This is a genomic window from Azospirillum sp. VT-I1, assembly GCF_055698305.1.
Genome location: NZ_CP168806.1, coordinates 440001 through 497671, shown reverse-complemented (window position 1 = coordinate 497671; position 57671 = coordinate 440001). Strand labels below are relative to the sequence as shown.

The window sequence follows — 57671 nt, the reverse complement described above, 5'->3', positions numbered from 1 at the left end:
AAGGCCGGCTACGGTCGCATCGTCAACATCGCCTCGCTGGCCGGGCAGAATGGCGGCACGGCGTCGGGCGCGCATTACGCCTCCTCCAAGGCCGGCATCCTGACGCTGACCAAGATCTTCGCCCGCGAGCTGGCGGCCAGCAACGTCACCGTCAACGCCATCGCCCCCGGCCCGATGGAGCTGCCGTCGGTCCGTGCCTCAGTCCCGCCGGAACGGCTGGAAACGCTGATCGGCATGATCCCGGTGAAGCGGCTGGGCAACCCCGCCTTCGTCGCCCGGGTGGCGGTGGAGCTGGCCTCGCCCGACGCGGATTTCACCACCGGTGCGGCCTGGGACATCAACGGCGGCATCTTCATGCGCTGAGGAAAGACGGTCATGACGACGCAAGACACGCTGATGCTGACGGTGGCCCGCCGCCGGGTCGAGGGGAACGGGGTGCTGCTGCTCGACCTCATCGACAGGACCGGCAACCCGCTGCCGCCCTTCGAGGCCGGGGCGCATGTCGACCTGCATCTGGCGCCGGGTCTGGTCCGGCAATACTCGCTGTGCGGCGACCCGGCCGACCGCAGCCGCTATCGGCTGGGCATCCTGCGCGATCCCGCCTCACGCGGCGGCTCGGTCGCGGCGCATGACCGCCTGCAGGAGGGGACGGAGGTCGCGGTCGGCCTGCCGCGCAACCTGTTCCCACTGGCGGCCGATGCCGCCCATTCGATCCTGATCGGCGGCGGCATCGGCATCACCCCGATGATCGCCATGGCCCATGCCCTGGCGGCGGCGGGCAGCGCTTTCGAGCTGCATTACTGCGGCCGCAGCCGCGACGCCTGCGCCTTCCTGGGCGAATTGGCCGAAGCCGCCTTCCGCGACCGCACCGCGCTGCATCTGGACGACGGCCCGGCCGACCAGCGCCTCGACCTGCCCGCCCTGCTCGGCTCCGCTCCCGCCGGCACGCATCTCTATGTCTGCGGTCCGACCGGCTTCATGGACTGGGTGATCGGCGAGGCGATCCGCCTCGGCCTGCCGGCCGAGCGCATCCACCGCGAATACTTCCAGGCGGAGGTCGCCACCGGCGGCGGTGCCTTCGAGGTGGTGGCGAAGCGCAGCGGCAAGACCGTGCGGGTGGCGGAGGACGAGACCATCGTCCAGGCGCTCGGCCGCATCGGCATCAAGGTGCAGATGTCCTGCGAACAGGGCGTGTGCGGCACCTGCCTGTGCAATGTGCTGGAGGGCACGCCCGACCACCGTGACGTCTTCCTGACCGACGAGGAGAAGGCCGACAACGACCAGATCCTGCTCTGCTGCTCGCGCGCCCGCAGCGACACGCTCGTCCTCGACATCTGAGACTAAGGACATCCCCCATGGTTGAGGTTTCCCGCTTCCGCAACGGCATGTCGATGCTGACCGGCGCCGTGAACATCGTCACCACCGCCGGTCCCGGCGGCCGGGCCGGCTTCACCGCCACCGCGGTGTGCAGCGTGACCGACCAGCCACCGACCCTGCTGGTCTGCCTGAACCAGTCCTCCTTCGTGCATCGGGCCTTCGCGGAGAACGGCGTGCTGTGCGTCAACCCGCTGTGTGGCGGGCAGCAGTCGCTGTCGGAGGTCTTCTCCAACCGCAGCCTGTCGGCCGACGAACGCTTCGCCCATGCCGACTGGACCGGCCTGGAGACCGGCAGCCCGGCGCTGGCCGGCGCGCTGGTCAATTTCGACTGCCGCATCGTCGACACCCACAGCGTCGGCACCCACAGCGTCTTCTATTGCCAGGTCGTCGCCATCCGCCAGCGCGAGGACGGTCCGGATGACCGGCCCGACGGCGGACTCGTCTATTTCAACCGCGCCTACCACCGGCTGGGCGACGCCTCGCGCGCGCTGCCCTGATCCTCGCCACCCAGATCGGGGGAGACCGACCCAGCATGGACGCCATCCGCATCATCAAGGACGAGCATTTCGCCATCGCCGCGGTTCTGCACGCCCTGCGCCACCAGATCCGCGCCATCCGCGGCGGGGCCACCCCCGATTTCCCGCTGCTGCGCGCGATCCTCGACTACATCGTCAGCTATCCCGACCACTGGCACCACCCGAAGGAGGACCGCTTCCTCTTCGCCGCCGTCCGCCGCCGCGCACCGGAGGCCGAAGCCCTGCTGGGCAGGCTGGAGCGCGAGCACGCGCTGGGCTATCCGATGATCGAGACGCTGAAACGCCAGCTGGTCTGTTTTGAGGCCGGCGACGACGGCGCGGCGGATGATTTCTTCGCCACCGCCGAACGCTACGCCACGCTGGAATACGCCCATCTCCAGATCGAGGAGGAGCAGCTGCTGCCGCTGGCCGAACGGGTGCTGACGGAGGAGGACTGGCGCGAGATCGACGCCGCCTTTCGCGAGAACGACAACCCGCTGTTCGGCATCAAACCGAAGGAGGAGGCGGAACGGCTCTACCGGCGCATCCTCGATCTGGCCCCGCCGCCCATCGGCTACGGACGGTAAGGACAGAGGCCGCCGGCACAAAACGCGGTCGGCCGCCCGAATTTTCGGGCCGGCGCTCCGCAACAACAGAATCTTCAGATTTCTCTTCCTACAAATCTGATTACCGGAGAATGCACCACCAGAGTTCGAGAAGACCCTCAACAGTCAGCAGCGAGAGGATCGGGGATGGCGCCGCACGGTGATCGCGATGCTCACGGCGAACTGCCCGGCGAGCTGCTTGGGGCGGTGACGGCCGACCGCGATGGCGACGGGATCCTCGGCGCGCTGTTCGCCAACAATGCGGCCCCCATCCTGCTGATCGATCCCGGCCGGGACGGCGCCATCGTCGACGCCAATCCCAAGGCGGCGGCCTTCTACGGCCACAGCCGCGAAAGGCTGCGCAGCCTCCATGTCTGGGACATCAATGCGCTCGGACGGTCGATCCTGCCGGCAATGCGGGAGATCGCGTCCTGGGAGGGTGGCCACTATCCCCAGCGTTTCCACCACCGGCTCGCCGACGGGTCGGTGCGCGACGTGCAGGTCTATGCCGGCCCCATCGTCCTGGGCGGGCGGAAGCTCTTGCTGTGCATCATCCATGACGTCACCGCCGTGATCGAGGCCGAGCAGTTCAACCGCCTGCTGCTGGAGAACGTGCAGGTCGGAGTCTGCGGCATCGACCGCACCGGTCATTTCACCTTCGTCAACCCGGTTGCCGTCGGCGCCCTGGGCTTCCGCCACGAAAGCGAGCTGATCCGCAGCCATGCCGGGCGCTTCCTGGGCGGCGGGACGGAGGGCGCGGCGCTCCACCCTGTGTTCCAGGTCGCCGAGACCGGGCAGGCGGCGCGGGACATCGACTCGACCTTCCTGCGCGGCGACGGCACGCCGTTCCCGGTCCGGCTGACCGCCAGCCCGATCCGCGGCCATGCCGGCATCGTCGGCGTCGTGGTCAGCTTCTCCGACCTGACGGCGGAACGGGAACGGGAGGCCCAGGCGGGCGATCTGGCCAACGCCCTGCCCGGCGCGATCTTCCAGGCGGAGTTCCATTCGGACGGCGTTCTGCGCGCCGGCTATTTCAGCTCCGCGGCGGCGGAGCTGTTCGGCTTGCCCGCGGATGCGGATCTGACCGCCTCCAGCGTCCTGACCCCGCTGATGAACCTGAAGGGCTGGGCCAGGGTCCGCCGCAGCCTGCGGCGGTCCGGAAGGCACGGGACGGTCTGGGAAGGCGAACTGGAGATCGGCCCGGCCAGCGCGCGGCGCTGGCTGCTGGGGCGTGCCCAGCCGCGCCGGCGCGCCGATGGCACCATGGTCTTCAACGGCGTCCTGCTGGACATCACCGAGCGCAAGATCCTGGAGGCCGAACTGCAGCGGGCCGCGATGCACGACCCGCTGACCGGGGCCTGGAACCGCCGCCGTTTCCAGCAGGCGCTCGCCGAGGCGGAGGCGCGGTTGGAACGCTACGGCCGGCCTTATGTCCTGGCGCTGATCGACATCGACCATTTCAAGCGCTTCAACGACACGCACGGGCATCAAGCGGGTGACGATGCCCTGCGTCTGGTCGCCTCCACGCTCTCCGGCCGGCTGCGCCGGTCCGACGCGCTCGCGCGCTGGGGCGGGGAGGAATTCGCCCTGCTGCTGCCGGAAACCGAACTGGCGGCCGCCGGACAGGTGCTCGACACTCTTCGGCAGGCGGTCGCGTCGCAGCGAATGGACTGTGGCAACTCCATCACCGTCAGCATCGGTGCCGCCCAGGGCCGCGGCGGCGAGGATGCCTATGCCCTGCTCCAGCGCACCGATGCCGCGCTGTACCGGGCCAAGGACGCCGGCAGGAACCGCGTCGAACTCGCATGATTGGCTGACATTCGTCGGGGAGAGGGCTGCATCGCCTTTCGCCCTTGCCATAAACGTAACGTTATAACATTACTATCGCAGCTCCGATCACCCGAGACCGCGCATGTTCTTCTTCGCCCGCTCCCCTATGGCCGCCTCCGCCCTGACGCGCGTCGCCGCGGCGCTGCTGCTCTGCGCGCTGCTCTGGCTCGCCGTCGCCTGGGCGCTGGATTGGATCCCCGGCCCGGGAATGCCGGCATGACCGCCGCCGTCATCCGCCTCACCGACCTGACGCTGGGCTACCGCCGCCATCCCGCCGTGCACCACCTGTCCGGCAGCTTCCGCGAAGGGTCGCTGACCGCGGTCGTCGGCCCCAACGGCGCCGGCAAGAGCACGCTCCTGAAGGCCATCGTCGGCACGCTGAAGCCGCTGGACGGCCGCATCGCGCTGCAGGGGCTGACCGCCCGCGACATCGCCTATCTGCCGCAGCAGGCGGAGGTCGACCGCAGCTTTCCCATCGACGTGATCGACACCGTCCTGCTCGGCCACTGGCGCCGCGTCGGCCCCTTCCGCGCCATCGGCCCCGAACTGGAGGCCCAGGCACGGGAGGCGCTGGCGATGGTCGGCCTGTCCGGCTTCGAGCGGCGCCCCATCGCCGCGCTGTCCGCCGGCCAGTTCCAGCGCGTGCTGTTCGCCCGCATGCTGCTGGAGGATGCCCGCCTGATCCTGCTGGACGAGCCCTTCACCGCCATCGACGCCCGCACCACCGCCGACCTGCTGGAAGTGGTCCGGCGCTGGCACGGCGAGCGGCGGACGGTGGTCGCCGTCCTGCACGACCTCGACCAGGTGCGCAGCCATTTCCCCGACACGCTGCTGCTGGCGCGCGAGCCCATCGCCTGGGGCGGCACCGCCGACGTGCTGAGCCCCGCCAACCTCGCCCGCGCCCGCGCGATGGCGGAAGCCTGGGACGACCGCGCCGCCCCCTGCCGGCGGAGCGCCTGATGCATCACGCCATGGTCCTGTACGACCTGCTGGCCGCCCCCTTCCTGGAATTCGGCTTCATGCGCCGGGCGCTGGCCGCCTGCCTTGCCCTGTCGCTGGGCTGCGGCCCGGTCGGGGTGATGCTGGTGCTGCGGCGGATGAGCCTGATGGGCGACGCCATGTCCCATGCCGTCCTGCCGGGGGCCGCCGTCGGCTTCCTGGCGGCCGGCCTGTCCTTGTGGGCGATGAGCATCGGCGGCATGGTCGCCGGGCTGGCGGTGGCGCTGCTGGCCGGGATGGTGTCGCGCGCCACGCCGCTGCGCGAGGATGCCAGCTTCGCCGCCTTCTACCTGATCTCGCTGGCCGGCGGAGTGCTGATCGTCTCCCTGCGCGGCAGCAACATCGACCTGATGCATGTGCTGTTCGGCACCATCCTGGCGGTGGACGACGCCGGCCTTCTGCTGGTCGCCGGCATCGCCACGGTCACGCTGCTGACGCTGGCTCTGCTCTACCGGCCGCTGGTGGTGGAGAGCTTCGACCCCGGCTTCCTGCGGGCGGTCGGCGGGCCGCGCGGCACGCTGGGCGCCCTCAGCCATCTGGTCTTCCTGGTGCTGGTCGTCCTCAACCTCGTCGGCGGCTTCCAGGCGCTGGGCACGCTGATGGCGGTGGGGCTGATGATGCTGCCGGCGGCGACCGCCCGCTTCTGGGCCGAACGGGTGCCGACCCTGGCGCTGACCGCCATGGCGGTCGCCTTCGCCTCCGGCTTCGGCGGGCTGCTGCTGTCCTTCCATTTCAACCTGCCGTCCGGGCCCGCCATCGTGCTGGTCGCCGGCGGCGCCTATCTGCTGTCGCTGACCCTCGGGCCGGTCGGCAGCTTGCGGCTGCGCTGGTTCCCCGGGCGGCATCTGGCCGCCTGACCCGGCGTATTCCCGAACGAGGAGTCCTGTCCCATGAAGCGCATATCCGCTGCCGCCCTCGCGGCGGCGCTGACCCTGTTCGCCCTGCCAGCGCTGGCCGAGCCGCTGAAGGTGGTGGCGACCTTCACCATCATCGGCGACATGGTCCGGCAGGTCGGCGGCGACGCGGTGGCCGTCACCACCCTGGTCGGCCCCGACGGCGACGCCCACGTCTTCGAGCCCACCCCCGCCGATGCCCGCGCCCTCGGCGGCGCCGACCTCGTCGTCGTCAACGGGCTGGGCATGGAAGGCTGGATCGACCGTCTGGTGAAGGCGTCGGGCTACAAGGGACCGGTGGTGGTCGCCAGCAGCGGCGTCAAGGCCATCGCCGGCGAGGAGGAGCATGGGGAGAAGGGCCACGCCCATGGTCACGACCATGACCATGGGCGCGGGCACGGGCACGGCCATGACCACGGCGCCTTCGATCCCCATGCCTGGCAGTCGGTCGCCAACGCCCGCCTCTATGCCGACAACATCCTGAAGGGCCTGACCGCCGCGGCCCCCGCCCAGGCCGACGCCCTGCGCGCCAACCACGCCGCCTTCGCCGCCAAGCTCGATGCGCTGGACGCGGACATCCGCAAGGCGATGGCGGCGATCCCGCGCAAGGAGCGCAAGATCGTCACCTCGCACGACGCCTTCGGCTATTACGCCAAGGCTTACGGCGTCACCTTCCTCGCCCCCGTCGGCATGTCCACCGAATCGGAGGCGGCGGCCGGCGACATCGCCCGCCTGATCCGGCAGATCAAGAAGGAGAAGATCAAGGCGGTCTTCGTCGAGAACATCGCCGATCCCCGCCTGCTCCAGCAGATCACGCGCGAGACCGGGGCCCGCATCGGCGGCCGCGTCTATTCCGACGCCCTGTCCCCGGCGGGCGGCCCGGCCGCCACCTACGTCGACATGATGCGCCACAACCTTTCCGAGTTTACCAAGGCGCTGTCGCCCGCAAGCTGATCCTTCCCTTGGTGGGACGTCCCACGATCGGATGGGGTGGGCGGATTGAACGGATGGGGCGGATCCGTTCCACGATGTTCCATCCCGCCCCGTAAGAAAAAAGCGCCGGGCCCACGAGGGACCCGGCGCCTTTTCCGTTACAGCGGCGGGAACGCTCCCTCCGCTCAGTCCCCCGCCGCCGGCTGCGGCATGGCGCCATGGCCGGGGCGACGGCGGACGAACAGGCGGTAGACCGCGACGAAGAAGACCGGAACGAACAGGATCGCCAGCACGGTGGCGGAGATCATGCCGCCCATCACGCCGACGCCGATGGCGTTCTGGCTCTCCGATCCGGCGCCGCTCGCGATCGCCAGCGGCAGCACGCCGAGGACGAAGGCCAGCGAGGTCATGATGATCGGCCGCAGGCGCTGGCGGCAGGCCTCGGCCGCGGCCTCCTTCAGCTCCATGCCCTGGTCGTAGAGCGACTTGGCGAACTCCACGATCAGGATGGCGTTCTTTGCCGACAGGCCGATGGTGGTCAGCAGGCCGACCTGGAAATAGACGTCGCTCGGCAGGCCGCGCAGCGTCGCCGCGATGACCGCGCCCAGGATGCCGAGCGGCACCACCAGGATCACCGACGCCGGCACCGACCAGCTCTCGTAGAGCGCCGCCAGACACAGGAAGACGATGATCATCGACAGGGCGTAGAGCGCCGGTGCCTGCGAGCCGCTGAGCCGCTCCTCGTAGGACAGGCCGGTCCACTCGTAGCCGATGCCCGGCGGCAGCTTCCGCATCATCGCCTCCATCTCGGCCATCGCCTCGCCGGAGCTGATGCCCGGCGCGGCCGACCCCTGGATGTTCAGCGAGGAGGAGCCGTTGTAGCGCTCCAGCTTCGGCGAGCCGTAGATCCACTGCGCCGTGGTGAAGGCGGAGAAGGGAACCATCTGCCCGGCGGCATTGCGCACATACCAGCGGTCGATGTCGCTCGGCTGCATGCGGTAGGGCGCGTCGGCCTGCAGATAGACCTTCTTCACCCGGCCCTGGTCGATGAAGTCGTTGACGTAGGACGAGCCCCAGGCCGCCGACAGCGTCGTGTTGATGTCGCTGAGCGACAGGCCGAGCGCGCTCGCCTTCTCGCGGTCGACATCCAGCTTGAACTGCGGCGTGTCCTCCAGGCCGTTGGGGCGGACGCCGACCAGCTTCGGGTTCTGCGCCGCCATGCCCAGCAGCTGGTTGCGCGCCTGCATCAGCCGGTCATGGCCCAGCCCGCCGCGGTCGACCAGCTGCAGGTCGAAGCCGGTGGCGTTGCCGAGGCCGGGGACCGACGGCGGCAGGAAGGCGAAGACAACGGCGTCCTTCAGCCGCGACAGCGCCCCCATAGCCCGGCCGGCGATGGCCTGCGGCTTCTGCGACGGCTGGGTGCGCTCGCTCCAGTCCTTCAGCCGGACGAAGGCCATGCCGGCATTCTGGCCGCGGCCGGAGAAGTTGAAGCCGACGATGGTGAACAGGCCCTCGACGCTGTCCTTCTCCTTTTCCAGGAAATGGGCGGTGACGGCCTTGGCGGTCTCGGCCGTGCGCTGGGCGCTGGCGTTCGGCGGGGCCGACCACAGCACGAACAGCTGGCCGCGGTCCTCCGTCGGCAGGAAGGAGGACGGCATCTGCAGGAACAAATAGCCCAGCCCGCCGAGGATCAGCAGATAGGCGACGAAATAGCGGCCCAGCCGGTTCACCGCACCACGCACGCCGCGGACATAGACCCGGCTGCTGGCGTCGAAGCCGCGGTTGAACAGGCCGAAGAAGCCCCTCTTGGCATGGCCATGACCGGACGCGACGGGCTTCAGGATGGTGGCGCAGAGCGCCGGGGTCAGCACCAGGGCGACCAGCACCGACAGCGCCATCGCCGACACGATGGTCAGCGAGAACTGGCGGTAGATGGCGCCGGCCGACCCGCCGAAGAAGGCCATCGGCACGAACACCGCCGACAGCACCAGCGCGATGCCGACGAGCGCGCCGGTGATCTGGTCCATCGACTTGCGCGTCGCCTCGCGCGGGGGCAGCCCCTCCTCGCTCATCACGCGCTCGACATTCTCGACCACGACGATGGCGTCGTCCACCAGCAGGCCGATGGCCAGCACCATGCCGAACATCGTCAGGACGTTGATCGAGAAGCCGAAGAGCGACAGCACGCCGAAGGTGCCGAGCAGAACCACCGGAACCGCGATGGTCGGGATCAGCGTCGCCCGGAAATTCTGCAGGAACAGATACATCACGACGAAGACGAGGACGATGGCCTCGAACAGCGTCTTGACGACCTCGTGGATCGACAGCTCGACGAAGGGCGTCGTGTCGTAGGGGTAGATGACCTCGATGCCGGCCGGGAAGAAGGGCTGCAGTTCAGCCACCCGTGCCTTGACCGCGGCGGCGGTGTTCAGCGCATTCGCGCCGGTCGCCAGCTTGATGCCGACGCCGGCCGCCGGCTTGCCGTTGTAGGCGGCGTTGATCTCGTAGGTCTCGGACCCGATCTCGATCCGCGCCACGTCGCGCAGCCGCACCTGGGATCCGTCGGGGTTCACCCGCAGCAGGATGGCGCCGAACTGCTCCGGCGTCTGCAGGCGCGACTGGGCGGTGATGGTGGCGTTGATCTGCTGGCCCGGAATGGCCGGGGCGCCGCCGAGCTGGCCGGCGGAAACCTGCGCGTTCTGGGTCTTGATCGCGTTGGAGACGTCGGTGGTGGTCAAGGCGAAGTTGTTCAGCGCGTCGGGGTCGAGCCAGATGCGCATGGCGTGCTGCGGCCCGAAGACGGTGATGTCGCCCACGCCTTCGACGCGGCTCAGCGTGTCCTGAAGGTTGGAGGTGACGTAGTCGGCGATGTCGCCCTGGCTGAGGCGCCCGTCGCTCGACACGAAACCGACCACCAGCAGGAAATCGTTGCCGGCCTTCGACACCTGGATGCCGCGCTGCTGGACCTCCTGCGGCAGAAGCGGCGTGGCCAGCTGCAGCTTGTTCTGCACCTGGACCTGGGCGATGTCGGGGTTGGCCTCCGGCTCGAAGGTCAGGGTGATGGTGACGTTGCCGGAGGAGTCGCTGTTGGAGGACATGTAGCGGAAATGGTCGAGCCCGGTCATCTTCTGCTCGATGACCTGGGTGACCGTGTCCTCCAGCGTCTTGGCCGAGGCGCCGGGATAGCTGGCGGTGATCGACACCGTCGGCGGCGCGATCTTCGGATACTGCTCGACGGGCAGCCGCAGGATCGCCAGGGCGCCCGCCATCATGATGACGATGGCGATGACCCAGGCGAAGACCGGCCGGTCGATGAAGAATTTTGACATGGGAGCGGTTCCTGGGGACGGTGTCCTGGATCAGCGGGCCGAAGCGGCCTTCTCGGGCAGCGCGGCCAGCGCGTTCTGCGCCGGCACCGGCTTCACCTCGGCACCCGGCTTGACCTTCTGCAGCCCCTCGACGACCACCCGCTCGCCAGCGGCCAGACCGTCCGACACCAGCCAGACGTTGCCGACCGCGCGTTCGGTCTTGATCGTGCGCTGGGCCGCCTTGTTGTCGGCGCCCACCACCCAGACGCGGGCGCTGCCGTCCGGCCCGCGGCTGACCGCCGCCTGCGGGACGGTGATGGCGTTCCCGGCGACGCCCTGCTCCACGCGGGCGCGGACGAACAGGCCGGGCAGCAAGTCCTTATTCGGGTTGGGGAAGACTGCGCGCAGCTGGACCGAGCTGGTGCCCGCATCCACCGTCACGTCGGCGAACTGCAGTTCGCCCTTCGCCGGATAGGCGGTGTCGTCGCCGCTGGCGTTGCTGTTCAGGAACAGCGTCACCGGGATTTTGCCGGGTTCCGCCGGGCGGATGCGGCCGGTCTCCATGTCCTCGCGCAGCTTCATCAGCTGCGAGGCGGTCTGCGTCACGTCGACATAGATCGGGTCGAACTGCTGGATGGTGGCGAGCGCCGTCGCCTGGTTGGAAGTGACCAGGGCACCCTCCGTCACCGCCGACTTGCCGATGCGGCCGGAGATCGGCGCGAACACCTTGGTGTAGTTCAGGTTGATGCTGGCGAGGTTGTAGGCGGCCTTGGCGGCGGCCAGCTGCGCCTCGTTCTGCTTCAGCGAAGCCTGGACGTCGTCGAAGTCCTGCTTGCTGACCACGCTGTTCTTGACCAGATCGCCATAGCGCGCCGCCTTGTTGCGGGCGGCCTGCAGGTTCGCTTCCGCCTTCTGCACGTCAGCCTGGGCGCTGGCCAGCGACGCCTCGTAGGTGGCGGGGTCGATCTGGTAGAGCTGGTCGCCGGCCTTGACGTCGCTGCCCTCGCGGAACAGGCGCTTCAGCACGATGCCGCTGACCTGCGGACGGATTTCCGCCACGCGATAGGCGGCGGTGCGCCCCGGCAGCTCGGTCGTCACCGGCAGGCGCTGCGGCTCGATGGTGAGGACCGACACTTCCGGCGGACCGCCGCCGCCCTGGGGCTGGCCGGACGCCTGCTTCTGCTGGTTGCAACCGGCGAGCACCACGATCAGCGCCGCCGCTGCGGCCAGCGTCATGAATGAGTTGGATCTAGACATCTCTTTCCTCGTCTCGGCGCCGCGCGTCTGCGGTCCCGTCTCCCTGCTACGCCGGAGCCATCGGCCGGCCTTCGGTCCGGGCTGCGGGTGGTCCGGCACATCCCCGTTGCTTAGTACTGTCTCATACAGTACACTGTACCAGACGATACATTCAGAATGCTGCAGTGCGCAAGGGGGTTCCGCAATGCCCGATACGGGGCTGGATGCAAGGGGGTGGACTGCGGCGCCGGGACGGGCGGGCGGGGACACGCGCGCTGCCGGGCGCTGCTGGATGCCGCCGCGGCGCTGTTCGTCGAGAAGGGCTATGCCGGTACGTCGCTCAGCGATGTGCTGCGGCTCGCAGGCGGGTCGCGCACGACGCTCTATGCCCATTTCGGCGACAAGGACGGCCTGTTCCGCGCCATGATGGAGGAACATTGCGCCCGGGTGCTGGACGGCATGGCGCCGGACGCCCTTGCCTTGGACACGCCCGCCGGCAGCGACCTGGAGCAAACCACCGATCCGGAAGAGCGGCTGGTCCGCATCGCCCTGCACATCATGCATGCGCTGACCGAACCGCGGACGACGGCGATCCTGCGCACGCTGATTTCCGAAGGTGCGCGCGTCCCCGACCTTGTCGAGACCTTCGTCCGCGTCGGGCCGGAGCGGACGCGCGAGCGGATCGCCGGCTGCCTGCGCGAACTGGCCGAAGCGGGGCGGATCCGCATCGCCGACGCCGATATGGCGGCGCAGGCCTTCTGCGGCATGGTGACCGGCAACCTCCTGATGGAGCGGCTGATCCTGCCCGACCGGCCGGTCGATATGCCGGCGGTGGAGGCCTATGTGCGCGCCGGCGTCCATCTGTTCCTGCGCGGGACCGCTCCGCCCCCGGCGGCCTCCTGACGGCACTCCGGCCGGATCGGAACGCCCCCGACCGAACACCAAGAATGAGGCTTTCGAAATGCCCCCGGACCTTCTTCCGGAATGCCGAAGGACATCGTGGTTTTCATCGAAGCGGACGAGGAGCGGGCCGGCCGGCTGGCCTATGCCGCCGCCCTGGCGCGAAGCTGGCAGGCGCACCTGATCGCCACCTTTGTCGCCAACCGCCTGGAACTGATGCCCGGCAGCGGCTTCGCCCGCGGCGGCGGACTGGAAGCGATGCTGCGCCGGCATCATGGCACCACCCGCAACGCGGCGGCGGAGGCGCGGACGCTGTTCGACCGCATCGTCGCCGATGCCGGCGTCAGCGGCGAATGGCGCCTGTCCGACCATGAGGATGGCGAGGCGCTGATGCTCCATGCCCGCCACGCCAGCCTCGCCATCGTCGGCCCGCCGCTGCGGCCGGCCCGGCCGGCGCGGATGCTCAGCCTGTCGGAGGATGTGATCTTCGCCTCCGGGCGCCCCACCCTGCTTCTGCCGGCGGGCTGGCCGTCGCACCGCATCGGCCGGCGCGTCGTCGTCGGCTGGAACGGCAGCCGCGAGGCTGCGACCGCCATCGCGCTCGCCATGCCCTTCCTGACTGCGGCGGACATGGTGCATCTGGTCGTGGTGCCCGAAGCCCGGCCGAATGGCTTGCTCGGCGGCGATCCCGGGGCCGACATGTCGCGCCATCTGGCGCGCAACGGGGTGGAGGTGGTTCTGGAGCAGCGCCCAGGCACCGATGCGGGCACCGTGCTGCTGGACCATGCGCGCGAGGTCGATGCCGATCTGTTGGTGATGGGCGCCTATGGTCGGCCACGGATCAGCGAGTTCGTCTTCGGCGGGACGACCCGGACGGTCCTGGCAAAGGCGAATACGCCGATCCTGCTGTCGCGATGACCTTGCCGGAGAGGGTTTGCCCTGCGTCTTTTTTACAGATCGCGCCAGGCTCCCCTCCCGGTGCAGACGTTCTACAGTGGTACACGCGCATCGGCGTGGAACGAATAATCAGACCGGACGCGGGCGCCGCCGCACCGGAGGAAAGCGCATCATGACGAACAGCAGCCACAAGGCCGATGTCGCCGCCGGGACCATTGCCGGCCCCGCCACCTGCGGACCGCGCGGACTGGCGCGCCGGCAGGCGATCCTGACAGCCGCCCGGCGTCTGTTCATCGAGAAGGGGTTCGAGAAGACCACGCTCAGCGACATCATCGCCGTGGCCGGCGGGTCCCGCGCCACGCTGTACGAGCATTTCGGCGACAAGGAGGGCCTGTTCCGCGCGATCATGGAGGAGGACAACGCCATGATCCTCTCCGGCCTAGCCCCGGCCCAGGCCGACGACCGCGTGACGCCGGAGGCGGGGCTGACCGCCTTCGCCCTGCATCTGGTCAAGGCCCTGCTGAACGAGGAGACGACCGGCACAGTCCGCATCCTGATCTCCGAAGGCGACCGCGTGCCGGACATCGCCGAGGCGTTCTTCCGCATCGGCCCGGAGAACGCCATCCGCCGCCTCGCCGAATATCTGCAGCGCCTGTCGGACAGCGGCACCTTGAAGATCGAGGATCCGGCCGCCGCCGCGCAGGCCTTCTTGGGCATGGTCACCGGCAACCTGCTGATCCGCCGCCTGATCCTGCCGCAAAGCGCGCCGGCCATCCCCGACCTCGACCGCTATGTCCGGCAGGCGGTGCGGCTGTTCCTGAACGGCGCCCGCGCGTCCGGAACCGCCAATCCCGGATGATGGGCGGCAGATGACAGGAGGCGGTCAGGTCGTCTCCACCGCCTCCGCCCCCACCCCGCGGTCGCGGTCGGCCTTGGTCAGCGGTTCGGCGATCTCCTCCAGCCCCTTGCCTTCGGCATCGACGCCGTAGATCAGGGCGACCACGCCGCCGAACATCATCACCACCGACCCCAGCACATAGCCCCAGAACAGCGGATCGCGCTCCGTTCCCTCCCCCACCAGCCAGCCGAACAGCAGCGGACCGGTGGAGCCCACCACCTGGGCGATGGCGAAGAAATAGGAGATGGCCTGTGCCCGCACCTCCAGCGGGAAGATCTCGCTGACCGTCAGATAGGCCGACGATGCGCCGGCGGATGCGAAGAAGAAGGAGACGCACCAGAAGATCGTGTGCGTGTCCGCCGTCAGCACCCCCTGCCGGAACAGGATTGCCGACGCAAGCAGCACGACCCCCGCCAGCAGATAGGTGCCGAAGATCATCCGCCGCCGCCCCACCGTGTCGAACAGCGGTCCCAGCAGCAGCGGACCGATCAGGTTGCCGGCGGCGAAGGGAAAGAAATAGAACGCCGTCCGCGACGGGTCGAGATGATAGAAATTCTGCAGGACCAGGGCGTAGGTGAAGAAGATCGCATTGTAGAGGAAGGACTGCGTGACCATCATCGTCACGCCCAGGAAGGTGCGGGACGGGTATTGCCGGAAGAAGACGTCCACAAGCTGGGCGTAGGATACGGAATCCTCGGGAATGATCGACATGGCCCGCCGCGGATCGACCGGCGGCAGAGGCTTTCCTGCTCGCGGATGCTGGCCTCGATATCGTCGACGATACGCTCGGCCTCCTCCTCCCTCCCGTGGGTGACCATCCAGCGCGGGCTTTCCGGGATGAAGCGGCGCAGATAGATGATGGCCAGCCCCAGAACCGGGCCGATGAAGAAGGCGATCCGCCAGCCGAGATCCTCCGGCACCAGCGAATGGTCGAGAAGGAAGACGCTGCCGACGGCGCCGATCATTGCACCACCCCAATAGGTGCCGTTGATGGCGATGTCGACACGGCCGCGGTAGCGGGCGGGGATCAACTCGTCGATGGCGGAATTGATGGCGGCATATTCGCCGCCGATCCCCATCCCGGCGACGAAGCGCCAGAAATATAGGAACCATGGCGTCCAGGCGAAGCCGGCGATGCCCGACGCGATCAGGTAGATCGCCAGCGTGGTGATGAACAGCCGCTTGCGCCCCCAGCGGTCGGTCAGCCGCCCGAAGACCAGCGCCCCGACCACCTGCCCGATCAGATAGATGGTTCCGGCGAGCCCGACCTCCGCACTCGACATCCCCAGGCTTTCCTTGTAGCCGGAGGCCGAGATCAGCTGGATTTCGATGCCGTCCAGGATCCAGCTGACGCCCAGCCCGACCACCACCATCCAATGGAAGCGGGCCCAGGGCAGCCGGTCCATCCGGGCGGGCACGAGGCTGCTCACCGCGGCATTCCTCGGGGCGGAGCCCGGAGAAGCGCTTTGTCTGGCGGTCATGGCGGGCGGCACTCCTCATGCTGATGGTCGTGCTGATGGTCGTGCTGATGGACGGGCCGGGCGACACTCTCCGGCTGCCGATGAAACGTCCGGTCGCAGGGGAAGGTTTCGCCACCCGTCCATGCAAGGCCCCGCCGAACGTCTGGTACACGAATTGTCACGACTCTCCTCATTTTCCGTTGCGTATTTGGATCGATCCAATTAGCCTGTCCAAAGACTGAGGGGCACCGGACGGCGACAGCGAAGCCGCCGCGGCCCAGTCGATGGCGCCGGGCGACGATCCCGGATGGACGCCCGACGGACAAAGGCGATCCGCGCGATGCCGGCCCTTGGACAAGCCGGCGCGACGCGGGTGCGGAGGAACGCCCGTGACCTACGATTTTCAATTCGACGCGGTGTTCGCGTCGTGGGACATGCTGCTGGGCGGGGCCTGGCTGACGATCAAGCTGTCGTTCGGCGCCATGGCCATCGGGCTGGTGGTCGCCATCCTCTGCGCGCTGGGCAAGACCTCGGGTCCGAAGCCGGTGCGCTGGCTGATCAACGCCTATATCGAGGTCATCCGCAACACGCCCTTCCTGGTCCAGATCTTCCTGATCTTCTTCGGGCTGCCGACCGTCGGCCTCAGGCTGTCGCCGGACGTGGCGGCGCTTATCGCGATGGTCGTCAATGTCGGCGCCTATGCCACCGAAATCATCCGCGCCGGCATCGAATCCATCCACAAGGGCCAGATCGAGGCCGGTCTGGCGCTGGGGCTGAGGCCGCTGCAGGTCTTCCGCTACGTCGTGCTGAAGCCGGCGTTGCGCACGGTCTATCCGGCGCTGACCAGCCAGTTCATCCTGCTGATGCTGAGTTCCAGCATCGTGTCCGCCATCTCCGCGGACGAGCTGACGTCGGTCGCCAACAACATCCAGTCGCAGACCTTCCGCAGCTTCGAGATCTACATCGTCGTGACCGGCATCTATCTGGTGCTGGCGCTGATGTTCTCGGCCCTGTTCGCCGGCATCTACCGGCTGGCCTTCGCCTACTCCGTCGACCGGCGCTGAAGGAGGCCGCAAGATGATCCGCGCCTTCGGATACAACGAGTTCCTGTTCCTGCTGAGCGCCGTGCAATGGACGCTGCTGCTGTCGGCCATCGCCTTCATCGGCGGCGGCATCGTCGGCCTGTTCGTGGCGCTCGGCCGCACGTCGGACGTGAAGCCGCTGCGCTGGCTGGCGACCGGCTACATCCAGATCTTCCAGGGCACGCCGCTGCTGATGCAGCTGTTCCTGGTCTTCTTCGGCGCCACCGTCGTGGGCATCGACATGAGCCCGTGGGTCGCCGCTGCACTCGGCCTGACGCTGAACACCAGCGCCTTCCTGGGCGAGATCTGGCGCGGTTGCATCCAGTCGGTGCCCAAGGGCCAGTGGGAGGCGGCGTCGGCGCTCGGCCTGCGCTATCCCGGCCTGATGCGCTACGTGATTCTGCCGCAGGCGGTAAAGGTCGCGGTGCCGCCCACCGTCGGCTATCTGGTCCAGGTCATCAAGGGCACCTCGCTCGCCGCCATCATCGGCTTCGTCGAGTTGACCCGCGCCGGCCAGATCGTCAACAACGCCACCTTCCAGCCCTTCCTGGTCTTCGGCATCGTCGCCGCGATCTATTTCGCGCTGTGCTGGCCGCTGTCGCTGTTGAGCCAGCGTCTGGAAGCCCGCTACGCCGCTCCAACGCGTTGAAACCCCTAAAATCACCCGGAGGAAACAAAGATGGCCTTCACCGTCACCCGCCGCCTGATCGTCGCCGGCGCCCTGCTGACCGCCACAATTGGCCTCACCGCCACCGCGCAGGCCCAGAGCGTCGAGGACATCAAGGGCAAGGGCAAGCTGACCGTCGGCATGCTGGTCGACTTCCCGCCCTTCGGCATCACCAGCAGCGACGGCAAGCCGGACGGCTATGACGCCGACGTCGCCAAGCTGATGGCCAAGCACATGGGCGTGCCGGTGGACATCGTGCCGGTCACCGGGCCGAACCGCATCCCCTACCTGCTGACCGGCAAGGTGGACGTGCTGGTCGCCTCGCTCGGTATCACGCCGGAACGCGCCAAGCAGGTCGCCTTCTCCGACCCCTACGCCGCCATCGAGATCGGGCTGCTCGCCCCGCAGAAGTCGCCGATTGCCAAGGCGGAGGATCTGTCGGGCAAGAGCGCCGGCGTCGCCCGCGCCAGCACCCAGGACCAGTCGCTGACCGCGGCGGCGCCGAAGGATGCCCGCATCATGCGCTTCGACGACGACGCCAGCGCCGTGCAGGCCCTGCTGTCGGGTCAGGTCGATGCGCTGGGCGTCAGCAACGTGGTGGCGCAGCAGATCAAGACGATGGCGCCGCAGGCCAACTACGAGATGAAGTTCGTGCTGAGGAGCCAGGTGCAGGGTGTGGCCATGCGCCAGGGCCAGGACAAGCTGCAGGCCTGGGTCAACGGCTTCCTCGACACGGTGAAGAAGAACGGGGAGCTGAACGCCGTCCATCAGAAGTGGCTGGGCACCGACCTGCCGGCGGCGGTCACGTCCGGCAAGTCCTGAGCTTGAAGCAACCGCATGTCCCCGGTGGAGGGTAAGACCATGGCAGTGGCGTCCGGACCGATGAGCGCGGATGTCGTCATCCGCATGGAAGGCGTCCAGAAATGGTACGATCACTTCCAGGTGCTGAAGGACATCGACCTGGAGGTCCACCGGGGCGAGCGGATCGTCATCTGCGGCCCGTCCGGATCGGGGAAATCGACCCTGATCCGCTGCATCAACCAGCTGGAGCGCCACCAGAAGGGCCGCATCACCGTCAACGGTGTCGAGCTTGGGCCGCACCACCGCCAGCTCGACACCGTGCGGCGGGAGGTCGGCATGGTGTTCCAGAGCTTCAACCTGTTCCCGCACCTGACCGTGCTGGAGAACTGCATGCTGGCGCCCTTGAAAGTGCGAGGCGTGACCAAGGACGAGGCGAAGGCCACCGCCATCCGCTATCTGGAGCGGGTACGCATCCCCGAACAAGCGGACAAGTATCCCGGCCAGCTGTCGGGCGGCCAGCAGCAGCGCGTCGCCATCGCCCGGTCGCTCTGCATGAACCCGAAGGTGATGCTGTTCGACGAGCCGACCTCCGCGCTCGACCCCGAAATGGTCAAGGAGGTGCTGGACACCATGATCGGATTGGCGGAAGACGGCATGACCATGCTGTGCGTGACGCACGAGATGGGATTCGCCAAGTCGGTCGCCCACCGCGTGATCTTCATGGACCGCGGCGAGATCGTCGAGCAGAACACGCCTGAGGAGTTCTTCACCGCCCCGAAATCGGAGCGGACGCGGAGCTTCCTCGGCCAGATTCTGGCCCATTGAGGACCTTTCGTTCCACCAAGGACAGTCGTGATGAAGCCCGAAATCCTCCTCGTCGAACCCATGATGCCCGCCATCGAGCAGGCGCTGGACGCGGCCTACACCGTCCACCGCCTGTCGGCGGCCCCCGATCGCGACCGGCTGGTCGCCGGGCTGGCCGACCGGGTGCGCGCCGTCGTCACCGGCGGTGGGACCGGCGTGAAGAACGCTGTGGTCGACGCCCTGCCCAAGCTGGGGATCGTCGCCATCAACGGCGTCGGCACCGACGCGGTCGACCTGGAGCATTGCCGCGGCCGCGGCGTGCGCGTCACCAACACGCCCGACGTGCTGACCGACGACGTGGCGGACCTCGCCATCGGGCTGCTGATCGCCGCCTCGCGCCGGATGATGGTGGGCGACCGCTTCGTCCGGGCCGGGCAATGGCCGAAGGGCAAGCTGCCGCTCGCCCGCAAGGTCAGCGGCAAGCGGCTGGGCGTGTTGGGGCTGGGCCGCATCGGCGAGGCCATCGCCAAGCGCGCCGAGGCCTTCGGCATGACCATCGCCTACACCAACCGCAAGCCGCGCGAGGGCGTGTCCTACCGCTTCGTCGCCTCGCCGGTCGATCTGGCGCGCGAGTGCGACATCCTGGTGGTCGCAGCCTCGGCCGGGCCGGACGCCCGCAACATGGTCGGACGCGCCGTGCTGGACGCGCTGGGTCCCGATGGCCTGCTGGTCAACGTCGCCCGCGGCAGCGTGGTGGACGAGCCGGAACTGCTGGCGGCGCTGACCGAAGGCCGGATCGGCGGGGCCGGGCTGGACGTCTTCGCCGACGAACCCAACGTGCCGGAGGGATTCTACGGCCTCGACAACGTGGTCCTGCAGCCGCATCAGGCCAGCGCCACGGTGGAGACACGCACGGCGATGGGCCAGCTGGTGCTGGACAATCTGGAAGCCTTCTTCGCCGGCCGGCCCTTGCCGACCGCCGTGGTGTGAGGCCCCGCCAGCGTGGCCAGATCGCCGGATAGCAGCAGACCGGGAAACGACCGCATCACCCTGACGGAGGTCGCCGGCCATGCCGGGGTGTCGCGGTCGACGGTGTCGCTGGTGCTGCGCGGTAGCCCGCTGGTGGCGGCGGAGACGCGGGAGCGGGTCCAGGCGGCCATGGCGGCGCTGGGCTACATCTACAACCGCGGCGCCGCCACCCTGCGCGCCGCCCGCACACAGACGGTCGGGCTGCTGGTCTGCGAACTGAACAACCCCTTCTATGCCGAGCTGACGGCGGGGATGGACGATGTGCTGGACGCCGAGGGCTTCGTCGCCTTCATCGCCAACACCGCCGAGCAGCCGGAGCGGCAGGAGCGTTTCCTGCAGCGGATGCGGGAACACAATGTCGACGGCGTGATCCTCTGCCCCGCCGCCGGAACGCAAGGCGAGCTGCTGGACCGGCTGGACCTCTGGCGCCTGCCCTGCGTACAGGCCCTGCGCTTCGTCTCCGATCGGGGCCGCGACTATGCCGGCGTCGATTACCAAGCGGGCGTGGAGACGGTCGTCGGTCATCTGGTCGCGCTGGGCCATCGCCGGATCGCCTTCGTCGGCGGGACGCTGGACCATTCCGCCTATGTGGCCCGCCATGCCGGCTTCACCGCGGCGATGCGGCGGCATGGGCTGGCCGACGATCTGGTCCTGCGCTGCCCGCTGACCCGGCGGGCGGGTGCCGAGGTGGCGGACGATCTGCTCAATCGGCCGCAGGCCCCGACGGCGGCCCTGTGCTACAACGACGTGGTGGCGCTGGGGCTGATGCTGGGGCTGGAGGCGCGCGGCCTCAGGGCCGGGCGCGATCTGGCCGTCACCGGCTTCGACGACGTGCCGGAGGCAGCACTCAGCCGCCCGGCGCTCACCACCGTCGCCACATCCGCAAGGCAGATCGGGCAGGAAGCCGCCCGCCTGCTCCTGCGCCGAATCGCCGACCCGCAGGGCCCGCCCGAGCGGATCATCCTGCCGAGCCGGCTGGTCGTCCGCCAATCCTGCGGCGCCCCCTCTCCTTCAATCCACCACAGAGACCTGTCATCATGACCGATACCGTCGAGGCCCTGATCGCGGCGCGCGAGACCCGCAAGTGGCTGACCGGGCTGGAAAGCCGCCCCGCCGACGAGGCGGAGGCCTATGCGATCCAGGACGCCGTCGCCCGCCGCCTGGGTCCCGTCACCGCCTGGAAGGTCGGCGCCGCCACGCCCGACGCCGAGCCCTTCCGCGCGCCGATCAACGCCGCCACCGTCTTCGAGGGCACCGGCCATCTGCCGGCCAACATGTTCCAGGTCATCGGGGTGGAGGCGGAGATCGCCTACCGCTTCGGCCGCGACCTGCCGGCGCGCGAGCAGCCCTACACGCGGGACGAGGTCCTGGACGCCGTGGCTTCGGTCCATCCGGCCTGGGAGATCGTCGACACCCGCTTCACCGGCTTCGGCAGCCAGGACCGGCTCAGCCACATGGCGGACCAGTTCAACCACGGCGCGCTGATCGTCGGCCCGGCCATCGCCGACTGGCGCGCCCTCGACCCGCTCACGGAGGCGGTGACGCTTGAGGTCGACGGCGAGACCAAGGTGGAGACGGTCGGCGGCAACAGCGCCGGCGACCCGGTGCGGCTGCTGGTGTGGATGGCCAATGTCGGCGCTCGCAGCTTCGGCGGCCTGCATGCCGGCGAGGTGGTCACCACCGGCTCCTGCACCGGCACCGTCTTCGTCCAGCCGGGCAGCCGGTCGGTCGCCCGCTATGGCACCATGGGTACCCTGACCCTGACGGTGGACTGACCGCACAGGGGAATGGCGCCGGGCCGCGATCCTCACGACGGATCCAGCAGGCGCGGCCCGGCGCCGCCATCCCCCAGCTCGTCCCACGGGTTCCGCAGCGGGCAGTCGCGGATCGACAGGCAGCCGCAGCCGATGCAGCCATCGAGATTGTCGCGCAGCTTCGTCAGCTTGGTGATGCGCTCGTCCAACTCCTGCCGCCAGCGCTCCGACATCCGTTGCCAGTCGGCGGTGGTCGGCGTGCGGTCCTCCGGCAGGGCGTTCAGTGCGTCGGCGATGGAGGCGAGCGAGATGCCCAGCCGCTGCGCCACCTTGATCACCGCCACCCGCCGCAGAACGTCGCGGGTAAAGCGGCGCTGGTTGCCGGCATTGCGCCAGCTGTGGATCAGCCCCTGCGCCTCGTAGAAATGGATGGTCGAGACCGCGACGCCCGACCGGCGCGCCACCTCGCCCACCGTCAGGTCCTTGTCATAGTCCTCCAGCGACAGCATCCCAGCCCCCTCCCCGTTTCCGCAACCCTCCGTCCCGCCAGTCTGGCGGTATTTCCGCTTGACCTCAAGTTCTGTTGAGGTTTTAGCCTGCCCCGACTTTGCCGATGAAACAGGCAGACTGCCGAGTGCGTAATCAGGGGAATGGGGACCGAATGACGAGGGGAAAGCTTGCCGCCTTGCGCAAGCGTCTGGCGGGATGGGGGAGCTTGTGTTCCGGCCGATCCTGCCCGGCGCCACGCTGCGCGACCGCATGATCGCCTGCTGCGGCGCGCTGCTGGGCATCGCCGCGACCGGGCTGCTCTGCCGCAACATGCTGACCTACATGTCCAGCGCGCCGGTCCTGGTGGCGCCGATGGGGGCGTCGGCGGTGCTGCTGTTCGCCGTGCCGGCCAGCCCGCTGGCCCAGCCCTGGTCGATCGTCGGCGGCAACACGTTGTCGGCCGTGGTCGGGGTGCTGGTCGCCGCCGTCATCCCCGACCCGATGCTGGCCGGTGGCGCGGCGGTGGCGCTGGCCATCGCCACCATGTCGCTGACCCGCTGCCTCCACCCGCCGGGCGGGGCCGCCGCCCTGACCGCGGTGCTGGGTGGGCCGGCGGTGGCGGAGATGGGGATCAAGTTCGCCTTCTTCCCCGTCGCGGTGAACTCCATCCTGCTGCTGATCGCCGGGCTGATGTTCCACCGGCTGTCCGGCCACCGCTATCCCCACAAGGCGGTGAACACCCACCGCACCAGCGATCCGCCGCCGCAGCTGCGCCCCGGCCTGACCCAGGGCGACGTGGACGTCGCATTGCGCCGGCTGGCCGAGACGCTGGACGTCAGCCGCGAGGATCTCGGCGCCCTGCTGGTCAATGCCGAGCTGCATGCGCTGGAACGGCTGCATGCCGACATCAGCTGCCGGGACATCATGTCCCGCGACGTCATTTCGGTCACGCCGGACACCCACCCTCAGGTGGCCCGCGCCCGGCTGCTGGAGCATGGATTCCGCACCCTGCCGGTGGTGGATGCCCGGAACGCCGTCGTCGGCATCGTCGGGCACGAACAGCTGTCGCATGGCGACACCGGCCGCAGCGGCGCCCGCGTCGCCGGCGTCATGGTGCCGGCGGCAACCGAGCTTCCCGACACGCCGGTCTTCCGCCTGCTGGGCCGCCTGTCGGACGGGCGGACCCATGACGTGGTGATCGTCGACCAGGACCGCCGGGTGCTCGGCATGGTCACCCAGACCGACCTGCTGGTGGTGCTGGCCCGCACCGCCCTTGCCCGTGCGGTGCAGACCGGAGTGGACGGGCTGAACGGGACGCTGCCGCGCAGCCATCTGCGGGATGTCTCCGGCGGCCGGGCGTAGCGGCCGTTCCCCCTTCGCCGCGCCCAGAGCGGAGGGGGAATGGAACGTTTGAAACAGCGTGAAACAGGATTTCAGACCTGTTTCACTGTTCAACTCACAGCCGGGAGCATCGTACGGAGACAGGAGCGGTAACGATGGCACCCGGCTGGACACGCGCGTTCTCCCGGATTCTCTGACAGGTTATTTTTCCTATCACAAACCGGGCGAAGGGATAAGCGTGGGGTTGAAATCCGCGGATGCCTGACTGTTCGGGTCCTGAACTCTGGTGACGGGCATCCTAGAGCCTGAAGCGTCACCAGAGTTCAAGACCGTAATCGCCCACCGTCACCAAAGTTCAGCGGCTCTTCACGCGATGCGTGCCATCGCCCGTTCGTTGATCGGCGGGCGGGACGGGTAGAGGATCAGCCCTTCGGCCGCTTCTTCGACACGGGCGTCGGGGTAGGCGGCCATGGCGTATTTCAGGTTCGGGATGAACTTGGTCTTGAACTGGCGGACCAGGGCATAGCCGGCGCCGAACTGGCCGTGCAGCGCCGCCCAGGTGATCGGGGTCGGCTTTTCCAGCGAATGCAGCCGGTAGGCCAGCCAGATATAGACGTCGAGCGCCATCGACTTGCCGCTGATCGCCTTCAGCGCCTCTTCCGCCACCGGAACCGGATGTTCGCGCAGGGCCTTGAAGAAGCTGTCGCTGAGGCGGACCGTCTCGGTGAACAGGGTTCCCTGGCGGTCGTCGGGCCGGCGCAGCTGGATGGCGTCGGCGACGATCGATTCCTTGCTCTGCCGCCGGCCGCCATCGGCGTCGGTGAAGAAGGTCAGATGGCAGGCGGACAGGCGCGCGGCCTGATCCTCCACATCGCGATAGGCCTTGCCGCAGATCGGAATGTCCATCCGCTTCAGCCAGTCATGCATGGAGCCGCCAAGCTCCACCTCCGGATTGCCGGTCTGGATGGCGCGGGTCTGGAGATAGAGCAGGATCATGCGCGCCCGGCTGCCGTAGGGCACGCCGATTCGGCGGGTGACGCCGTTGCGATCCTCGATCACGCCAGGCTGGATCACCAGCTTGACCTTGTGGCCCGGCCGTTCCCAATGCTGATCGTCGGGAAGCTGGCGGTGGGGCAGCGCCGTCTGGCAGAATCCGGCATAGGTGATGCCGAGCTTGCCGTTTTCGGCCGCCTGGACCGCGGCGGCGATGTCGATCAGCGGCCGTTCCTCGTCCGAAACGAGGGCCAGCGCACCGTCACGGCCGTGAGTCTCGATCAACCGATGAATGCTGCCCATGCCGCCCTCCCTTTCCTGGTCACCCGCGTTTGGCCATCAGTTCCTGGCCATTCGTTTCTGGCCTCCATGACCGTCTTGTGACCGCCGGATGACCGAACCTGCCAGATACAACACTCCGGATCGCGCCGAAGGCAATTTGAACCTTAGTGACGCAGGCTAATTGGAAGCTATTTGGAACCAACTATTAGATTCGTCACCAAGGTTCAGGGGATAAGTCCGAGTCGCGTCACCACAGTTCAAGGATGGCGTCACCAGAGTTCAGGGGGAAAAACGGGGGGCCTGTGGACGAATCGCGGCGTCCGATGCCTTGCCGGCTTGAACCTTGGTGACGCCTGGGCTGACGAGTCGCGGTGATCCGGACCACCTGAGTCGCGATGGGCGTCACCAAAGTTCAAGGATTCCAGCGGGTAAGGCGCGGTGGTCTTGCCGGGCCTTGTTTGGTGTCTGCTGAGTGGCCGGATGATGGTCCTTCATCACTTCATTATTTAAATTCAACGACTTACTCGTTGTCCCCGCGAAGGTGGGGATCCACGGAACGCCGCATGGAAACTCCCGAGTCGGCTGGATTCCCGCCTTCGCGGGAATCCAGCCGACAGGTGTGGAGGTGGGCTTTCCGGGTTTTGTGGCCCTTCATCGCCCCTTCCATGGTCGGAGCGTCACCAAAGTTCAAACGCGCGGTCGAGTCGATCCGGGGCCGCCGGCGTCACCAAAGTTCAAACCGTGGCGCCCGACATTCCGGCGGGGCGTCACCAAAGTTCAGGAGTCATGCCGAGTCGGTTTGGATGGGAGCGTCACCAAAGTTCAAACCCGACGGCAGGGTGTCCCATCGGGGCGTCACCAAGGTTCAGGTGCTCCGATCCCGGTGGAACCGTGCGGCAGCGGCGGAGTTGTTTGCCCACGGGGCTGAACAGGCGGGGGACCATGGCGCAGGAAGCGATGACCACTTCGGTGGGTGGATCGGGGGCGGAATCGGCGAAGGTGGTCCTGGCGGCCATCGCCGCCAACCTCGCCATCACCGTCACGAAGTTCGTGGCGGCGGCGCTGACCGGCAGCTCCTCCATGCTGAGCGAGGCGGTCCATTCCCTGGTCGACAGCGGGAACGAGGCGCTGATGCTGGTCGGGCTGAAGCGCTCCAGGAAGCCGCCCGACGACCGCCACCCCTTCGGCTACGCGCGCGAGCTGTATTTCTGGACCTTCGTCGTGGCGCTGGTGATCTTCGCCGGCGGGGCGGTGGTGTCGATCTATGAAGGGGTGGAGAAGATCCTGCACCCCGAGCCGGTCCAATCGCCCTGGATCAACTTCGTCGTGCTCGGCGTCGCCGTGGTGATGGAGGGGATCAGCTGGCTGGTGGCGCTGCGCGCCTTCAACGCCGGCCGCGGCAAGGCCGGCATCTTCGAGACCGTCCAGGCCAGCAAGGACCCCACCGTCTTCATGGTGCTGTTCGAGGACAGCGCCGCCCTGGTCGGCCTGATCATCGCCGCCGCCTGCCTGTCCGCCGACCTGCTGCTGGACCAGCCGGTGTTCGACGGCATCGGGTCGGTGCTGATCGGGCTGGTGCTTGCGGTCACCGCCGGTTTCCTCGCCTATGAGACGAAGAGCCTGCTGATCGGCGAGTCGGCCCGTCCCGATCTGGTCCGCGGGGTGCGCGCCCTGCTGCGGGAGGAGCCCGCCATCGAGCGCGTCAACGAGGTGCTGACCACCCATCTCGGCCCGGAGGTGGTGATCGTCAATCTCAGCCTCGACCTGCGGGACGAGGTGAGCGCCGGCGAGGTGGAGAAGGCTATCGCCCGCATCGACCGGCGGGTGAAGGACCGCTTTCCAGAGATCAGCCGCGTCTTCACCGAGTTGCGGGCGGGCGGGCCGGTTCCGGGGTGATTGTTGTGGCAACTCACCGTGCCCTCCATTGACAAAGTTCCGGCAACTTGCTCAGACTCCGCCCACCCGTGTGGTCGTCCATATCGGGGCCGGAGTCGAGGGGGAATGACGGGAATGCTGTCGATTGGGGGCGACGACATGCGCCAGTTGCGCGAGCGTCGCGGCGAGAACCAGACGCAGTTCGCCGAATGGCTGAACGCGCAGCTTGGCCGCAGCTATACCAAGGCGCGGATCAGCCGCTGGGAAAGCGGGGCGGAGCGCATCCCGCAGCAGCTGGTCGATTTCCTGACCCGCCACAAGGCGGACGAGCGTCCCCGCGTCGCCACATATCTGGCGGTCGCCAACCAGAAGGGCGGCGTCGGCAAGACCGCCACCGCCGTCAACCTGGCCTATGCCCTGACGGAGGGCGGGGCGCGGGTGCTGCTGATCGACTGCGATTCGCAGAGCAACGCCACCGTCCATGTCGGCATCGGCAACGCCGCCATCGTCGCTTTGGAGCAGCAGCGCAAGACACTCTATTACGTGCTGCGCTCCGAAGAGCCGCTGACCTCGGTCATCATGCCCACGGCGGAGCGCGGGCTGGACCTCGCGCCGGCCGGGCTGTCGCTGGCCGACGCCGACGTGGAGCTGGCGGCGGATTCCACCGGCGGGCTGATCCTGCGGGAGAAGCTGGACGAGGTGCGCCACGCCTATGATTTCGTGGTGATGGACTGCGCGCCGAATCTGGGGCTGGTGACCGCCAACGCGCTGTCGGCGGCGGAGCTGGTGGTGGTGCCGGTGCAGACGGAGGCGCTGGCCCTGCTGGGCGTCAAGCGGCTGGTCGACACCATCGGCCGCATCCGCCGCCGGGTGAACCCCAGCTTGCGCATCGCCGGCATCATCCCGACCATGTACAACGACCGGCTGACCCAGGACCGAGCGACGTTGCAGGAGCTGATGGAGTCCTACGCCGATCAGGTGCCGGTCTTCGACCCCATCCCGCGCGCGACCGTCTATGGCAAGGCGGCGGCGGCCGGCATGATCACGCTGGCGGGCGATCCGAAGGCGCCGGGGGCCGAGACCTTCCGCGAGGTGGCGCGCCAGATCCGCGCCTATGCCCAGAACCGGGAGGGCGTCCATGTCGCGTAAGTTCGAACGCAAGACCCGCGAACTGCTGGGTACCGCCGCCGAGCCGGGTGGCGTGGGGGGCGCCATGGCGGGCGGGCTGACGGTGGGCAGCGACCGGCTGTTCGGTACCTCGGCCGGCTTCCCGCATGTGGTGGAGCTGGACCTTGCCCGCGTCCACCGCAACCCCGACCAGCCCCGCCGCCATTTCGACGAGGCGGAGCTGCGCAGCCTCGCCTCCTCCATCGAGCGGCATGGGCTGCAGAACCCGATCCTGGTCCGCCCGCTGCCCCAGGGCGAATATCTGCTGATCGGCGGCGAGCGCCGGGTGCGCGCGCACGAGATGCTGGGCCGCAAGACGGTCTTCGCCATCCTGACCTCCGGCGACCCGGACGAGATCGGGCTGATCGACAATGTCCAGCGCGTCGACCTGAACGCGGTGGAATATGCCGCGGCGCTGGCCCGGCTGATCGACAAGCACGGCTACACCCATGACGAGCTGGCCGCCGTGGTCGGGCGCGACCGCACCGACGTGACCAAGCTGCTGGCGATCATGAGCCTGCCGGCGGAGATGCGGGAGGAGTATGCGGCCGGCTTCGCCCATGTCTCGCGCTCCGTCATGATCGAGATCGCCGCCGCCCCGGCGGAGCTGCGCGCCGAGCTGTGGGAGCGCGCCAAGGAGGGGGCGAGCGTCAAGGCGGTGCGGCAGGCCAAGCGCGACCATGCCAAGGGCGGTGCCGATGCGGCCGATGCCCCGAAAGCCGCTGCGCCGGAGCCCGGCCCGAAGGAGGCGATGCGGTCCCTGCAGGCCAGCGTGAAGCGGATCATGCGCGACGTCGCCGTGGTGCGCGAACAGCTCCGCTACCTCGACCCCGACAACCGCGACCGGCTGATGCGGCTGCGCGCGGAGATCGACGCGATCCTGGAGGGGGCGGACGGGGAGGCGTAACGCGCCGTCCGGTCCGGGGCGGGGCGATGTGGGGCGTCCCACAGTGCCCGCCCTCCCCCGCTCCGGTATATGATGGGCGATCCGATCCGCTGGGGGCCGACCGAGCATGACCGACAACTTCTTCGACATCGCCGCCGCGCGCTTTCCCGCCGATGCTGGCGCCCCCTTCATCGAGCTGGAGTCCGGCCGCCGCTACAGCTACCGCGACCTGATGGAGATCAGCGGGCGCTATGCCCGGCTGCTGGCGGAGCTGGGCGTCGCCAAGGGCGACCGCGTGGCGGTGCAGGTGGAAAAGTCGGCGGAGGCGGTCTTCCTCTATCTCGCCTGCCTGCGCGCCGGGGCGGCCTATCTGCCGCTGAACACCGCCTATACGAAGGCGGAGGTCGGCTATTTCCTCGGCGATGCGGAGCCGAAGCTCTTCGTCTGCACGCCGGGCAATGCGGCGGCGCTGGCAGACACCGCGAAAGCGGCCGGGGTCGGGACCCTGCTGACGCTGGGCAGCGACGGTGACGGCAGCCTGGCCGAGCGGGCGGCGGGGCTGGATGCGGAGTTCGCGACGGTGCCTTGCGCGGCGGACGATCTGGCGGCGATCCTCTACACCTCCGGCACCACCGGGCGGTCGAAGGGGGCGATGATGAGCCACCGCAACCTGTCCTCCAACGCCGCCACCTTGCATCGCATCTGGGGCTTCCGGCCGGACGACGTGCTGCTGCACGCCCTGCCGATCTTTCACACCCACGGGCTGTTCGTCGCCACCAACTGCGTGCTGATGAACGGCACCGGCATGCTGTTCCTGCCCAAGTTCGATGCCGACGCTGTCTTCCGGCTGCTGCCGCGCGCGACCGTGATGATGGGAGTGCCGACCTTCTACACCCGCCTGCTGGCCGACCCGCGCCTGACCCGCGAGGCGGCGGCCCACATGCGGCTGTTCATCAGCGGCTCAGCCCCGCTGCTGGCCGACACCCATCGGGAATTCCAGGAGCGCACCGGCCACGCCATCCTGGAGCGCTATGGGATGACCGAGACCGGCATGCTCACCTCCAATCCGCTGGACGGCGAGCGCATCCCCGGCACCGTCGGCTTCCCCCTGCCCGAGGTGTCGGTGCGGGTGGTGGACGAGAAGACGGGGGAGCCGGTCGCCGATGGCGATATCGGCGTGCTGGAGGTGAAGGGACCGAACGTCTTTTCCGGCTATTGGCGCATGCCGGAGAAGACGGCGCAGGAAATCCGCCCCGGCGGCTGGTTCATCACCGGCGACGTCGGGCGCATCGACGAACGCGGCTATGTCCACATCATCGGCCGCGCCAAGGATCTGGTGATCTCCGGCGGCTTCAACGTCTACCCCAAGGAGGTGGAGACGGTGATCGACGCCATCGACGGCGTGGTGGAGTCGGCGGTGATCGGCGTGCCCCATCCCGACTTCGGCGAGGCGGTGATGGCGGTGGTGCTGCGCCGGGCGGGCGCCGGAACGGTGGACGAGGCGGCGGTGATCGGCGCCTGCAGGGAGCAGCTCGCCAACTTCAAGGTGCCGAAGGCGGTGGCCTTCGTGGAGGAACTGCCGCGCAACGCCATGGGCAAGGTGCAGAAGAACCTGCTTCGGGAGACGTACAAGGGGCTGTTCGGGTGAGTGCCGGGGGCTGGTCCGGCCCGCAAGAAATCGCTTGTCCATCGTCGCCGCCGGGAGCAAAGCTCGCGCACCAAGCCCGCCCTACCCCTTTATAAGGAGTAGAGGGGCGCCGACCTTCCGCTGCGTGCCTTGCGATGATGACCCTTCTCCGCCGCGCCGTCCTTCTGCTGGGGCTGGTGGCGGCACTGCCCGTCTCCACGTTGCCCGGCTCAGCCGTGGCTGGACCGCGCAGCTATGCCGCCACCCATGGCGCCGCTCCCTTCGTGACGGCGCATCTGATCCCGGGGTCGGACCTCGACCTCGAGCAGGTGGATCCGACGCTGCCGGGGACCAGGGTGGTGGCGCTGACCATCGACGACGGGCCGGACGCCAACGACCCGCGCATCCTCGACATCCTGCGGGCCCATGGGGCGAAGGCGACCTTCTTCTACATCGGCGCCAAGATCCCGGCCCACCGCGACATCGCCCGGCTGGTCGCGGCGTCGGGCAACGAGGTCGGCAGCCACACCCAGACCCACCCGATGACCACCGACCTCAAGCCGGCCCAGCGCGAGTGGAATCTGGCGCAGGCGGAAGCGGCGCTGGCCTCCGTCGGGGTGACGGCAACCTGGTTCCGGCCGCCCTACGGCGATGTCGACGACGCGCTGGCGCATCTGGCGCGCAGCCATGGCATGGCGACGGTGCTGTGGACCGCCGACAGCCAGGACTGGAAGGACACCGGTCCCGACATCATCCGCCGCCGCGTGGTCGAGCGGCTGGCGCCCGGGGCGGTCGTGCTGATGCACAGCACGAAGGCCGCCACGGTCGCGGCCCTGCCGGCGATTCTGGAAGAGGGAGAGCGGCAGGGATATCGCTTCGTCACCATGACGGAATGGGAGGCGGCGATGCGCGGCGCGGTCACGCCCTCGTTGGCGCTTTTGCATCCGGCTTCGCATCGGCGGTGACGCCGCTCCCCGCTGCCAGAGATGCAAGGATGTCCCATCGGCGGGGACGGCATGCTGATGTAGGATGGCGGCCGAGCAGCGCCCGATGTCCGCGGCGGCTGCCGGGAATGCCGCCATGCCTGTCGAACCCTTCACCCTGATCCTCTCCCTGCTTCAGCAGATGTGCGTCTATCTGGTGATCGCCTATCTGCTGAGCCGGACGCCGCTGTTCCTGCCGCTGACCCATGTGACGGTGCGCTGGCCGCACAAGCTGGCCTGCTACGTGATCTTCTCGATCTTCTGCATCATGGGCACTTACTTCGGCCTGCACATCGACGACAGCATCGCCAACACCCGGGCCATCGGCGCGGTGCTGGGCGGCATCTTCGGCGGGCCGTCGGTGGGGCTGGCGGTCGGGCTGACCGGCGGCATGCATCGCTATTCGCTGGGCGGCATGTCGGCGCTGGCCTGCGCCATCTCCACCATGGCGGAGGGGCTGATCGGCGGTCTGGTCCACCGCCACATGGTGCGCCAAGGCCGGATCGAGCCGCTGTTCAACCCGCTGCGCGTCGGCGCCGTCACCTTCATCGCGGAGGTGGTGCAGATGCTCATCATCCTGGCGGTGGCCCGGCCGTTCGAGGCGGCGGTGCATCTGGTCGAGGTGGTCGCCGCCCCGATGATCGTCGCCAACACGCTGGGGGCGGCGCTGTTCATGCGCATCCTGCTGGAGCGGCGCGTCCTGGACGAGAAGCAGTCCAGCGCCTTTTCCGCCAAGGCGCTGAAGATCGCCGCGCGCTGCGACGGCGTGCTGCGCGGCGGCTTCAACAGCGAGAACAGCACCCGCGTCGCCCGCATCATCTATGAGGAGACCGGCGTCGGCGCGGTCGCCATCACCGACCGGGAGAAGCTGCTGGCCTTCATCGGCATCGGCGACGACCATCACCTGCCCGGCACGCCGATCAGCTCGCGCCAGACCCATCAGGCCATCGCCAACAACCAGGTGATCTATGCCGACGGCAACGAGGTCGCCTATCGCTGCTCGATCAGCCCGACCTGCCGGCTGGGGGCGGCGCTGGTCATCCCGCTGGTGGGCGAGGACGGCGGGGTGATCGGCACGATCAAGCTGTACGAGCCGAAGACCAAGATCTTCTCCACCATCAACCGGACGCTGGGCGAGGGCGTCGCCCGCCTGCTGTCCAACCAGATCCTGGCCGGCCGCTACGAGCAGCAGAAGGCCCTGCTGGCGCAGTCGGAGATCAAGCTGCTGCATGCGCAGGTGAACCCGCATTTCCTGTTCAACGCGCTGAACACCATTTCCGCCGTCATCCGCAACGATCCGGAACGGGCGCGCCAGCTGGTGCAGAACCTGTCCACCTTCTTCCGCAAGAACCTGAAGCGACCCAGCGAGACGGCGACCCTGGCCGACGAGGTGGAGCATGTCAGCGCCTATCTGCAGATCGAGCTGGCGCGCTTCAGCGGCCGGCTGGCGGTGGAGATCGACGTGCCGGACGACCTGCGCCATGCGGCGATGCCGGCCTTCTCGCTCCAGCCGATGGTGGAGAACGCGATCAAGCACGGCACGGCGCAGTTGCTGGACGACGGCCGTGTCCGCATCGCGGCGCGGCGGGAGGGCGGCGACCTGCTGCTGTCGGTGGAGGACAATGCCGGACTGTACGAGGCCAAGCCGGGCGGCGACGGGCTGGGCATGACCATCGTCGACCGCCGCATCCGCAACCGCTATGGCGAGGCGTATGGCGTCTCCATCGCCTGCGACCCCGACGTCTTCACCCGCGTCACCCTGCGCCTGCCCCTGCCCATCGAAGAGACCGTGCCCGCATGACGGCCCACTGCCAGATCGTCCTCCCATGATGAACATCCTGATCGTCGACGACGAGCCGCTGGCGCGGGAGGAACTGCGCCGGATGCTGGAGGAGGCTGCCGACATCCGCGTCGTCGGCGAATGCGCCAACGCCATCGAGGCCATCGGCGCCATCAACCGGCAGGCGCCGGACGTGGTGTTCCTGGACATCCAGATGCCGCGGGTCAGCGGGCTGGAGATGCTGAGCATGCTCGACCCCGAGCGCATGCCGCGCATCGTCTTCCTGACCGCCCATGACGAGTATGCCGTCAAGGCCTTCGAGGAACATGCCTTCGACTATCTGCTGAAGCCGGCCGACCCGGCGCGGCTGGCCAAGACCCTGCAGCGGCTGCGCCGCCAGCATGCCCCGCAGGAGGTCGGCGTCCTGCCGGGAGCGGCCGAACTGCGCCACATCCCCTGCACCGGGGTGAACCGCATCACCCTGATGAAGCTGGCGGATGTGGAGTATGTCGTCTCCCGCCCGGCCGGCGTCTATGTGGTGGGGGAGGACGGGCAGGAGCGCTTTACCGAACTGACCCTGCACACCATCCAGGAAAAGAGCCAGCTGTTCCGCTGCCACCGGCAATTCCTGGTGAATCCGGAGCGCATCCGCGAAATCCATTTCGTCGACGGCGGTCTGGCGGAGATCCTGACCACCGGCGGCCACACCGTGCCGGTCAGCCGCCGCTTCCTGGGGGCGCTGAAGGAACGGCTGGGCATGGGGTGAGGCTGCGCGGGTGGTCTAATGAAGCCCCTCTCCCCTTGCGGGGCTTTGAAACCGAAGGTGATCGCTCTGGTCCAAACCCAATCGGCCTGAGCGCAACGACGCGCAGCGGATGGACAAGCGCATCGGGCCGGTGTACAAACCGCCCAGTCGAGGTGAGTGTGCGCTCACTTCCCTGAACGTATCCAGTTTTTGAAAGACAGCAGCCCATGGCTCCACGCCTGGACAGCCGCGCGCGGCGGCGGGCCATCGTCGATGCCGCCTTGCCGCTTTTCGCGCGCAAGGGTTTCGCCGCGACCACCACCAAGGAGATCGCGCAGGCCGCCGGCGTGTCCGAAGGTCTGATCTTCAAGCATTTCCCGTCCAAGGCCTCGCTCTACGAGGCGATTTTCCTCAGCTGCGTCGACGGCGACCCGGAATATGAGCGGCTGATCGCGCTGCCGCCGGGCACCGCGACGCTGGTGCAGATGATCCAGGGGCTGGTCGGCTATTTCGTGATGCAGGTTCCAGCCGATCCCAGCGAGCGGGCCCGCCAGCGCCTGTCGATCATCAGCCTGCTGGAGGACGGCGAGTTCATGCGGCAGGTCTATGAGGGAATCCGCAGCCGGTTCCTGCCCTGCTTCACCGCCTCCATCGATGCCGCCATCGCCGCCGGCGATCTGGTGCCGGGCCCCATCGACGCGGAGAGCGGGCTCTGGCTCGCCGAGCACCTGTGCGAGATGATGGCGACCGTCTGCCTGTCCGGCGGCACGGTGGTTCCCTACAGCTGCGGCCGTCCGGAGCTTGCGCGGCGAACCGCATGGTTCATCCTGCGTGGGCTTGGCTTGCGCGACGAGGCCATTGCCGAGCAGGAGCGCTGCGGTCATCTGATTTTCCAGTCTCCCCACCACCGCCGGAAGGCGGAACAAGAAATGACGATTCCACACCCGAGAGAGCGGAGTAGCCGATCGTGACCCTGGATCATTCGCCAAAGACCGAGACGTCGTTCGGGCATCCGGCGTCGGAGCCGGGCCACGGCACCCCGCCGCCCCCGCCCCGTCCGCCGCGCAAGCCCGTCACCCGCGGGAGGCTGACCGTGCGCATCATCATCATGCTGGTGGTGCTGGGGCTGCTGGGGGCGGCGCTGTACGGCTTCAATACCTTCCGCGCCAAGGCCATCGCCGACTTCTTCGCCAACAACAAGCCGCCGCCCACCCCGGTGGCGCTGGCGGAGGCGACGGTGCAGACCGTGCCGAAATACCTGTCCGCCATCGGCACGCTGCAGGCGGCGCGTCAGGTGACGGTGGCGCCCGAGGTCGCGGGCCGGGTGGACCGCATCCCCTTCGAATCGGGTGCCCGCGTTAAGGCCGGCGACCCGCTGGTGCAGCTGAACGACGCCACCGAGCAGGCCGACCTGCTGGCCCAGCGCGCCCAGGCGCGTCTGGCGGAGCTGAACCTGGAACGCTACCGCGACCTGCGCCGCAGCCAGGCCACGCCCCAGAGCAACGTCGACCAGTATCAGGCGCAGCTCGACGAGATCAACGCCAACATGAAGCGCACGACCGCCCTGATCGGCCAGAAGCTGATCAAGGCGCCGTTCGACGGCGACCTCGGCATCCGGCAGGTGAACGTCGGCGACTATGTCAATCCCGGCGCCACCATCGTCACGCTGACCGACCTGTCACAGCTCTACATCAACTTCACCCTGCCGGAGCAGGCCTTCCCCAAGCTGTCGGTCGGCCAGGACGTGCTGATCAATGTCGACGCCCTGCCCGGCCGCGATTTCGGGGCCAAGATCACCACCATCGAGCCGCAGGTCAGCGCCGAGACCCGCGCGGTGAAGGTGCAGGCGACCATGGACAACCGCGAACGCCTGCTGCGGCCGGGCATGTTCGCCAACGTCCGCGTCGTCCTGCCGCCGCAGCCCAACACCCTGACCGTGCCGGAAACCGCGGTGGACTACACCGTCTACGGCGATTCCGTGTTCGTGGCGTCGTCGCAGAAGACCCCGGACGGCAAGGAGCAGCTGGTGGTGGAGCGCAAGGCGGTGAAGACCGGCGACCGTCTGGCCAACCGGGTGGAGATCCGCAGCGGCATCAACCCCGGCGACCGCGTCGTGGTGTCGGGCCAGCTGAAGCTCGCCAACGGCGCCGCCGTCGTCCCGGCCGAGAACAACCCGCTGACCCCGCCGCAGTCCCTGCCGCAGAACTGAGGCCGACGCCATGGGCAATTTCACCGACATCTTCATCCGCCGGCCCATCCTGTCCGTCGTGGTCAGCCTGCTGATCCTGCTGGTCGGGGCCCGCGCGATGCTGGAGCTGCCGATCCGGCAGTATCCGCAGCTGCAGAACACGGTCATCACCGTGACCACGAGCTATCCCGGCGCCTCGCCCGAACTGATGCAGGGCTTCATCGCCACGCCGATCGAACAGGCGGTGTCCTCGGCCGAGGGGCTCGACTATCTGACGTCCTCCTCCACCCAGGGGCAGAGCGTCGTCACCGCCTATGTCCGGCTGAACTTCGATCCCAACGTCGCGATGACCGACGTGATGGCGAAGGTGCAGCAGGTGAAGTACCAGCTTCCGCGCGAGGCCAACGACCCGGTCATCCTGAAATCGACCGGCGAGACGACCTCGATCCTCTACATGGGCTTCTCCAGCCCCGACCTGTCCGGGGCGGCGATCTCCGACTATCTGACCCGCGTCGTGCAGCCGGTGCTGTCCACCGTGGACGGCGTGGCGCGCGCCCAGATCCTGGGCGGCCAGACCTTCGCCATGCGCCTGTGGCTGGATCCGGTGAAGATGGCGGCGCGCGGGATCTCGCCGGCCGACGTGTCGGCCGCGGTCACGGCCAACAACTACCAGTCGGCGCCCGGCCAGACCAAGGGCGTCTTCGTCATCTCCAACGTCACCGCCAACACCGGCCTGACCGACGTCGAGCAGTTCCGCGACATGGTGGTGAAGGCGAAGGACGGGGCGCTGGTGCGCATGCGCGACATCGCCACGGTCGAACTCAGTTCCCGCAGCTTCGACGCCAGCGTGGCGATGAACGGGCAGCAGGCGATCTTCATCGGCGTCGACAGCACCCCGACCGGCAACCCGCTGAACATCGTCGCCGACATCCGCAAGATGGAGCCGGACCTGCGGCGCAACCTGCCGCCGGGCATGAAGATGGAGATCGTCTATGACAGCACCCGCTTCATCCAGGCGTCCATCGACGAGGTGGTGAAGACGCTGGTCGAGGCGGTCGCCATCGTCATCGTCGTCATCTTCCTGTTCCTGGGATCCTTCCGGTCGGTGCTGATCCCGATCGTCACCATCCCGCTGTCCATCGTCGGCGCCGCCACCTTCATGCTGGCGCTGGGCTTCTCATTGAACCTGCTGACGCTGCTGGCGATGGTGCTCGCCATCGGTCTCGTCGTGGACGACGCCATCGTCGTGGTGGAGAACATCCACCGGCATATCGAGCACGGAAAATCGGCGGTCGCCGCATCGCTGATCGGCGCGCGGGAGATCATCGGGCCGGTCATCTCCATGACCATCACCCTGGCGGCGGTCTATGCGCCCATCGGCCTGCTGGGCGGCCTGACCGGCGCGCTGTTCCGCGAATTCGCCTTCACGCTGGCCGCATCGGTGATCGTGTCGGGCGTGGTGGCGCTGACGCTGTCGCCGATGATGTGCTCGGTCATCCTGAAGGAAGGCGGATCCCAGGGCCGTTTCGCCGCCTTCCTCGACCGCCAGTTCGAAAAGCTGGCGGACTGGTACGAGCGGCGGCTGCACGGCACGCTGGACTACCGGGCGGCCACGCTGCTGTTCGCGGTCGGCATCCTGGCCAGCGTCGGCTACCTGTTCGCCAACACCATGGCGGAACTGGCGCCGGAAGAAGACCAGGGCATCCTGTTCGGTATCTCCAAGGCGCCGCAATACGCCAACCTCGACTATATCGACAGCTTCGGGAAGCAGATCGACGAGACCTTCGCCAGCTTCCCCGAAACCGACACCCGCTTCGTCCTGACCGGCATGCCGACCCTGAACCAGGGCTTCGCCGGCATGATCCTGAAGCCGTGGGGCGAGCGCGAGCGGTCGGCCAAGGAGTTGCAGCCGCTGGCCCAGGCCGAGCTGAGCAAGGTGACGGGCATCAACGTGTTCCTGGTGTCGCCCCCTGCCCTGCCCGGTTCCACCGGCGGCCTGCCGGTCCAGATGGTGATCTCCAGCCCCGGCGATTACCGGACCATCTACGACGCCATCGAGAGGATCAAGGACGCAGCCACCAAGAGCGGCATGTTCATCATCACCGACAGCGACCTGCAATATGACAGCCCGGTCGTCCGGCTGAAGATCGACCGCGCCAAGGCGGCCGACCTCGGCCTGACCATGCAGTCGGTGTCGAGCACGCTGTCGGTGCTGGTCGGCGGCAACTACGTCAACCGCTTCAACCTGAACGGCCGCTCCTACGAGGTCATTCCGCAGGTGCCACGGGCCGACCGCCTGACGCCGGAATCGCTGACCGGCTATTACGTCACCTCAGGTTCCGGCGCCCAGATCCCGCTGTCCACCGTGGTGTCGGTGGAAACGGGGGTGGAGCCCAACGCGCTGAACAAGTACAACCAGCTGCCGTCGGCCACCTTCTCCGCCGTGCCGATGCCGGGCGTCTCCATGGGTCAGGTCGTCGACTTCCTGGAGGAGCAGGCGCGCACCCAGCTGCCGGCCGGCTTCAACCATGCCTACCTGTCGGAATCGCGTCAGTTCGTGACGGAGGGCAACCAGCTGATGGTCACCTTCGCCTTCGCGCTGGTGGTGATCTATCTGGTGCTGGCGGCGCAATTCGAATCCCTGCGCGACCCTCTGGTGATCCTGGTGTCGGTGCCGATGTCGATCTGCGGCGCGCTGTTGCCGCTGTTCTTCGGGCTGGCCACCATGAACATCTACACCCAGGTGGGTCTGGTGACGCTGATCGGCCTGATCTCCAAGCACGGCATCCTGCTGGTGGAGTTCGCCCGCGAGATGCAGCTGAACGAAGGCGTGGACCGCCGCACCGCGATCGAGCATGCGGCCCGCGTCCGCCTGCGCCCGATCCTGATGACCACCGCGGCGATGGTGGTGGGCCTGCTGCCGCTGCTGACCGCGGCGGGTGCCGGTGCCGCCAGCCGCTTCTCCATCGGCCTCGTCATCGTGGCCGGCATGCTGATCGGCACGCTGTTCACCCTGTTCGTCCTGCCGGCGGTCTACACCCTGCTGGCAAAGGACCACTACGCCGCCTCGCGCTCCACCCGCTCGGAGGAGCTGCGCAGCATGACCTGACGCTTCGTCGGTCCGCGGTACCGTGATGCGGAAAGGCCCCTCCCCGACCGGGAGGGGCCTTTTCCTTTGCCGTGCGGCCGGTTCAGAAAACGGTGACCGCCTGCCGGAAGGCGCGCGCCGCCCCGCTGTGCAGCGGAAGTCCGCCGGTATCCGGGCGCAGGTCCTCGTCGGTGATCGGGGAGAGGACCGGGTGCAGGTTGCGGAACAGCCAGAGGTCGCCGCGGACGGCGGCGACCATGGCAGCCACCGCGTCGTCATCGACATCGGCGCGGGCCACGAGGACCGCATCGACGCCCAGGGTCTTCACGTCCTTGGGCTGCGACGGATAGAGCCGGCCCGGAATGGTCATCGGCTGGAAGGCCGGCATCGACTGGCTGATCGCCGTGGCGACGGGGCCGTCGATGGGGACCAGACGCGTCTTGCAGCGCGGCAGCACGTCGATCAGCAGCGCGCTCGGCTGGCCGATGACGAGGAAGGCGGCATCGACCTCGCCCCTGCAGAGCGCGCGGATGCCGTTGTCGCTGCCGGTCTCTATCCGCTTGACGGTGTCGCCGGCGCCGAGGCTCGCCAGAATCCGGTCCACCGCCGGGCGGGAGCCCGACCCTTCCGGACCGGCGGCCACGCGCTTGCCCTTCAGGTCGGCGATCCTGGCGATCTTGGCGTCGCGCCGGGCGACCAGCACCAGGGCTTCCTTGTGGAACCGCATGACAGAACGCAGGCCGTCCCATCCGCCCACCGCGGCGAAGGGGCCGGCGCCGCGGAAGGCGTCCTCGGCAACATCCTCCTGCACGATGGCGAGGTCGTAGCGCCCCTTGCGCAGCCCGTCGATGTTGGCGACGGAGCCGGCGGATGCGGTGATCGACAGCCGATCCTCCGCCATCATCTTGGCGTCGATGACCGTCAGTCTGAGGGCCGCCGCGACCGGGAAATAGACACCCAGCTCCGGTCCGGCGGCGATGACCAGCGGCTTGTCCCCGGCCGCGGCGACCGCCGGCTGGAGCAGCAGCGCGGCGGCCATCGCCATGGCCATCGTGCCCGTCCTGATGATTCGGTTCAGCATCTCTCCCCCACGCCTCCCTTTCTGGTCGCGTCCCGGGCGGCAGAGTGTCGGCACGCTGCCGCCATGATGGGACAGAACGTCATGCAACAAGCACTGGACAAGGGGAAATGCCTGTTTGCCCGACGCAGATGGTGATTGTTGCCGTCTCCGCCGAGGTGTCGATGTGCAGCGATGTCGCATCGCGGAAAGATGGGCAAGCTTGTTACTTGGCCGTGATCGAAACGATCTCTGTGAAAGCAAGGGAGGTTGCGGGTGCGGAACTTAAGTCTCTTAACCTCAGGCATGGGCTTGTGCGGAGATGCCGCGGCGCGACGCCGATGCGATCTTTCGCCCAACCGCGGCCATTGCCGATGAGGGAGTGCGCCTGGACAGCGGAAAAAAGGTGTCGGCATTGATGAGGCGGAACCATCGAGCAATACCGCCAGTGAATTTCAGTCCGTCAGCTTCACGATCAACAAAGTCAAAGATGCCGGAAGGGTTAAACCGCTATACTTCTGCAGGAATATCTCTCTCATAGGTTCATTGAACCTTTGGAGAGCTTTGACATTGATCGCAGTATTGTAACAGCTTTTACCACCTATTCGACGAATCCGGGAAAAATGCCTCACTAATGCCCCAGCCGTCCGACCATCGTGGCGCCGCATCGCAACCGCTAAGGATACGGATCAATGGCCACGACCTCCGGGAACTCGACCATCATCGTGACCGCCGAAGGCACCGAACAGGCGCACTTCACCCTGCTCGTCGACGGCAAGAAGATCGGTGAGGGCACCACGGGTACCACGGCCAAGGACTTCGTCTTCGAGACGGACGTCGCACGGGACCAGGGTCACAAGGTGCAGGTCCAGTACGACAATGACGGTTATGTGAACGGCAAGGACCGCAACCTGATCGTCAACGAGGTCACCATCAACGGCAAATCGATCCTGCCGACCGACGACATCGTCACCTACGACAAGGGCGTGCTGGACGGCCGCGACGTGGTGGCCGGCCAAAAGGGGATGTGGTGGAACGGCACGCTGGTCGTCGAAGCCGGCAAGAGCTATTTCGCCGGTGACGAGGTGGCGGCGCCCGCCGAACCGACTCCTGTCGAGCCCACCCCCACCGAGCCCGCTACGCCCACCGAACCCACCCCGGGCGTGCCGAAGCCGAGCGGCCCCGGCTTCTACGTCGCCAAGAACGGCAACGACAGCTGGTCGGGCAAGCTGGCCGCCCCGAATGCCGACGGCACCGACGGCCCCTTCGCCTCGCTGCAGAAGGCGCAGTCCGCGATGCGGTCGAGCGACATCGACACCACCTACATCCGTGGCGGCGATTACTACCCGAACAGCCCGATCTGGCTGGACGGCCAGGATTCCGGCGTGACCTTCACCGGCTATGGCAATGAGAAGGCGGTGATCCATGGCGGCGCGCAGGCGTCCGTGTCCTTCGGCCTGGGCGGCGCCAAGGACGTGACCATCGAAGGGCTGACCTTCACCGGCGGCGTCGCCAACGGCCATTACGTTTTCGCCGACAACGCCGCCGGCCTGACCTTCGCCAACAACACCGTCACCGGCGGCGGCTATGGCGTCACGGTCCAGAACAGCGCCAACAGCAAGGTGGTCGGCAACCAGTTCGACCGCACCGGTGCCGAGGCGATCTTCGTCAAGGCCGGCTCCGACGCCACGGTGGTGTCCGACAACCTCATCAAGCATCCGAACGCCGCCGACCGCGGCGACGCCGGCATCTGGGTGAATGGCAGCTCCGACGTCAAGATCACCCACAACCAGATCGAAGACTCGCCGGAGAAGGCCATCGCCGTCGGCTCGGTCCAGACGGACGGCAGCGACGCGACCTACCGCGCGACCATCGCCTTCAACAAGGTCATCAACGCCAACCTGGAATCGAACGACGGCGGCGGCATCTATCTGATCAACCGCCAGCAGGATCTGACCGATCACACCATCGTCAACAACGAGGTGACCGGCACCACCGCCACCAACCCGTCGGGTCAGGTTGCCAGCTGGGGCATCTATCTCGACGACTGGACCAGCGGCGCCACGGTGAAGGGCAACGTCGTCCACGACAACATCGGCGGCGTGTTCCTGCATGGCGGTTGGGAGAACACGGTCACCGAGAACGTGATCGCCGGCAACAGCGGCGCCCAGATCGGCCTGCAGCAGCCGGTCGCCTGGGGCGGCTGGAAGGGCAAGGAGATGAGCGGCAACGACATTTCCGGCAACGTCGTGGACGTCAACGAGGGCATGGCCGTCCACATCTACGGCCCGGCCGGGGTCGGCAACATCCACGACAACTTCTACAGCAACCTGGATGCGTCCAAGGATCTGTTCGACGTCTGGCCGCAGGTGATGGCCGGCGGCGGCAAGGGCAATCTGGCGGAGTGGCATGCCGCCGGCTACGACAAGGGCTCGGTGACGCTGAACCCGGGCTTCGTCAATCCGGGCGCGGACGATTTCACCCTGTCGGCGAACTCGCCGGTCTATGGGCAGGGCTTCGACCACATCCCCTACGACGATATCGGGCTGCTGGGCTGATCGGCCCGACCACTCGAACAGCCTGATCTGAAAGCGGGCCGCCTGGTTACGGGCGGCCCGTTCCCGTTCGGGCCGCCCGTAACCGAAATGCCGCCGCCGGTGTTACCTGACCGGTGACGCGGGATCCGGGGGTGGTGATGGAGCATCTGCGACGGTGGTGGGCGATTGTCCTCGACGCGGCCTATGGCTGGATCAACGACGACGCGATGAGCATGGCCGCGTCCATCGCCTTCTACACCATCTTTTCGCTGGCCCCGCTGGCGATCCTGGTGATTGCGCTGACCGGGCTGGTCTTCGGCGACGAGGCGGCGCGGGGCGCCCTGGTCGATCAGCTGTCGGCGCTGGTCGGGCGGGAGGCCGGCCAGACCCTGCAGGACCTGATCGCACGGGCCGGCGCGCGGGAGACCGGCATCGTGGCGAGCATCATCGGCATCGGCACCATCATCGTCGGTGCCACCACCGTCTTCGTCGAGCTGCAGACCGCGCTGAACCGCATCTGGAAGGTGGCGGCACCGCAGGAATCGACCATCACATGGCTGGTGCGGGTGCGGCTGAAGGCGCTGGCGCTGATCGGGGCGATCGGCTTCCTGCTGATCGTCTCGCTGGTGGTCAGCGCCGCCCTGGCGGCGGTCGGCACCTGGGCATCGGGTTACCTGCCGGCCATGCCGTCGCTGTTGTGGCTGTTCGACATGGTGGTGTCCTGGACGGTGCTGACCGGGCTGTTCGCGATGATTTACCGGATCCTGCCGGACACGCGCATCCGCTGGTCCGACGTGTGGCTGGGCGCCGCGGTCAACGCCTTCCTGTTCGCGGTGGGCAAGTTCCTGATCGGCTTCTACATCGCCACCAGCGGCGTGGTGACGGTCTATGGCGCGGCCGGATCCTTCGTGCTGATCCTGCTGTGGGTCTATTATTCGGCCGTCATCTTCCTGTTCGGGGCGGAACTGACCCGGGCCTATTCGGAGCGCCGGGGCAGCCGTTCGCACAACTCCCCTATCGGCCACCCCCTATCGGCCACTCTGCTACCGATGCTGCCGCTAGCGGCCGCAGCAGCCCCGCCCCAGCGTCATCAGGATCTGGCGTGCCTTGAAGCTCCGGCGGTCGAGCGGCGGTTCGTCCGGCGCCAGCCGGGCCTGCGCTTCGCGATAGCGCTCGTAGGAATCGTCGTTGAACAGCCGGCGCAGGTTGGCCAGCGCCTTGCGCAGCGGCGTGCGGGGGCAGGGGGCGGGCTGGGTCGACATGGGAAGTCTCCTGGATCGAGGTGCGGCAGTGTGGGACGTCCCACACTAACGCCGTGGCCCGGCGCAATGGGCCGATTCCCGGCGAACGGCGGCATCACGGTGCCGAGCGGCGATATCGGGACTTGAGCGGCGCCGCTCGCCCCCGTCCGGCTGCCGCTCGGCACCTCCTGACTGCCGCTCGCGGCATTCCACCCCACGGGGCTCAGAAGGCGGCGTAGACCGATGGCACGTCCTTTTCAGGAGAGCCGTCATGGATCACGCTCTAACCTTTGTGATCGCGACACTCTGCATCCTTACGCTCTGCTACCGCTTCTACGGCGTGTTCTTCGTGCGCAAGGTTCTTCGTGCCGACGATTCTGAAGTCACCCCGTCCCACATCCTGGCCGACGGCAAGAACTATGTGCCCACCAAGAAGTGGGTGAATGCCGGCCAGCATTTCGCCGCCATCGCCGCCGCCGGCCCGCTGGTCGGCCCTGTCCTGGCCGCCCAGTTCGGCTATCTGCCGAGCTTCCTGTGGCTGCTGATCGGCTGCGTCATCGGCGGCGCGGTGCACGATACCGTCGTGCTGTTCGCCTCGATGAAGCACAAGGGCCAGTCGCTGTCCGAGGTCGCCAAGGCCGAACTCGGCCCGGTGGCCGGCTGGTGCACCGGTCTGGCGATGCTGTTCATCATCACCATCACCATGGCCGGCCTGTCGATGGTCGTCGTCCATGCGCTGGAGCGCAACGCCTGGGGCGCCTTCGCGGTGTTCATGACGATCCCGATCGCCATCGCGCTTGGCCTCTACGAGAAGGTCACCGGCTCGTCCAAGGGCGCCACGCAGGTCGGCATCGCCGCCATCGCCGCCTCGGTCTTCGCCGGCCCCTATATCCAGGGCACGCTGCTGGGCCAATGGCTGACGCTGCATGCCGAGACCGTCGCCATCATCCTGCCCATCTACGCCTTCTTCGCAACCGCCCTGCCCGTGTGGCTGCTGCTGACCCCGCGCGGCTATCTGTCCAGCTTCATGAAGGTCGGCGTGTTCGGCGCGCTGGTCGTCGGCGTCGTCTTCATCAACCCGGAAATCCGCTTCCCCGCCCTGACCGACTTCATCCATGGCGGCGGCCCGGTGCTGAACGGCCCGGTCTGGCCCTTCATCTCCATCACCATCGCCTGCGGCGCCATCTCCGGCTTCCATGCCTTCATTGGGTCGGGCACCACGCCCAAGCTGATCGACAAGTGGAGCGACATCCGTCCGGTGGCCTTCGGCGGCATGCTGGCGGAATGCCTGGTCGGCGTCATGGCGCTGATCGCCGCGACCTCGCTGCATCCGGCCGACTATTTCGCCATCAACTCCTCGCCGGCCGCCTTCAAGGCCCTGGGCATGACCGTCGTCGACCTGCCGCGGCTGAGCCAGGAAATCGGCCTCGACCTCTACGGCCGCACCGGCGGTGCGGTGACGCTGGCGGTCGGCATGACCGAGATCTTCACCCGCGTGCCGTGGTTCAACAGCCTCGCCTCCTACTTCTTCCAGTTCGTCGTGATGTTCGAGGCGGTGTTCATCCTGACCGCCGTTGACAGCGGCACCCGCGTCGCCCGTTACCTGATCCAGGACCTGCTGGGCGACGTCTATGCCCCGATGAAGCGGCTGGACTGGGTCCCCGGTTCGATCATCGCCAGCGTCATCGCCTGCGTGGCCTGGGGCTATCTGCTGACCTCCGGTGACATCAACTCGGTCTGGGCCCTGTTCGGCGTGTCGAACCAGCTGATGGCTTCGGTCGGCCTCATCATCGGCGCCACCATCATCCTGCGGCTGGCGCAGAAGCGGGTCTATATGCTGACCTGCCTGGTCCCGCTGGCCTACCTGTTCGTTACGGTGAACGTCGCCGGCTACTGGATGATCGCCAACGTCTATCTGAACAAGGCCGCCAAGGGCTACAACCCCTTCAACGCCGGCATCTCCATCATCATGCTGACGCTGGGCTTCGTGATCCTGATCGCCGCCCTGAAGAAGTGGAAGGAGCTGTTCCAGGCCCGCGCCCTGGAGGTTCCGATGGTCGCCACCCCGGCCGAATGAGGATACTCTCCTGACAAACGAAACGGGCCATGTGGGACGTCCCACATGGCCCGTTTCGTTTTCGGCTTTCCGTAACGATGTGGGACGTCTCACGTCCCACCAGCCCACATCCCACCAGATGCCCGGTCAGGCGGCGGCGCGCGCCTGGGCGAGGGGGGCGATGCGGGCCAGCACCGCCGGTTCTATCGCCACCTGCAGGTGGGCATGGCTGTCGTCGTCGCGGCGGCCAACCACCTCGCCATGGGCGTAGAGCCAGGCGAGGGTCGCCCCGTCGCCATGCTCCACATCCAGCTCCACCAGTTCGCGGCCGGCGGTCATCCGGCTGTCGAGGATGCGGAACAGGCTGTCCAGCCGGTCCCCCGTCGCCGCCGAAACGGCACAGGCGTTGCCGGAGCGTTCGGCGCGGGCGAGCACGGCGTCAAGCTCCGCCCCGTCCAGCAGGTCGATCTTGTTGGAGACCTCGACCACGCGGGGGTCACGCTCCGGATCGATGCCGAGATCGGTCAGGATCGCCTCCACGGCGGCCTTCTGGGCCTCGGTGTCGGGATGGGCGATGTCGCGGACATGCAGGATGATGTCGGCTGACTGCACCTCCTCCAGCGTGGCGCGGAAGGCCGCGACAAGATGGGTCGGCAGGTCGGAGATGAAACCGACCGTGTCGGACAGGATCACCTTGCGCCCCGACGGCAGCACCACCTGACGCATGGTCGGGTCGAGCGTCGCGAACAGCAGGTTCTTCGCGAACACGTCGGCACCGGCCATCCGGTTGAACAGGGTGGACTTGCCGGCATTGGTGTAGCCGACCAGCGCCACCACGGGGTAGGGCACCTTGGCGCGCGCCTTGCGGTGCAGGCCGCGGGTGCGGCGGACGTCGTCCAGCTCCCGCTTGATCTTGACGATGCGGTTGCCGATCAGCCGGCGGTCGAGCTCCAGCTGCGATTCACCGGGACCGCCGAGGAAGCCGAAGCCGCCGCGCTGGCGTTCCAAGTGGGTCCAGGACCGGACGAGCCGGGACTTCTGGTAGGACAGCGACGCCAGTTCGACCTGGAGCTGGCCTTCGTGCGTGCGGGCGCGGGCACCGAAGATCTCCAGGATCAGGCCGGTGCGGTCGATGACCTTCGCGCCGAAGGCCCTCTCCAGATTGCGCTGCTGCACCGGGGTCAGCGCATGGTCGACGATGACGAGGTCGATGGCCTCGCCCGCCTCCCGCGCCTCGTCCAGCAGCTTGGCATACTGCTCGATCGCGCCGCCGCCCAGCAGGGTGGCCGGGCGCGGCTGGTTGACCTTGACGACGGCGGCCTGCGCCACCTCAAGTTCGATGGCCGCGGCCAGTCCCACCGCCTCCTCAAGCGAGGCTTCGGGGCTGCGGTCGGTCTCGGTCCCGCGAAGGACAGGGTGGAGGACAAGGGCACGGCCCAGGCCGGACCGGCGGGTTTCGATGGTTTTCGTTTCGGTATTCGGATGCGTACCCATAGGGTTCCTTTGTCGGCCCGGCGCCGGATGCGCGGGCAGGCTGCGAAATCCGGCATTCGACGCTGCCGGAGTGCGTGCATCGCCACAGGATGCGGATAGGAGAGGCCCTCTCCGGCCCGGCCGGCGGCGCCCGACACGGGGGAGGAGATCCCGGAGGAATCTGGCAGCCTGCTCTTCATCAGGCCGGAGAGGAGGGCGTCGGCATGCCCGAACGGGCAGGCGCCGAACCGAAGAACTTAGATCAAGGAGATCACCGAAGTTGCCGTGGAGCCCCAGGGATGGAGATCGACACGGGGTATCCGACCAGGGTTGCGGGCCAGGATTTTGGGAACGCTCGGCGTCACCGCCGACACAGCCTCAAATGAGGATTCTATCGCTCAGAACAAGGGTACCGGGCCGATTTTTCCGATCATTTCACAAGCTGAACCGGCACGGGCGAGTGCCGCGGGACCGGCCGGAAACACCCAGATGGGGATTGGCCCAGCGGTCTCAAGCGGGGCTGGATGCAAATAACCGCCGGCCGCTCCATTGATCGAAAGGGTAGGAAGATTTGTGTCTTCCGTTGTCAGGTTATGCACGGAAAGCCAGTGGGTCATTTTGTGCGGTGACATTGTTGGTGTTTGGCTTAATTTTGGAGAGATCATATCAGTGTCCCAATAGTTCAGACATCTCCGGTGGAGACGAGAGCATGTTGCAGGTTGTCTTCCGAAGCCAGTTGACGACGCTGCTCTCCTACCTCGACATCCAGCGGCTATGCCTTGAGGCGGCGAGACACAACAGGAAATCCGGCGTTACCGGCTTCATGGTGGAGTGCGGTGGCGTGTTCCTTCAGTCGCTCGAAGGGCAGGGGCGCGACGTGACCGAAACACTCGACCGCATTTATCGGGACACGCGCCGCGACACTATCGAGATCGTCTATTTCGAACAGGGCGCACCCCGGCGGCGGTTCGGCGCCTGGGCCATGAATGTCATGTTCCTGGACGACGATGCGTTCTGGAAGAAGGTGTTCGGGTCAGGCTACGCCTGCGATGAGATGCTGGTCCGGCCGATGGAACCGGCCTTTGCCATGGGCGTGCTTGCGGTGGCCTACCGGCACGCCTGTTCGGTGACCGGCATCGCGCCCGCGGTCACCGGAAACAGGTTGGGCCGGATCCCGCGGATCGGACACATGATCCGGCGTTAGGCCGGGACCTAAGCCAGTCCCCAGGCCTTGACTCCGGCCACCAGGACGACGACGGCCAGCAGCGACAGGATCGTCGCCAGCCCGATCGGCAGGGCGCGGCGGTAGATGGCGCCTTCCGCCTGCTGCAGCCCGACGAGCCCGGCGGCGAGCACGATGCGGCCGGGGGTCAGCATGGTGCAGATGCTCCCCGAAACGGTCTGGATCGCCGCGGTCAGCATCGGCGGCAGGCCGCTCTCCGCGGCGAGGCTCAGCTGGATGTGCATCATCAGGGCGTTGGACGCGGTGTTGGAGCCGGTCAGCATGCCGGCGGCGCCGCCGAAGACCGGGGTCGCCAGCACGGCGAAGCGTCCGGCGACCTCGCGCCACGCCTGCCCGAACATCGCGGCACCGCCGGACGCGGCCATGAAGGTCGCGAACTCGACGAAGACCAGCGTGGCCGCCATCGGCACCAGCGCCGCGCGGAGCGCGCCACGCACCACCTCTCCCGACTTGGCGGCCGGCAACCCGGCCAGCAGGATGGCGGCGATCACCACCAGCCATGTCGCGGGATGGCGCAGCACGGCCAGCGGGGCCAGCCCGCCCAACGGGTCGAGCACCAGCCAGCGCGCGGTCCAGTCCGACAGCGGCGGCAGCAGACGCGTCGCCATCAGCGCCGCGATCAGCAGCACATAGGGCCACAGCCGCTCCATCAGCCCCCGGAAGCCGGCGTCGCTGCGCAGCAGGCGCGGCCCCTCCACCAGCACCAGCAGCACGCCCGTCGCCAGCCCGCCGCCGAGTTCCGGCGCGACGAAGCGGTTGGTTAGCCAGATCAGCCCGGCCAGACAGAGCAGGAGGCTGACGTCGCCCGCCCGCTCGCGCAAGCTGGAGCGCAGGCCGCAGGCGTGGATCAGTCCCCAGAACACCGGCAGCAGGCAGGGAAGCACCACCGCCATCAGCAGGGCGCTGGCCGTTCCAAGCTCGGTGAAGGACACGCCGATCAGCTCCGCCCCGACCCGCGTGCCGACGCCCATGGCTCCCCAGGCCGCCAGCACCTGACTGAACAGGCCGAGGGCGGCGGCCTGGACCGGCGGCAACCCCATATGGCGCAGCATGGCCAGCGCCACCACCAGACCGACGCCGAACCCCGTCACCGATTCCGCGAAGGGGCCGACCAGGAAACAGGCGACGAAGACGGCGCGCCGGCGGTTCTCCTGCGCGACCGCGGCGGCGCGGATGCCGCGCGCCTCGTAGGCGCGGTGGAACAGCAGGCCGGCGGCGATGATCGACATGGCATGCCACGCCAGCCACGCCCCCTCGCCGGCCTTGGCCGCCGCCGTGGTCAGCACGCCCATGTCCGGCATCACGGCGAGCGGGGCCTGCGCGGCGATCATCGTCACGAACGCCAGCGTCATGCCGGCCAGCCCGGCCGTCAGCAGGCTGACGCGGCGGGAGACAAGGAGCAGGATCGTGCCGACAAGCGGCATCATGTGGAAGGCCAGGGTCATGATCGGGCAGGGGAGTCCGGAAGGGGAGGGCCGGCACTGACGGCGGCTTCTTTCTTGGGATACTAGTATATTGACTCAGCTGCAACCTTGCCGGGCTCCAGACGGCAGGAGGGATGGTATGCGCGGATGCATGGGGCGCGGAGCGGCTCAGCCTTCTGAAAACCGCTTCTCCAGCTCCACCAGCAGGAACAGCAGGGCCCCGGCGGCGATCATGGCGGCCCAGGCGCCGGCGCCGATGGGGGCGGTGCCGAACAGGGACTGCAGCGGCGGGGCGTAGGTGAAGGCCAGCTGCAGGACCGCCATCAGCGCGATGGACAGCCAGACGGGCCGGCTGCCGGCGATGCCCGCCAGCAGGCCGGCGCGGCCGTGCAGCCCGCGGGCGTTCAGCAGGAAGAAGATCTCGCCCACCACCAGGGCGTTGACCGCCATGGTCCGCGCCACCTCGATCCCGCCGCCCTGCATCCGCTGGAAATAGAAGAAGCCGAAGCTGGCGGCCACCAGCAGGACCAGCGCCACCATCATCCGGCGGATCAGCGGGCCGGACAGGATCGGCTCGTCACGCGGGCGGGGAGGGCGGGCCATGACGCCCGGCTCCGGCGCCTCGAAGGCCAGCGCCAGACCCAGCGTCACCGCCGTCACCATGTTCACCCACAGGATCTGCACCGGCGTGATCGGCAGGATGGTGCCGGACAGGACCGCCGCCAGAATCACCGCCGCCTGGGCGCCGTTGGTCGGCAGCATGAACAGGATGGTCTTGCGCAGATTGTCGTAGACGGTGCGTCCCTCCTCCACCGCATGGACGATGGAGGCGAAATTGTCGTCGGCCAGCACCATCGCCGCCGCCTCCTTCGCCGCTTCGGTGCCGTTGCGGCCCATGGCGACGCCGACGTCGGCACGCTTCAGCGCCGGGGCGTCGTTGACGCCGTCGCCGGTCATGGCGACGGTGCCGCCGGTGGCCTGGAGCGCGGCGATCAGGCGCAGCTTGTGCTCCGGCGTGGTGCGGGCGAAGACGCTGTTGGCGCGGGCGGCGGCGGCGAATCCGGCCTCGTCCAGGCGGTCCAGTTCCGGCCCGCTGGTGACGCCGTCGGGCAGGCCGAAGGTCCGGCCGATGGCGGCGGCGGTGGCGGCATGGTCGCCGGTGATCATCTTCACCGTGATCCCGGCCTCGCGGCAGGCGGCGACGGCGCGCAGCGCCTCCTCCCGCGGCGGGTCGATCAGGCCGCACAGGCCCAGAAGCTCCAGCCCCTCGTCCCCCAGGTCGTCGACGATCAGTTCCGACAGGTCGATGGAGGTGCGGCGCATCGCCAGCGCCAGCACCCGCTGCCCCTGGCCGGCCAGATCGGCGGTCAGGGTGGACCAGCGCGCCCGGTCCAGCGGCCCGCTGCCGCCGGCCCGCCGCTCGCGTTCGCACAGCGCCAGCACGCGCTCCGGCGCGCCCTTCACCACCAGGATGCCGTGACCGGCATGGTCGTGGTGCAGGGTCGCCATGAACTGGCGTTCGGATTCAAAGGGAATGGCGTCGCGGCGGGGGCAGCGGCCCAGCTCGTCGGCCGGCTCCAGCCCCGTCTTCATGGCGAGCGCCAGCAGCGCGCCGTCGGTCGGGTCGCCGGCCAATTGCCAGTCTCCGCCGGCACTGCGGTGCAGGTCGGCGTCGTTGCACAGCAGGGCGGCGCGGGCCAGATCCAGCAGCACCGGCTCGCGCGCCGGGTCGGCGAGGCGGCCGTCGCGGGCGATCTCCCCCTCCGGCGCATAGCCGCTGCCGCCGACGCGATAGGTGCCGTCGGCGGTCACCACCCACTGCACCAGCAGCTCGTTGCGGGTCAGGGTGCCGGTCTTGTCGGTGCAGATGGTGCCGACGGAGCCCAGCGTCTCCACCGCCGGCAGATGGCGGATGATGGCGTTGCGCTTGGCCATGCGGGTCACGCCCACCGCCAGCGTGATGGTCATCACCGCCGGCAGCCCTTCCGGGATCGCCGCCACCGCCAGCCCAACCGCCGCCAGCACCATGTCCTGCCACGGCTCGCCATGCACCAGCCGGCCGAAGGCGAAGGTGATCGCCGCCAGCAGCAGGATGCCGCCGGTCAGCCAGCGGCCGAACCGCGCCATCTGCAGCAGCAGCGGCGTTTCCACCGACGCCACCGACGCCAGCAGATTGCCGATGCGTCCAATTTCCGTCCCGTCGCCGGTCGCCACCACGATGCCGGTGCCCTGCCCCTGGACCACCATCGTGCCGGCATAGGCCATGCCGATGCGGTCGCCCAGAGCCGCATCGGCGGCAACGGGGGCGGAAGCCTTGGCGGTGGGGACGGACTCGCCCGTCAACGCCGCCTCCTGCACCAGCAGTCCCTTCGTGCGCTCCAGCCGCAGATCGGCCGGCACCCGGTCGCCCGAGGCGAGGAACACCCGGTCGCCCGGCACCAACTCCTCCGCCGGCAGGGTCACGGCATGGCCGTCGCGCATCGCCACCGCCTGGGGCGACAGCATGTTGCGGATCGCCTCCAGCGCCTGTTCGGCCTTGCCCTCCTGGATGTAGCCGATCAGCGCGTTGACCAGCACGACGCCGAAGATCACGCCTGCGTCCGTCCAGTGCCGCATCAGCAGCGCCACCGCACCGGAGGCGAGCAGGACATAGATCAGCAAATTGTGGAACTGCGCCAGGAACCGCAGCCAGGCCGGCCGCCGTTTCGGCGGGGTCAGCCGGTTCGGGCCGAAGCGCCCCAGCCGTGCCGCCGCCTCCGCTCCACTCAGCCCCTCGTCCGGGCTGCCGAGTCGGTCGGCCGCGGCGGCGGCGTCGAGCGCGTGCCACGGGGTGACGGCGGGCGTTTGGGCGGGCGTTTGGGTGGTAGAGCCTGTTTCGGCCAGCGGTGCCATGGTGTGCCTCCCTGGTTGATCCCGACAGTAGAGCATCGGGCCGGGGAGGCGTCCTTAATCTGGCTCAATGTCTGAAACGATATGGTGTCTTAAGCGAAGCCGGAGCGCGGCCGGCCGGCCTCGGTCAGCACCGTATCCAGCACCCCGACCAGATGCTCGATGCGGTAGGGCTTGGGCAGCACCATCACGCCGGTGGCCCGGGCCACCTCCTCGCTGTAGCCGGTCGCCAGCACCACCGGAAGGCTGGGGTAGAGGCGCTGCACGGTGCGGGCCAGATCGACGCCGCTCATGCTGCCGGGCATAACCACGTCGCTGAACAGCAGGTCGAATTCGCCCGCCGCCAGCAGCGGCAGCGCCTCGTCCGCGGTGGCGGCGCGGGTGATGGTGAAGCCGGCATCCTCCAGCGCCGTGGCGACGGTCAGGGCGACGATCGGGTCGTCCTCCACCACCAGCACATGGCCGCCGGTGCGGGTGGCGCCGGCCGCCTCGGCCGCCGGCTCGGCGTCCAGCAGCGGGGCGGTGCCGGAGCGGCGGATCAGCAGGCCGACGGTGGTGCCGCGCCCCTCCTCGCTGTCGATCCAGGCGGTGCCGCCAGAATGGCGGGCGAAGCCGTAGACCTGCGACAGGCCGAGCCCGCTGCCCTTGCCGATCTCCTTGGTGGTGAAGAAGGGATCGAAGGCGCGCGCCCGCACCGCGGCCGGCATGCCGGTGCCGGTGTCGCTGACCGTCAGCCGCACGAACTCGCCCGACAGCCCGTCCGGCGCCTGCGGGTCTCCCGGCTCCAGCACCGCGTTGGCCGCGCGGATGGTCAGGGTGCCGCCGTCCGGCAGCGCATCGCGCGCATTCACCACGAGGTTCAGCAGGGCCAGCTCCAGCTGGGTCGGGTCCACCTCCACCGGCCAGACCCCGTTCGCGAAGTCGATCTCCAGCCGGATGTCGGCGCGCAGCGCCCGGTTCAGCAGCTCCGACATGCCGAGCACGCGGTCGCGCAGGTCGACCGGCTCCGGCCGCAGGGCCTGCCGGCGGGCGAAGGCCATCAGTTGCTGCACAAGCTTGGCGCCGCGGTCCACCGCCTGCCGGCCGGCATCGACCAGCGGCTGGATGCGCGACCCTTCCGCCCGCTTCTCGATCATGTGCAGGCAGCCGGACAGGGCCTGGAGCAGGTTGTTGAAGTCATGGGCGACGCCGCCGGTCATCTGGCCCAGCGCCTCGGTCTTCTGGGTCTGCAGCAGCGCCACCTGCACGCGCTCGCGCTCCGCCACCTCCTCGGCGACGCGGGCTTCCAGCGTGGCGTTGAGCTGCTGCAGCTCCTCCTCCGCCCGCTTGGCCTCGGTGACGTCGCTGCCCTCCACGAACAGGCCGGTGACCTGTCCCGCCTCGTCCTTGATCGGCTGGTAGACGAAGGTGAGGTAGCGTTCCTCCAGCGGTTCGCCCGGACGGCGCTGGAAGCGGATCGGCATGTTGCGTCCAACGAAGGTCTCGCCGGAGCTGTAGACGCGGTCGAGCAGTTCGAAGAAGCCCTGGCCCTCCACCTCCGGCAGGACTTCGCGGGCGGGGCGGTCGACCAGATCGCCGCGCCCGACCAACTGCAGGTAGGTGTCGTTCGCCAGTTCGAAGACATGGTCCGATCCGCGCAGCACGCACATGAAGTTGGGAGCCTGCCGGAACAGGGTGCGCAGCCGCTCCCCCTCCGCCGCCAGCCGGGCGTTGGCCGCCTCCACTGCGGCGCGTTCGCGCGTCAGCGCCTGGTTGGCGGCGCGCAGCGCCGCTTCGGCCAGCGCGCGCTCCACCGCCGCCCAGGTCCGTTCGGCCACATCCTCCGCCAGCGCGGCGTCGGCCTCGGTCCAATGGCGCGGCTTCGCCTCGTGCAGGTAGAGGATGGCGGTCAGCTGGCCGGCCTTCAGCAGCGGCACCACCAGGAGCGACCGCACCCCGATGCCGGCGAAGGCCGCCGCCGGGCCGCTGCCGGCGGTGCGCAGGTCGGTCGTCACATCGTCGACGCGCAGCGTGTAGCCGGCCCGCAGTTCGGCGATCACGGCCGGGCCGAAGCTGTCGAGCAGGCGGCTCTGCCCGGACAGGCTGGCCATCCCGGTGTCGTTCCAGTCCCGCTCCACCGATATCGTGGTGCCGGTGGGGTCGATGCGGCCGTAGCCGGCGCGCGCCACCCCCAGGTGGCGGCCGATCGCCTCGGCGGCGGCGGCGGTGACGCCGACCGGGTCGCTCAGCCCGCGCAGGCGTTCCGCCAGATCGAGCTGGAAGGTCAGCCGCCGTTCGGCGAGCACCCGCGCGGTGTTCTCGGTGCAGGCGCAGAACATGCCGGCGACACGGTCGGTCTCGTCGCGGACCGGGCTGTAGGAGAAGGTGAAATAGGTCTCCTCCGGGTAGCCGTGCCGCTGCATCACCAGCAGCCGGTCCTCGTGGTAGGTCGCCTCGCCGGCCAGCGCCCGCACGACCAGGGGGACCAGATCCTCCCAGATGTCGGCCCACACCTCGGCGAAGGGGCGGCCCAGCGCCTCCGGCTTGTCGCCCAGGATCGGTCGGTAGCTGTCGTTGTAGAGGAAGGTCAGGTCCGGCCCCCAGACCGCGAACATAGGGAAGCTGGAGGTCAGCATCAGGTTGACGATGGTGCGCAGCGATTGCGGCCAGTCCTCCGCCGGGCCAAGGGAGGTTGCGGACCAGTCCATCGCCCGCATCCGCGCGCCCATCTCCCCGCCACCGGTGAAGATGTCCGGCGCGCGCGCCGGCCTGCCCCGGCCTTCGATGGCTTCGCCATTCATATCCAGGCTGCCGGCATGCCGAAGCCGGGCCGCATCCTCCCAGACCCGGTCGGCCATCATGCGCCGCACACCCGGGAGAGTGTTGTCCACAAACCGTTCACATCGATCGGCGCCGATCCGTCGCGCCGATGCCGAATGCTCCGATAAAAAATATGGGATTTTCCGTGAATCATCGGGCGAGGATATTCAATCGTCTGTTGGGTGGCAATCCAGTGCCTGTAGCCATTTGGGAGTAGTTTTCTTGACTCGTCATGCCGGCGTGACGCCAAGGCCCCCGTAGATGTTGTCGAGATCATTGCAGGCGCCATCGGTTTCTTGCGCTGACCCGGCAACCGCTGGGCAAAGGTTCCTGTCATGCCGCTTCTTCGGAGAAAGTCCTTGGGTCCCTTCGACCTCTCCGCCATCCTGCTGACCCTGGCGGCCGTTTTCGGCTTCATCAACTACCGGTGGTTGAAGCTGCCGAGCACCATCGCGCTGTTCCTTGAGGGGCTGGTCCTGGCCCTGCTGGTCAGCGGCGCCGACAGCATGGCGGCCACACTCGGCATCGGCAACTGGCTGCGCCACCTGATCGAACAGATCAGCCTGCCGGACATCCTGCTCGACGGCATCCTCAGCCTGCTGCTCTATGCCACGGCGGTGAACGAGGATCTCTGCGCCCTGCTGAAGCGGAAATGGACGGTGCTGGCGCTGGCGACCCTCGGCGTCCTGATCTTCACCGCCCTGATGGGGGTGGGGCTGCAGATCGTCTTCGGGCTGGTCGGCATCGGCATGCCGCTGATCTGGTGCCTGGTACTGGGGGCGGCCATCGCCCCGACCGACCCGGTGGCGGTACACGGCATCCTGGAACGGCTGCCGGTTCCCGACACGCTGCGCTCGGTGATCTCGGGTGAAAGCCTGTTCAACGACGGGGTCGGGGTGGTGGCGTTCGTCACCCTGCTGCATCTCGCCACCGGCAGCGAGCAGAACCTCACCGCGGGCGAGGTGGCCTTCGACTTCCTGAAGGAGGCCTTAGGCGGTGCGGCCCTTGGCTTCGCCGGCGGCTGGATCGCCTATCAGGCGAAGCGGCGGGTCGACGAGAGCACGGTGGAGTTGACGATCTCGCTGGCGCTGGCACTGGGGACTTATTCGCTGGCAAATCAACTGGGCGTGTCCGGGCCCATCGCGGTGGTGGTGGCGGGGCTGCTGATCGGCTACACGACCGAACGCCATGTCAGCAGTGACAGGAGCCGCCGCGACCTGCGCGTGGTGTGGGCGATGATCGACGCCGTGCTGAACGCCCTGCTGTTCCTGCTGGTGGGGCTGGAGGCGACGATGGCCATCTCCTGGACCCTGCCGGTCCTGCTGGCGGCGCTGCTGGCGGTTCCTCTGGCCCTGGCCGCCCGGCTGTTCAGCCTGACCCCTGCCCTGCTGATGCATATGGGGCGCACCGGAAAGGCGAGCGCGCTGATCGTCCTGACCTGGGCTGGGCTGCGCGGCGGAATCGCGGTGGCGCTGGTGTTGTCGCTGCCGGACAGCCCGTACCGCGACCCGATCCTGGCG

General features: G+C 68.3%; 44 protein-coding genes and 2 pseudogenes (1 of these 46 only partly in view). 36 read left to right on the top strand and 10 right to left on the bottom strand.

Annotated elements, in window-relative coordinates:
* The 9 genes from AB8P05_RS30770 to AB8P05_RS30730 all read left to right on the top strand — a co-directional run.
* Nucleotides 1-363, top strand: partial view of an SDR family NAD(P)-dependent oxidoreductase gene (locus AB8P05_RS30770; protein WP_472761767.1) — the final stretch only. 378 nt of this gene lie to the left of the window's left edge; the window shows 363 of its 741 coding nt (coding positions 379-741); the start codon falls outside the window, past its left edge; the stop codon is at nt 361-363.
* 12 nt (nt 364-375) lie between these two features.
* The gene (locus AB8P05_RS30765; RefSeq protein ID WP_472761766.1) at nt 376-1338 is read left to right on the top strand and encodes a PDR/VanB family oxidoreductase; all 963 of its coding nucleotides are present in this window, start codon (nt 376-378) and stop codon (nt 1336-1338) included.
* A gap of 17 nt (nt 1339-1355) precedes the next feature.
* Nucleotides 1356-1874: a flavin reductase gene (locus AB8P05_RS30760; protein ID WP_472761765.1), complete on the top strand. Its 519-nt coding sequence runs from the start codon at nt 1356-1358 to the stop codon at nt 1872-1874.
* A 35-nt stretch (nt 1875-1909) separates the two neighbouring features.
* Nucleotides 1910-2479 carry a hemerythrin domain-containing protein gene (locus tag AB8P05_RS30755; RefSeq protein WP_472761764.1) on the top strand — a complete coding sequence of 190 codons (570 nt, stop codon included), beginning with the start codon at nt 1910-1912 and terminating at the stop codon, nt 2477-2479.
* 165 nt (nt 2480-2644) lie between these two features.
* The gene (locus tag AB8P05_RS30750) at nt 2645-4306 is read left to right on the top strand and encodes a sensor domain-containing diguanylate cyclase (protein WP_472761763.1); all 1662 of its coding nucleotides are present in this window, start codon (nt 2645-2647) and stop codon (nt 4304-4306) included.
* Between the two features lie 103 nt (nt 4307-4409).
* Nucleotides 4410-4547, top strand: coding sequence for a hypothetical protein (locus tag AB8P05_RS30745; protein ID WP_472761762.1), 138 nt, complete (start codon nt 4410-4412; stop codon nt 4545-4547).
* Nucleotides 4544-5287 carry a metal ABC transporter ATP-binding protein gene (locus AB8P05_RS30740; protein ID WP_472761761.1) on the top strand — a complete coding sequence of 248 codons (744 nt, stop codon included), beginning with the start codon at nt 4544-4546 and terminating at the stop codon, nt 5285-5287. The genes AB8P05_RS30745 and AB8P05_RS30740 overlap by 4 nt, the downstream gene beginning before the upstream one ends.
* An 11-nt stretch (nt 5288-5298) precedes the next feature.
* Nucleotides 5299-6183 carry a metal ABC transporter permease gene (locus AB8P05_RS30735; RefSeq protein ID WP_455176065.1) on the top strand — a complete coding sequence of 295 codons (885 nt, stop codon included), beginning with the start codon at nt 5299-5301 and terminating at the stop codon, nt 6181-6183.
* A gap of 33 nt (nt 6184-6216) precedes the next feature.
* The gene (locus AB8P05_RS30730) at nt 6217-7173 is read left to right on the top strand and encodes a metal ABC transporter substrate-binding protein (protein ID WP_472761760.1); all 957 of its coding nucleotides are present in this window, start codon (nt 6217-6219) and stop codon (nt 7171-7173) included.
* Between the two features lie 164 nt (nt 7174-7337).
* Here the strand turns inward: AB8P05_RS30730 and AB8P05_RS30725 are convergent, their stop codons facing one another.
* The gene (locus AB8P05_RS30725; RefSeq protein ID WP_472761759.1) at nt 7338-10481 is read right to left on the bottom strand and encodes an efflux RND transporter permease subunit; all 3144 of its coding nucleotides are present in this window, start codon (nt 10479-10481) and stop codon (nt 7338-7340) included.
* Nucleotides 10482-10511: 30 nt separating this feature from the next.
* Nucleotides 10512-11717, bottom strand: a complete 1206-nt coding sequence (locus AB8P05_RS30720; RefSeq protein WP_472761758.1) for an efflux RND transporter periplasmic adaptor subunit — start codon at nt 11715-11717, stop codon at nt 10512-10514.
* 213 nt (nt 11718-11930) lie between these two features.
* Here AB8P05_RS30720 and AB8P05_RS30715 point away from each other — a divergent pair, with 213 nt between their 5' ends.
* The 3 genes from AB8P05_RS30715 (at nt 11931) to AB8P05_RS30705 (ending at nt 14352) form a co-directional block, all read left to right on the top strand.
* The gene (locus AB8P05_RS30715) at nt 11931-12599 is read left to right on the top strand and encodes a TetR/AcrR family transcriptional regulator (protein WP_472761757.1); all 669 of its coding nucleotides are present in this window, start codon (nt 11931-11933) and stop codon (nt 12597-12599) included.
* 81 nt (nt 12600-12680) lie between these two features.
* Nucleotides 12681-13514: a universal stress protein gene (locus AB8P05_RS30710; protein WP_472761756.1), complete on the top strand. Its 834-nt coding sequence runs from the start codon at nt 12681-12683 to the stop codon at nt 13512-13514.
* A 151-nt stretch (nt 13515-13665) separates the two neighbouring features.
* Nucleotides 13666-14352 carry a TetR/AcrR family transcriptional regulator gene (locus tag AB8P05_RS30705; RefSeq protein WP_472761755.1) on the top strand — a complete coding sequence of 229 codons (687 nt, stop codon included), beginning with the start codon at nt 13666-13668 and terminating at the stop codon, nt 14350-14352.
* A 24-nt stretch (nt 14353-14376) separates the two neighbouring features.
* Here the strand turns inward: AB8P05_RS30705 and AB8P05_RS30700 are convergent.
* A pseudogene (locus AB8P05_RS30700) lies at nt 14377-15872 on the bottom strand (MFS transporter).
* A 17-nt stretch (nt 15873-15889) separates the two neighbouring features.
* On the opposite strand from AB8P05_RS30700, the gene AB8P05_RS30695 reads away from it, so the two are divergent.
* The 8 genes from AB8P05_RS30695 to AB8P05_RS30660 all read left to right on the top strand — a co-directional run bounded on the left by AB8P05_RS30695 (nt 15890) and on the right by AB8P05_RS30660 (nt 22009).
* Nucleotides 15890-16093 (top strand): hypothetical protein, encoded by a 204-nt coding sequence (locus AB8P05_RS30695; RefSeq protein ID WP_472761754.1) that lies wholly within the window; start codon nt 15890-15892, stop codon nt 16091-16093.
* Between the two features lie 147 nt (nt 16094-16240).
* Nucleotides 16241-16915 (top strand): amino acid ABC transporter permease, encoded by a 675-nt coding sequence (locus tag AB8P05_RS30690; protein ID WP_472761753.1) that lies wholly within the window; start codon nt 16241-16243, stop codon nt 16913-16915.
* A gap of 13 nt (nt 16916-16928) precedes the next feature.
* Nucleotides 16929-17582, top strand: coding sequence for an amino acid ABC transporter permease (locus tag AB8P05_RS30685; RefSeq protein WP_455175813.1), 654 nt, complete (start codon nt 16929-16931; stop codon nt 17580-17582).
* A gap of 30 nt (nt 17583-17612) precedes the next feature.
* Entirely contained in the window at nt 17613-18422 is an 810-nt protein-coding gene (locus AB8P05_RS30680; RefSeq protein ID WP_472761752.1) for a transporter substrate-binding domain-containing protein, read from the top strand.
* A 39-nt stretch (nt 18423-18461) separates the two neighbouring features.
* The gene (locus AB8P05_RS30675) at nt 18462-19226 is read left to right on the top strand and encodes an amino acid ABC transporter ATP-binding protein (RefSeq protein ID WP_455175811.1); all 765 of its coding nucleotides are present in this window, start codon (nt 18462-18464) and stop codon (nt 19224-19226) included.
* Between the two features lie 30 nt (nt 19227-19256).
* The gene (locus AB8P05_RS30670) at nt 19257-20195 is read left to right on the top strand and encodes a 2-hydroxyacid dehydrogenase (RefSeq protein ID WP_472761751.1); all 939 of its coding nucleotides are present in this window, start codon (nt 19257-19259) and stop codon (nt 20193-20195) included.
* 12 nt (nt 20196-20207) lie between these two features.
* Nucleotides 20208-21275, top strand: a complete 1068-nt coding sequence (locus AB8P05_RS30665; protein ID WP_472761750.1) for a LacI family DNA-binding transcriptional regulator — start codon at nt 20208-20210, stop codon at nt 21273-21275.
* A complete protein-coding gene (locus AB8P05_RS30660) occupies nt 21272-22009 on the top strand; it encodes a 2-keto-4-pentenoate hydratase (protein ID WP_455175808.1) in 738 nt (245 codons plus the stop codon). Before AB8P05_RS30665 ends, AB8P05_RS30660 begins: the two co-directional genes overlap by 4 nt.
* A 32-nt stretch (nt 22010-22041) precedes the next feature.
* Here AB8P05_RS30660 and soxR read toward each other — a convergent pair whose 3' ends face one another.
* A complete protein-coding gene (gene soxR / locus AB8P05_RS30655) occupies nt 22042-22497 on the bottom strand; it encodes a redox-sensitive transcriptional activator SoxR (protein ID WP_472761749.1) in 456 nt (151 codons plus the stop codon).
* Between the two features lie 196 nt (nt 22498-22693).
* Between soxR and AB8P05_RS30650 the strand changes: the two genes are divergently transcribed.
* Nucleotides 22694-23839, top strand: a complete 1146-nt coding sequence (locus AB8P05_RS30650; RefSeq protein WP_472761748.1) for an HPP family protein — start codon at nt 22694-22696, stop codon at nt 23837-23839.
* Between the two features lie 345 nt (nt 23840-24184).
* Here the strand turns inward: AB8P05_RS30650 and AB8P05_RS30645 are convergent, their stop codons facing one another.
* Complete coding sequence (locus AB8P05_RS30645) at nt 24185-25114, bottom strand: replication protein RepA (RefSeq protein ID WP_455175805.1); 930 nt, start codon at nt 25112-25114, stop codon at nt 24185-24187.
* A 936-nt stretch (nt 25115-26050) separates the two neighbouring features.
* Here AB8P05_RS30645 and AB8P05_RS30640 point away from each other — a divergent pair.
* The 10 genes from AB8P05_RS30640 (at nt 26051) to AB8P05_RS30595 (ending at nt 39453) form a co-directional block, all read left to right on the top strand.
* Entirely contained in the window at nt 26051-26989 is a 939-nt protein-coding gene (locus AB8P05_RS30640) for a cation diffusion facilitator family transporter (RefSeq protein ID WP_472761747.1), read from the top strand.
* A gap of 114 nt (nt 26990-27103) precedes the next feature.
* Nucleotides 27104-28117 carry an AAA family ATPase gene (locus AB8P05_RS30635; protein ID WP_472761746.1) on the top strand — a complete coding sequence of 338 codons (1014 nt, stop codon included), beginning with the start codon at nt 27104-27106 and terminating at the stop codon, nt 28115-28117.
* Nucleotides 28107-29042: a ParB/RepB/Spo0J family partition protein gene (locus tag AB8P05_RS30630; protein WP_472761745.1), complete on the top strand. Its 936-nt coding sequence runs from the start codon at nt 28107-28109 to the stop codon at nt 29040-29042. The genes AB8P05_RS30635 and AB8P05_RS30630 overlap by 11 nt, the downstream gene beginning before the upstream one ends.
* A gap of 106 nt (nt 29043-29148) precedes the next feature.
* Nucleotides 29149-30669 (top strand): malonate--CoA ligase, encoded by a 1521-nt coding sequence (locus AB8P05_RS30625; RefSeq protein ID WP_472761744.1) that lies wholly within the window; start codon nt 29149-29151, stop codon nt 30667-30669.
* 134 nt (nt 30670-30803) lie between these two features.
* Entirely contained in the window at nt 30804-31613 is an 810-nt protein-coding gene (locus AB8P05_RS30620; RefSeq protein ID WP_472761743.1) for a polysaccharide deacetylase family protein, read from the top strand.
* A gap of 115 nt (nt 31614-31728) precedes the next feature.
* On the top strand, nt 31729-33432 hold the full coding sequence (locus AB8P05_RS30615; RefSeq protein ID WP_472761742.1) for a LytS/YhcK type 5TM receptor domain-containing protein: 1704 nt from the start codon (nt 31729-31731) through the stop codon (nt 33430-33432).
* A 25-nt stretch (nt 33433-33457) separates the two neighbouring features.
* A complete protein-coding gene (gene btsR / locus AB8P05_RS30610; protein ID WP_472761741.1) occupies nt 33458-34177 on the top strand; it encodes a two-component system response regulator BtsR in 720 nt (239 codons plus the stop codon).
* 206 nt (nt 34178-34383) lie between these two features.
* The gene (locus AB8P05_RS30605) at nt 34384-35127 is read left to right on the top strand and encodes a TetR/AcrR family transcriptional regulator (RefSeq protein ID WP_472761740.1); all 744 of its coding nucleotides are present in this window, start codon (nt 34384-34386) and stop codon (nt 35125-35127) included.
* Complete coding sequence (locus AB8P05_RS30600) at nt 35124-36365, top strand: efflux RND transporter periplasmic adaptor subunit (protein WP_472761739.1); 1242 nt, start codon at nt 35124-35126, stop codon at nt 36363-36365. The genes AB8P05_RS30605 and AB8P05_RS30600 overlap by 4 nt, the downstream gene beginning before the upstream one ends.
* Nucleotides 36366-36375: 10 nt before the next feature.
* On the top strand, nt 36376-39453 hold the full coding sequence (locus AB8P05_RS30595) for a multidrug efflux RND transporter permease subunit (protein ID WP_455175795.1): 3078 nt from the start codon (nt 36376-36378) through the stop codon (nt 39451-39453).
* Between the two features lie 82 nt (nt 39454-39535).
* On the opposite strand, the gene AB8P05_RS30590 is transcribed toward AB8P05_RS30595, so the two are convergent.
* A complete protein-coding gene (locus tag AB8P05_RS30590; RefSeq protein ID WP_472761738.1) occupies nt 39536-40513 on the bottom strand; it encodes a TAXI family TRAP transporter solute-binding subunit in 978 nt (325 codons plus the stop codon).
* A 668-nt stretch (nt 40514-41181) separates the two neighbouring features.
* Between AB8P05_RS30590 and AB8P05_RS30585 the strand changes: the two genes are divergently transcribed.
* The 3 genes from AB8P05_RS30585 to AB8P05_RS30575 all read left to right on the top strand — a co-directional run bounded on the left by AB8P05_RS30585 (nt 41182) and on the right by AB8P05_RS30575 (nt 46344).
* Nucleotides 41182-43047: a right-handed parallel beta-helix repeat-containing protein gene (locus AB8P05_RS30585; protein WP_472761737.1), complete on the top strand. Its 1866-nt coding sequence runs from the start codon at nt 41182-41184 to the stop codon at nt 43045-43047.
* 113 nt (nt 43048-43160) lie between these two features.
* Entirely contained in the window at nt 43161-44414 is a 1254-nt protein-coding gene (locus AB8P05_RS30580) for a YihY/virulence factor BrkB family protein (RefSeq protein ID WP_472761736.1), read from the top strand.
* Nucleotides 44415-44538: 124 nt separating this feature from the next.
* On the top strand, nt 44539-46344 hold the full coding sequence (locus AB8P05_RS30575; protein ID WP_472761735.1) for a carbon starvation CstA family protein: 1806 nt from the start codon (nt 44539-44541) through the stop codon (nt 46342-46344).
* 126 nt (nt 46345-46470) lie between these two features.
* Here the strand turns inward: AB8P05_RS30575 and hflX are convergent, their stop codons facing one another.
* Nucleotides 46471-47817, bottom strand: a complete 1347-nt coding sequence (hflX, locus tag AB8P05_RS30570) for a GTPase HflX (protein WP_472761734.1) — start codon at nt 47815-47817, stop codon at nt 46471-46473.
* A 688-nt stretch (nt 47818-48505) separates the two neighbouring features.
* Here hflX and AB8P05_RS30565 point away from each other — a divergent pair.
* Nucleotides 48506-49000 (top strand): BLUF domain-containing protein, encoded by a 495-nt coding sequence (locus AB8P05_RS30565; protein ID WP_472761733.1) that lies wholly within the window; start codon nt 48506-48508, stop codon nt 48998-49000.
* Between the two features lie 8 nt (nt 49001-49008).
* Here AB8P05_RS30565 and AB8P05_RS30560 read toward each other — a convergent pair whose 3' ends face one another.
* The 3 genes from AB8P05_RS30560 to AB8P05_RS30550 all read right to left on the bottom strand — a co-directional run bounded on the left by AB8P05_RS30560 (nt 49009) and on the right by AB8P05_RS30550 (nt 56222).
* Complete coding sequence (locus AB8P05_RS30560; protein ID WP_472761732.1) at nt 49009-50484, bottom strand: L-lactate permease; 1476 nt, start codon at nt 50482-50484, stop codon at nt 49009-49011.
* A 147-nt stretch (nt 50485-50631) separates the two neighbouring features.
* On the bottom strand, nt 50632-53355 hold the full coding sequence (locus AB8P05_RS30555; RefSeq protein ID WP_472761731.1) for an HAD-IC family P-type ATPase: 2724 nt from the start codon (nt 53353-53355) through the stop codon (nt 50632-50634).
* An 89-nt stretch (nt 53356-53444) separates the two neighbouring features.
* Nucleotides 53445-56222, bottom strand: a complete 2778-nt coding sequence (locus tag AB8P05_RS30550) for an ATP-binding protein (RefSeq protein ID WP_472761730.1) — start codon at nt 56220-56222, stop codon at nt 53445-53447.
* A 264-nt stretch (nt 56223-56486) separates the two neighbouring features.
* Here AB8P05_RS30550 and AB8P05_RS30545 point away from each other — a divergent pair.
* Nucleotides 56487-57671 (top strand): annotated as a pseudogene (locus AB8P05_RS30545) (cation:proton antiporter); the annotation flags it as partial.

Coding starts and splice junctions, on each gene's coding strand:
- AB8P05_RS30725 (WP_472761759.1), bottom strand. CDS start 10,481: ATGTCAAAATTCTTCATCGACCGGCCGGTCTTCGCCTGGGTCATCGCC.
- AB8P05_RS30650 (WP_472761748.1), top strand. CDS start 22,694: ATGGGGGAGCTTGTGTTCCGGCCGATCCTGCCCGGCGCCACGCTGCGC.
- AB8P05_RS30735 (WP_455176065.1), top strand. CDS start 5,299: ATGGTCCTGTACGACCTGCTGGCCGCCCCCTTCCTGGAATTCGGCTTC.
- AB8P05_RS30615 (WP_472761742.1), top strand. CDS start 31,729: ATGCCTGTCGAACCCTTCACCCTGATCCTCTCCCTGCTTCAGCAGATG.
- AB8P05_RS30730 (WP_472761760.1), top strand. CDS start 6,217: ATGAAGCGCATATCCGCTGCCGCCCTCGCGGCGGCGCTGACCCTGTTC.
- AB8P05_RS30565 (WP_472761733.1), top strand. CDS start 48,506: ATGTTGCAGGTTGTCTTCCGAAGCCAGTTGACGACGCTGCTCTCCTAC.
- AB8P05_RS30705 (WP_472761755.1), top strand. CDS start 13,666: ATGACGAACAGCAGCCACAAGGCCGATGTCGCCGCCGGGACCATTGCC.
- hflX (WP_472761734.1), bottom strand. CDS start 47,817: ATGGGTACGCATCCGAATACCGAAACGAAAACCATCGAAACCCGCCGG.
- btsR (WP_472761741.1), top strand. CDS start 33,458: ATGATGAACATCCTGATCGTCGACGACGAGCCGCTGGCGCGGGAGGAA.
- soxR (WP_472761749.1), bottom strand. CDS start 22,497: ATGCTGTCGCTGGAGGACTATGACAAGGACCTGACGGTGGGCGAGGTG.
- AB8P05_RS30745 (WP_472761762.1), top strand. CDS start 4,410: ATGTTCTTCTTCGCCCGCTCCCCTATGGCCGCCTCCGCCCTGACGCGC.
- AB8P05_RS30620 (WP_472761743.1), top strand. CDS start 30,804: ATGATGACCCTTCTCCGCCGCGCCGTCCTTCTGCTGGGGCTGGTGGCG.
- AB8P05_RS30675 (WP_455175811.1), top strand. CDS start 18,462: ATGGCAGTGGCGTCCGGACCGATGAGCGCGGATGTCGTCATCCGCATG.
- AB8P05_RS30695 (WP_472761754.1), top strand. CDS start 15,890: ATGCTGATGGTCGTGCTGATGGTCGTGCTGATGGACGGGCCGGGCGAC.
- AB8P05_RS30685 (WP_455175813.1), top strand. CDS start 16,929: ATGATCCGCGCCTTCGGATACAACGAGTTCCTGTTCCTGCTGAGCGCC.
- AB8P05_RS30720 (WP_472761758.1), bottom strand. CDS start 11,717: ATGTCTAGATCCAACTCATTCATGACGCTGGCCGCAGCGGCGGCGCTG.
- AB8P05_RS30755 (WP_472761764.1), top strand. CDS start 1,910: ATGGACGCCATCCGCATCATCAAGGACGAGCATTTCGCCATCGCCGCG.
- AB8P05_RS30740 (WP_472761761.1), top strand. CDS start 4,544: ATGACCGCCGCCGTCATCCGCCTCACCGACCTGACGCTGGGCTACCGC.
- AB8P05_RS30575 (WP_472761735.1), top strand. CDS start 44,539: ATGGATCACGCTCTAACCTTTGTGATCGCGACACTCTGCATCCTTACG.
- AB8P05_RS30605 (WP_472761740.1), top strand. CDS start 34,384: ATGGCTCCACGCCTGGACAGCCGCGCGCGGCGGCGGGCCATCGTCGAT.
- AB8P05_RS30640 (WP_472761747.1), top strand. CDS start 26,051: ATGACCACTTCGGTGGGTGGATCGGGGGCGGAATCGGCGAAGGTGGTC.
- AB8P05_RS30710 (WP_472761756.1), top strand. CDS start 12,681: ATGCCGAAGGACATCGTGGTTTTCATCGAAGCGGACGAGGAGCGGGCC.
- AB8P05_RS30590 (WP_472761738.1), bottom strand. CDS start 40,513: ATGCTGAACCGAATCATCAGGACGGGCACGATGGCCATGGCGATGGCC.
- AB8P05_RS30625 (WP_472761744.1), top strand. CDS start 29,149: ATGACCGACAACTTCTTCGACATCGCCGCCGCGCGCTTTCCCGCCGAT.
- AB8P05_RS30595 (WP_455175795.1), top strand. CDS start 36,376: ATGGGCAATTTCACCGACATCTTCATCCGCCGGCCCATCCTGTCCGTC.
- AB8P05_RS30560 (WP_472761732.1), bottom strand. CDS start 50,484: ATGACCCTGGCCTTCCACATGATGCCGCTTGTCGGCACGATCCTGCTC.
- AB8P05_RS30585 (WP_472761737.1), top strand. CDS start 41,182: ATGGCCACGACCTCCGGGAACTCGACCATCATCGTGACCGCCGAAGGC.
- AB8P05_RS30670 (WP_472761751.1), top strand. CDS start 19,257: ATGAAGCCCGAAATCCTCCTCGTCGAACCCATGATGCCCGCCATCGAG.
- AB8P05_RS30635 (WP_472761746.1), top strand. CDS start 27,104: ATGCTGTCGATTGGGGGCGACGACATGCGCCAGTTGCGCGAGCGTCGC.
- AB8P05_RS30660 (WP_455175808.1), top strand. CDS start 21,272: ATGACCGATACCGTCGAGGCCCTGATCGCGGCGCGCGAGACCCGCAAG.
- AB8P05_RS30750 (WP_472761763.1), top strand. CDS start 2,645: ATGGCGCCGCACGGTGATCGCGATGCTCACGGCGAACTGCCCGGCGAG.
- AB8P05_RS30760 (WP_472761765.1), top strand. CDS start 1,356: ATGGTTGAGGTTTCCCGCTTCCGCAACGGCATGTCGATGCTGACCGGC.
- AB8P05_RS30680 (WP_472761752.1), top strand. CDS start 17,613: ATGGCCTTCACCGTCACCCGCCGCCTGATCGTCGCCGGCGCCCTGCTG.
- AB8P05_RS30555 (WP_472761731.1), bottom strand. CDS start 53,355: ATGGCACCGCTGGCCGAAACAGGCTCTACCACCCAAACGCCCGCCCAA.
- AB8P05_RS30645 (WP_455175805.1), bottom strand. CDS start 25,114: ATGGGCAGCATTCATCGGTTGATCGAGACTCACGGCCGTGACGGTGCG.
- AB8P05_RS30765 (WP_472761766.1), top strand. CDS start 376: ATGACGACGCAAGACACGCTGATGCTGACGGTGGCCCGCCGCCGGGTC.
- AB8P05_RS30630 (WP_472761745.1), top strand. CDS start 28,107: ATGTCGCGTAAGTTCGAACGCAAGACCCGCGAACTGCTGGGTACCGCC.